Raw genomic sequence first — 46181 nt, 5'->3', positions numbered from 1 at the left:
GGGCGACGACCACACCCTCGTCGTCCGCCTGCACCCCTCACTCGCCACCGGCCCCGCCCGCGGGCTGGGCCTCGCCGAACTGCACCGGCGCGGCGTGGTCGTGGACGCCACGGACGAACCGCACGCCGAGGAGGTGATGCTCGCCGCCGACGCCCTGGTCACCGACTACTCCGCCCTGATGTTCGACTACGCCAACCTCGACCGGCCGATCGTCGTCCACGCCGACGACTGGCCGGCCTACACCGCGAGCCGCGGCGCCTACTTCGACATCACCGCCGAAGCACCCGGCCATGTCTCGCACTCCTACGAGGAGTTGGCCGCGCTGTTCGCCTCCGGGCGCTGGCGGGACGCCGAGTCGGCCCGGCGCCGGGACCGATTCCGCTCCCGCTTCTGCGAGTTCGACGACGGACGGGCCGCCGAACGCGTCGTACGGACGCTGCTGCTCGGCGGGACCATGCCCGAGCCCGATGCCGTCCGGGTGCCCGGCCCGGCCGCCGGCCGCGACCTGCTGGCGTCGACATGAGGGCGCGCACCTGGGTGCTGCTGCTGGCCGCCGTGTTCGCGCTGCTCCAGTTCGCGTGCGTCACCGGCCGGGACACCCCCGACTCGAAGAACTATGTGGCGTACGCGCTGACGCTGGGCGGCGCGGGCAAACGGGAGGCCGCGGCGGCCACCATCGACTGGACCTGCGCGGGCCGGGCCTCGCTCACCCGGCGCGGCCAGAGCGTGGACGTGGTGCGCTTCCACCGGCCGGATCCCACCTCCCGGGTGGTCGCCGAGTGCCGGGCCGACGCACTGGGGCGGGTGGAGCGGCGGCTCGCGGCCGGGCAGACGGACGGGCACATCCCGCCGTTCATGAAGCCCCGGCTCAAGCGGATCTTCGAGGTGCGGCCCGGCTACCCGGTGTTCCTGCTGCCGTTCGTCACGACACTCGGCGTGACCTGGGGCGTGTGGACGGCGAGCGTGCTCGTCGCGGTGGCGGGCGGTGTCCTCGTCTTCCTGATTCTGCGCACCCTGGCGGTGTCCGTGCCGCTCGCGCTGACCGGGCAGGCGCTGTACTACGTCCTGCCCTGCGGCACGACGGCCATGCGGCCGATGACGGAGGGCCTGATGCTGGCGCTGACCCTGGCCGCGGTGTGGGGGTGTGCGCTGGCGCTGACCGGCCGGGTTGGGGCGGGCACGGCCCTGGCCGGCGGCGGGCTGCTCGCGCTGTTCACGGTCAAGCACTCCCAGTCGCTGTTCCTCGGGCTGACCCTGGCCGTCGCGGGAACGACGGTCGTCGTGTTGCGGCGGCGGCGCGGGCGAGCACCGGGGCGCGGGGTCGTGGCGATCACCGTGGTGGGGTGCTGTGCGGCGCTGGGCACCGTGCTGCTGGCGCGGCTGCTGCACTATCCGGCCGAGTCCGAGAGCTTGCAGGACCTGCTCACCGATCACTTCGCCCGGCCGGACCGGGCCCACCCGTGGCCGGAGTTCCTGCATCTTCAGGGCAACTTCTGGCTGGAGTGGGCGCGGCGGCAGGCGGGGCAGCCGCTGTTCGCGGCGGCGCTGGCGGCCGGGCTGTGGGGTGCGCTGCGGCGGCCCGCGTTCGGCTGCTTCCTGCTGGCCGCCGCGGCCACCGGGCTCCTCACCCAGGCGGGCCATCCGGACATCAACATCTGGGGCGAACGGCTGATCGTGCTGGCCTGGCTGCTGCCGGTGGTCGGGGTGCCGCTGCTGCTGGAGCCGGTGCTCCGGCGGACGCTGCCGCTGCCCGCGCAGGGGCCCGGCCGACGGCCGGCTCACTCGATGAGGTGAGCGGCGGCAAAGCCGCTGATCCGGGCGGGAACACTCGGCAAATGCCCCGCCTCGTTCGTGTCCCGGCGCTCCGGTGACCATCGGCGTTCTGGTCCCGCGCCCCGTGCGCGGGGCCACCGCGCCGCCCGCCGGCCGTGTCCGGCGACCGAGCCCCTACCAGCTCTTCGGCCTGCTCCCGGGTGCGCCGGCCGCTGCTGACGCGGCGGCAGCGGGTGCCGGAGGAGGCCGTGGTGGTGGCGTGGAGCCGGGCCACCGGGGAGGTGCTGGCACGGGTCGGTCGGGGGGAGGCGGCGGCGCGGCCGGCCCGGTTCCCCCGGTTCACTCGATGACGAGTTCCACCGGGACGTTGCCGCGGGTGGCGTTGGAGTAGGGGCACACCTGGTGGGCCTGCTCGACCAGCTTGCGGCCGGTGTCCGCGTCGACGGTGTCGGGCAGCTCGATCCGCAGGGTCACCTTCAGGGCGAAGCCCTCGCCCTGCTTGCCGATGCCGACCTCGGCGGTCACCGCGGCATCGCTGACGTCCACCTTGGCCTGGCGGCCGACGACGCCGAGGGCGCCGCCGAAGCAGGCCGCGTAGCCGGCGGCGAAGAGCTGCTCCGGGTTGCTGCCCTGGCCGTTGCCGCCCATCTCCGCCGGCACGGCCAGGGCGAGGTCGATCCGGCCGTCGGAGGAGACGGCGCGGCCCTCGCGGCCGTGGGTGGCGGTGGCGACGGCGGTGTAGAGCGCGTCCATGGAAAACCATCCCTCTTGAAGTCGCGTTCGTGTTCCGGCGGCTCTGGCCCTGCCGCCCTCACGACCACAAGTAGAGCACACAATTAAATTGCACACAACTAAATGGCCTCGCCGGAGCTATCCTGAGGGCATGACCGCCACCGAGACCTCCGTCGCCGAGACGGACTGGCTCCGCCTGGACCGCCAGATCTGCTTCTCCCTGCACGCCGCGTCCCGCGCCTTCAACGGCGTCTACCGGGTGCTCCTCAAGGACCTCGGGCTCACCTACCCGCAGTACCTGGTGATGCTGGTGCTGTGGGAGCGGGGCGACCTGCCCGTCAAGAAGCTGGGCGAACTGCTGCGGCTCGACTCGGGGACGTTGTCGCCCCTGGTCAAGCGGCTGGAGGCGGCCGGTCTCGTGCGGCGGGAGCGCAGCGCGCGCGACGAGCGGTCGGTGGATGTACGGCTGACCGAACAGGGCGCGGCGCTGCGCGAGCGGGCGCTTCGGGTACCGCGCCGCATCGCCGCCGCGACCGGATTCGACCCCGCCGAGATCAACGAGCTACGCGAGCGACTGGACCACCTCACCAGCGCACTGGACACCGCGGTACTGGAGGACCCACCGGCACCCCGATAGCGGGCGTGCGACGGACATGGCACCCCTCCCCGACCCTGTCCACCCCCGCCCAGACCAACGACCGCGCCGGCGACTGGGCCGGCTCACCAACGCCCCGGACGCCGCAGCGCCGGAGGAGCCACCGGCGCCACACCGATAGGGGCACGGACATGGCACCCGCCGCAACCCTGTCCACCCCCGCCCAGACCAGCGACCGCGTCGGCGACTGGGCCGGCTCACCAACGCCCCGGGCGTCGCGATGCCGGTGGGCCCGCCGGCGCCGTCGGCGGGTCGGTGGCGAGCGTGCGACGGACATAGAGCCGTAGCAGCACGCGACCCCGCACCGACTGCTCACGCAACGCGAACTCCTGTGTGACGACGGAGAGTTTGAGTCGGTCGAGGGGGTTGCGCGGGTGGCCGGGGCGCTCCACGGCGTACCGGTCGGCGACGACCCACACCCGGTCGAGCCCCGCGAGCCTGCGCCGCAGGGCCTTCGCGTCCACCTCCGTGCCGTACAGCGTCCCCGACGCGGGCGCCCCCGTCGCGAGGGCCACGTCCCGCACTCCGCGGAACCCCGCCGGATACGCCAGCGCGGTGGCCCGCGCCTGCCCCGGCACGAACAACACCGGGTCGCCCGGACGCAGTTCACGGGCCGCCACGCGCGAGACGGCGGCCAGGTTGTCGGGGCGGTGGTCCGCGGAGCGGTCCGCGCGCAGCAACGGGAGCTGATGGACGAGCGCCACGGCGACGGCGAGTGCGCCGGCGAGGGCGAGCAGCGGTGAGCCGGCCCGCGAGCGCCCCAGCCACCCGGCTCCTACGCGCCCCAGCCACCGGGTCCCCGCGCGCCCCAGCCACCCGGCCGCCCGGTCCGCCCCGGCGGCCACCAGCAGCGGCGCCCCGGCGAGCGCGTACAGCACATAGCGGTCGACGTACAGCGGGGAGAACCGGGAGACCAGCATCAGCGTCACCGGCGGCACCACCGCGAGCGGCAGCGCGACCGCCGCACAGGTGATCTCGCCGCGCTGGCCGAACAGCCGGGTCAGCGCCACCGCCGCGAGCGCCAGACAGGTCCAGTACACCGCGGGCGTCGGCCCCGTGAACGCCCGCAGCAGGGCCTGGGCGCTGTCCAGACCGGGCTGCCGCAACCAGGCGACCTGCGCGGACTGCGCGTGCGAGACGAGCACCATCGGCAGCAGCGCGAGGACGACGGCCCCGGCCGCACCCGCCCAGCGGCCCCACACCCCGCGTGCCACGCGTGCCAGCGCCAGCGTCACGGCGTGGGCGAGCAGCAGCAGGACCGCGAACTCGTGCAGCAGACAGGTGACGCCCAGGACCGCGCCGTACGCCCACCAGACCCGGCCGACCCGCCCCCGCCAGCCGGCCCCGTCCCCGCCCCGCCCGCCGGGTCCGCCCGGACCGGGGGGCTCGCCGACCGCCCGTACGAGCAGCAGCGTCGCGCCCGCGGCGCCGGCCGCGACCAGCGCGTACGAGCGGCCCTCCTGGGCGTAGTGGCCGACCATCGGCGTGACGGCGTACAGCAGCCCGGCCCACAGCCCGACCCGCGGCCTGACCAGCCGGGCGCCGAGCGCGGCGACCAGTGCCGCGGCCGCCGCCGCGCCGCACACCGAGGGCAGCCGCAGCAGCACCTCGCCGGGACGGAGGGCGAGGACGGCATGCATGACCAGGTAGTACAGCCCGTGCACCGCGTCCACGTCGTGCAGCAGCCGCCAGATCTGCGGGACCGAGCGGCGCGCGACCTGGAAGGTGACGGCCTCGTCGCGCCACATGCCGCCGCGGTCCAGCCCCCACAGCCCGAGCACGAGCATGACACTCGCGGGGACGGCCACGACCGCGGCACGACGGACACGGCTCGACGGCCGGATCAGCAGACGCCCGATGTTCACCACGGTCCGATCTCTTGCGATTAGCCAACCTTTGCCGATCAATGGCGGCGTATCGGCATGAATACACCATCCGTGCGGCTTACGCTCCCTGGTGATGAACCGCCGTCAGTTCACCCTCATGTCCCTCGCCGCCCTCTGGCTGACCACCCGCGCGCTGATGCTGTGGCTGCTCGCGCACGACACCGCGCCGCTCCTCGGCCGGGGCGCGGTGGCCCGCGAGGTGTGGCGCCTGTACTTCCACTGGTACGGGCTTCTGTCGCACGGCGCCTTCCCGGCGCACGACACGCTGTGGCAGTACCCGCCGGGCGCGGGCGCGGTGCTGCTGGCACCGGGGCTGCTGCCGGGACTGACGTACTTCCAGGCGTTCGTGGCCCTCACGCTCGCCGCCGACGCGGTGATCGCGCTGGCGCTGGCCCGCGCGGGCACACGGCCGGGCCGCAGCCTGCTCGGGGCGGCGCTGTGGACCGGCGGCCTGCCGCTGCTGCTGCACCTCCCGCTGGCCCGGTACGACATCCAGGTCACCGCCCTCGCCGTCATCTCCCTGCTGTCGCTGTCACGCTCCACACGCGCGTGCGGGACGTTCGCGGCGCTGGGCGCGCTGGTGAAGGTGTGGCCGGTGCTGGTGCTGCTGGGCACCCCCCGGAAGCGGCCGACACGGTCCGCGTGGACGTGGGCCGCCGGGACCGGCGCCGTCGCCCTCGGGCTGTTCGCGCTCCTGTTCGCCGAGCCCCTGTCCTTCCTGCGCCAGCAGAGCGGCCGGGGCGTGCAGATCGAGTCCCTGGGCGGCACGGCCCTCAGCCTGGCCCGGCACGCCGGCTGGTCCGGCCGGGTCCGGTACCGGTACGGCGCGATGGAGTTCACCGGCCCGCACGTCTCCGCGGTCGCCGGGGTCTCCCTCGCGCTCACGGCCGCCGCCTGCTGCGTCCTGCTGCTGTGGCGGGTGCGGGCCCGGCGCTGGAACGAGGCGACCCCGTTCGACGCCGCCCTGTGCGCCGTGCTGCTGTTCACGATCACCAGCCGGGTCATCAGCCCGCAGTACATGGTCTGGCTGCTCGGCCTGGCCGCGGTCTGCCTGACCTCACGGCACACCACCCAGCGCCCGGTCGCTGCGCTGGTGGTGGCGGCGAGCGCGGTCAGCGCCGTGGTGTATCCCACGATGTACGGCGAGGTCATCCACTGCACCTGGACCGGCTCCCTGCTGATGCTGCTGCGCAACGGCCTGCTGGTGGCCGCCGCCGGGCTGTGCCTCGTCCGGCTGTGGCGCGCCACCCGGCCGCTGCCCGCGCCGGCCGCGACCGCCGTCGGCTCCCCGACCGGCCGCGAGCGTGTTCCGCAGCGGGCACTGAGCACCTCCTGAGGAGAGATCACGGACATTCCCCCGACTCCGCGGCCCACGGGGGCGAGCGTCGTCGTCATCGGTTACAACGACGCGGCCCATGTGTCGGACGCGGTCCGGTCCGCACTCGCGCAGGGGCCCGCCGTGCGGCAGGTCGTCGCCGTGGACGACTGCTCCACCGACGGCAGTCCCCAGCTGCTGGCCCGGCTGGCCGCGGGCGATCCCCGGCTGACGGTGGTGCGCCGAACGGTCAACAGCGGGGGCTGCGGCAGCCCCCGCAACGACGGTCTGGACGCGGTGACGTCCCCGTACGTGATGTTCCTGGACAGCGACGACGTACTGCCCGCCGGCGCGGTGGCCGCGCTGCTCGGGGCGGCGACGGAGGCGGGCGCGGAGGTGGCCGGCGGCCTGTGCGTGCGCCGCGAACTGCCGTCCGGACGCGAACGCCCCTGGCAGGAGTCCCTGTACGCGGCGCACGCCGTCGTCGCGGACCCCTCCCTGCGCCCCCGGCTCGTCCACGACACGCTGTGCGTCAACAAGCTCTACCGCACCGGTTTCCTGCGTGAGCACGGCATCCGGTTCCCCGAAGGCCGCTTCCTCTACGAGGACTTCGTGTTCACCGCGCGCGTGCTGGCCGCCGCGCCGCGCGTCGCCCTGGTGCCCGACCCGGTGTACGTGTGGCACGTGCGGCGCGCCGCCGACCGGCTGTCGCTCTCCCTCGACCGGGCGGACATCGGCAACTGGCAGGCGCGCACCCGTGCCTGCGCGCTGGCCCACGACATCCTGCTGGGCGCCGGGCACAAGGACCTGGCACGGGCGGCACGGGCCAAGTTCCTCGACCACGAACTGCGCATGTACGCGGGCGAACTGGAGCTGCGCGACCCGGACTACCGGCGCGCGTGGTGGGCGCACACCCGGGCGCATCTGGAGCAGTACGAGCCGGCCGACTGGGAGCGCGATCCGACCGCGCCCGGCCGACTGCTCGCACGGGTGGTCCTGGCGTCCCCGCGGCCGCGGGACCTGGGCCGCCTCAAGGAGCTGGCCGCCCGTCCGGCCCGGCTGTGCCCGCCGTACGCCCGCGGCCCGGACGGCACGCCCGTCTGGTCCGACGACCTGCCCGGGGTCGGCCTCGCTCCGCTCCTGACCCGGCCCACCCGCCGCCTGCCGCTCGCCGTCGACGCGGAACTGCGTCCACGCGCGCGTACCACCCTGCTGCGGCTGCGTCTGCACGAGCTGTACGGGCGGGTGGCGCGGGCGGGCCCCACCGAGGTGGCGACGGAGTGGCGGTCCCGGGCGGACGGGCGCCCGGCCCAGCGCCGCACCACCGCGTTCACGCCCGCGCCCGACGGCGGTTGGTCGGCCGCGGTGCCGGTCGCGCCGTACGGGCTCGGCGCGGGCACCTGGGATCTGCGGCTGTGCGTCCGCTTCGCCGACGGCGCGCACCGCGACATGACGGCGCACGCGGTCATGGGCGCCGGGCTGCTGCGCCGCCGCGCCCTGCCGAGCGCCCGGCACGGCGTCCTGCTGATCCACCCGTACGCCACCCACTCCGGCGCCCTGGCCCTACGCATCGCACCGGGCGCACGCGGCGCCCTCTCAATCACCCAAGCCCGCCTACACCGCCGACTCCACTGACTCCGCCCCGATAGCGATAGGGGCGCGGGGAACTGCGCGACAAGCCCCAACGCTCCCGCACCCGAACGACGGCCCGCACCCGAAGCGCGCCCCCTAGCTAAGAAAAAGGGGCGCGGGGAACTGCGCAAAAACCGCAACACCGCCGCGGACGAACGCCGGGCCGGGCCAGGAAGCCGGTCACAGCGCCCGCAGGGCCTGCGCGGTGGCACGGGTGAGCGACGCCAGATACCCCTTGGGGAGCTTCGGACTGCGGATGACCACCGACCGCCAGTACAGGGGCCCGGAGATCAGATCGAGCGCCAGTTCACGGTCGACCCCGGACCGGATCTCACCCCGCCGCTCCGCCGCCGAAATGATCGTGCTGGCGACGCTTTCCTGCCCGTCCCGCAGCGCCTTCTGCATGGCCTCGGCGATCTCCGGGTTGCGCGCGGCCTCGGCCTGGAGGTCCGGGATGATCTGCGAGGCCACGGGGTGGCGCAGGGCGCGGGACGTCACCTCGTAGAGCAGCCGCAGATCGCCCTCCAGGGAGCCCGTGTCCGGCGCCGGCAGCCCCATCACCGCGACCGCGGAGACCACATCGAGGACCAGGTGCAGTTTGGACCGCCAGCGGCGGTAGACGGCGGTCTTGCCGACGCCCGCCCGGCGCGCGATGCCCTCGATGGACATCCGGGCGTACCCGACGGACGCGAGTTCCTCGAAGACGGCGGCGCGGATGGCCTCGGTCACGTCCTCGCGCAGGACGGCGGCGCCGGCGGGCGTCCGTCGGCGGGGCCGCGCGCCGGGCTCGTCGGCATTCGTCGTCATGGCGTCCAGCATAGGGCGTTACGACGAAACGGTTGCGTTCCGACGTCCAAACGTCCTACGCTCACGTTGCGACGATACGGTCCCGTCCCGACGTAAGAGAACGTGAAGAGAACTGCAAGGAAACACGGAGGGCCGGACCACCGCCCGGACGCACCACCCCCACCCCCGAGCGAAAGCAGCGGATGTGAGCCAGGTCCTCCACACACCGCCTCCGACGACGGCCCCGGCCGACGACGACCCCGCGGCGCTCGCCGCCCGGTACGGGCTCTCGGTCAGCGGCGCCCGCCCCACCCTGCCCGAGTACATCCGCCAGCTGTGGGCACGGCGCCACTTCATCGCCGCCTTCTCCACCGCCAAGCTCACCGCGCAGTACAGCCAGGCGAAGCTCGGCCAGCTCTGGCAGGTCATGACCCCGCTGCTCAACGCGGCGGTCTACTACTTCATCTTCGGTGTGCTGCTCGGTACCAAGCACGGCGTCCCGGACTACATCCCGTTCCTGGTGACGGGCGTGTTCATCTGGACCTTCACCCAGAGTTCGATCATGTCGGGCACCCGGGCGATCTCCGGCAACCTCGGTCTCGTCCGCGCCCTGCACTTCCCGCGGGCCGCCCTGCCGATCTCCTTCTGTATCCAGCAGCTCCAGCAGCTGCTGTTCTCGATGGCCGCGCTGGTCGTCATCCTGCTGTGCTTCGGCGTGCCCGTCGCGGCCTCCTGGGTGCTTGCGGTGCCCGCGCTGGTCCTGCAGTTCACCTTCAACGCCGGCATGTCGATGATCATGGCGAGGATGGGCGCGAAGACCCCGGACATCGCCCAGCTGATGCCGTTCGTGCTGCGGACCTGGATGTATGTCTCCGGCGTCATGTGGAGCATCGACAAGCTGGCCACCAAGAACGATCTGCCGCGGGCGGTGACCACCCTGCTGGAGGCCAACCCGGCCGCCGTCTACATCGACCTCATGCGGTTCGCGCTGATCGACAGCTTCCACGCGAGCCAGCTGCCCCCGCATGTGTGGGCGGTGGCGGCCGGCTGGTCGCTGCTCGTCGGCGTCGGCGGCTTCATCTACTTCTGGAAGGCTGAGGAGACCTACGGCCGTGGCTGAGAACGTGAACTCCGACATCCCCACCGTCGTCGCCGACCGCGTCGACATCGTCTACCGGGTCAACGGCACCGGCACGGGCCGCGGCACCGCGACCGCCGCGCTCAACCGCATCCTGCGCCGCAAGCAGACCGAGAAGGCGGCCGGCGTGCGCAAGGTGCACGCGGTCAAGAAGGTCTCGTTCGTCGCGTACAAGGGCGAGGCCATCGGGCTGATCGGCACCAACGGCTCCGGCAAGTCGACCCTGCTGAAGGCCGTCGCGGGCCTGCTCCCGGTGGAGAACGGCCACATCTACACCGACGGCCAGCCCTCGCTGCTCGGCGTCAACGCGGCCCTGATGAACGACCTGACGGGCGAGCGCAACATCTTCCTCGGCGGCCTCGCCATGGGCATGTCGCGTGAGCAGATCAAGGACCGCTACCAGGAGATCGTCGACTTCTCCGGCATCAACGAGAAGGGCGACTTCATCACCCTCCCGATGCGCACCTACTCCTCCGGCATGGCGGCCCGGCTGCGCTTCTCCATCGCCGCCGCCAAGGACCACGACGTCCTGCTGATCGACGAGGCGCTGGCGACCGGCGACCGGTCCTTCCAGAAGCGCTCCGAGGCCCGCATCCGCGAGCTGCGCCGGCACGCGGGCACGGTGTTCCTCGTCAGCCACAACAACAAGTCGATCCGCGACACCTGCGAGCGGGTCCTGTGGCTGGAGCGCGGTGAGCTGCGAATGGACGGGCCCACGGAGGAGGTCATGAAGGAGTACGAGGCGTTCACCGGCGACAAGGCCCCGAAGAAACCGGCCAAGGCCGCGCCGAAGCCGCAGAAGAAGGCACCGGTGCCCACACAGGACACAAAGATCGCCCTGCCCTCCTGACCCACGACCGGCGCACCCGCCGGACCCACGGCCGGCGCACCCCCAGGCCCACGGTCGGCGCAACCCCCGGCCCACGACTGGTGCACCTCCCGGCCTACGGCTGGTGCGCCCTCCGACCCACGGCTGGCGCACTTTCCGGCCTACGGCTGGTGCACCTCCCGGCTCCCGGTCGGCGCACCCTCCGATTCACGGCTGGTGCGCCCGCCCGACCCACGACCGACGACCCCCTGGCCCACGACCGGTGCACCTCCCGGCCTACGGCTGGCACAACCCCCGACCCACGACCGGTGCGCCCGCCGGACCCACGGTCGGCGCACCTCCCGGCCTACGGCTGGTGCACCCTCCGATTCACGGCTGGTGCGCCCGCCCGACCCACGACCGACGACCCCCTGGCCCACGACCGGTGCGCCCGCCGACCCACGGCCAGTGCACCTCCCCGCCCACGGTCGGCGCGCCCCCCGACCCACGACCGGTACACCCCCGACCCACGGCCGGCGCAACCCGGGCCGTCTCCTTCTTCCGATCGGTGGCACTATGACCTGAAAGGTGCGGCCTGGAGACGACGAGGCGAAGGAGTCCACCCGATGCCCGAGCTGAGCGTCATCGTCCACGGCCCCGACGCCCGGGGGCACTTGGCCGAACTGCTCGACTCCCTGGCCGCGCGCCCCCTGCCGGACACCGAGGTGATCGTGGCCGCGGTCGGCGACTGGGCCCGTCGGACGGCCGAGGGGCACACCCCCCAGACGGTGGTGGTGCCCCTGCCGGACGGCACGGGCGACGCGGCGGCCCGCGCGGTGGGGGCCGCGCGGGCGACCGGCCGCTGGCTGCACTTCGTGCGCGCCGCGGATGGCCTGCCAGCGGGCGCCGTGCGCACGGTCGCCGAACGCGCCGCCGAACTCCCGGACACCGTGGACGTGCTGCTCCTCGACCATGTCCGCAGCACCTGGCGTACCGCCGGCACCCGCCCGGCGGACGGCCGGCTGCTGGCCCGGGCCGGCCGCGCCGAGTTGGCCCTCGACGACGCCGCGGACCTGCTGCGGCTCACCCCGCTGCTCGGCACCCGCGTACTGCGCGCCGACTTCTGGCGGGCCCACGAGGAACGGCTCACCGCGGGCGACGAGGCGTACACCGCGTACGCCGCCCTGCTGGCCGCGCGCCGCATCGCCTGTCTGAACCAGGTCGGGTACGAGCACCGCGTGCCGCGCCCCGAGAGCCTGCCGCCCGTCACCGCCGAGCAGCGCTACGCCCTCGTGGACCGCTACGAGGCGCTCCTCACCCTCGCCCAGGACCGCCCCGCCACCACCCGCGCGGTCCTCTACGACGTCATGGTCCGCGACCTGCTGCGCACCTTCGCCCGCGAGGACCTGCCGGATCCGGTGGCCCGCGAGTTCTTCCGCCGGGCCTCCCTGGCGGCCGTCCGCCACCGCCCGCCGGGCCACCGCCGCCCGGGCGGCCTCGAAGGCGTACGCCGCGGCCTCCTCGAAGAGGGCGCGTACACCAAGTACCGCGCCTTCCAGGCCGCCAACCGCACCCGCCGGGCGGCCCGGACCGCGGCGCGGACCCACCGGCGCCGGCTGGGCGCGAAACTCCGCGACCAGCAGTACCGCCGGTCCCTCGGCCGCCGGGTGGACCCCGATCTGGCGGTCTTCTCCGCCTACTGGGACCGCGGAGTCGCCTGCAACCCGGCCGCCATCGCCGCCGAACTGGCCCGGCGCGCCCCATGGATCCACCCGGTGTGGGTGGTGACGAAGGACAACGCCCCGCTGCTGCCGCCCGGCACCGACCACGTGGTCCCCGGCACCCGCCGCTACTGGGAGGTGCTGGCCACCGCCAAGTACCTGACCAGCAACGTCAATTTCCCCAACGCGGTGGTCAAACGCCCGGACGCGATCCACCTCCAGACCCACCACGGCACCCCGCTCAAGCGGATGGGCCTGGACCAGATGCGGCACCCGACCGCCGCCCAGGGCATGGACTTCGCCGCCCTGCTCGCCCGCGTCGACAAGTGGGACTACAGCGTCTCGGCCAACAGCCACTCCACCCGGATGTGGGAGCGCGCCTACCCGTCCCGCTACACCTCCCTGGACTACGGCTATCCGCGCAACGACGTCTACTACCGCGCCGGCGCCGCCGACGTCCGCGCGGTCCGCGGCCGCCTCGGCATCGCCCCGGGCCGGACCGCCGTCCTGTACGCCCCCACGCACCGCGACTACGAGGCCGGCTGGACCCCCCGCCTCGACCTCGCCGCCCTCGCCGACCGGCTCGGCGACGACACGGTGCTGCTGGTGCGCGCCCACTACTTCTACGACACGGCCGCCGCCCTGACCGGCCTGCGCCGCACCGGCCGGATCATCGACGTCTCCTCCTACGACCCCGTGGAGGAGCTGTGCCTCGCCGCCGACGCACTCGTCACGGACTACTCGTCGATCATGTTCGACTACGCCAACCTCGACCGCCCGATCGTGATCTACGCCGACGACTGGGAGACCTACGCGACCACCCGCGGGGTCTACTTCGATTTGATGGCCGAGGCCCCCGGCCAGGTGGCCCGCACCCAGGAGGACCTGGCGGAGGTGTTCGCCTCGGGCGCGTGGCGGGACGAGGCCGCGGCGAAGGCGCGCGCCGTCTTCCGGCGCCGCTTCTGCGAGTACGACGACGGGCACGCCGCCGAACGGGTCGTCCGCCGGGTGTTCCTGGGCGAGAACGAGCAGGCGCTGCCCCCGGTGGTCCCGCTGGCGGACCGCACCCCCGCACCGAGCCCCGAGGAGGCAACGGCATGACCCCCGACGTCACGGTGACGGTGATCGTCTACAACGACGCGGCACGGCTGCCGAGAGCGGTGGCCTCGCTGCGCCGGCAGACCCACGCGAACATCGAGATCATCATCAGCGACGACCACTCCACCGACGAGACCCCGTTCGTGGCACGCGCGCTCGCCGCGCAGGACGATCGCATCCGCTGTCTGCGGCTGGACCGCAACAGCGGCGGATGCAGCGCCCCGCGCAACCGGGCCCTGGAGACCGCCCGGGCGCCGTATCTGACGTTCCTGGACAGCGACGACGAACTCCCGCAGGACGCCGTCGAGTTGCTGCTGGCCGCACACCGTGAACGGGAGATCGACTTCGCGATGGGCGCGGTGCGCCGGATACGGGTCGACGGGGGCCGCCGCTCGACATGGATGCCGCACCTGGTCGCCGCACGCCGCACCCTGGAGGGCATCGAGGACGATCCGCGTCTCTTCTTCGAGCACCTGTCGACGAGCAAGATGTACGCCCGGGCGTTCCTGGACCGGCACGACCTGCGCTTCCCCGAGGGCATCCACTACGAGGACCAGCTGTTCTCGGCGCAGGCGTACTGCCTGGCGAAGGCGTTCACGATCATTCCGGAACCGGTGTACCTCTGGTACATAGCGCCGTACGCTGCGGCCGGCTCGGCGTCCATCTCCAACCAGCGGCACAAGCTGGACAACGTCCGCGACCGCATCCATGTGCAGCGGCTCATCGACGCCTTCCTGACGGACAGCGGCCACGCGGCACTGCGGGAGGACAAGGACTACAAGTTCCTCAAACACGACTTCCGGATGTACGCCGGTGATCTGCCCTACCGGGACGAGGACTGGCTGCGGGCCTTCGCGGAGATCACCGTCCCCTACGTCTCGACGCTCGCGCCCGGCGCGTTCGCCCGCCTGCCCCGCCCGGAGCGGGTGGTCCTCCAACTGGTCCGCGAGGGCCGGCTGTCCGAGGCCCGGCTCGCCGCACGCGGACTGGGGCACCCCGTAGCCCCGCGGCGGGTGACGGCGGACCCGGAGGGCGGCACCTACTGGGGCGAGCGGATTCCGACGGCCGCCTGGTCCCGGCGTGAACTGGACGTGAGTGACCTGGAGTTGGACTCCCGCCCGTTCCCGAGCGCCCAGTTCCGGCACGAGATAGTGGAGTTGACGCCCGAACCGGGTGCCGGCCTGAGCCTGCGGATCCGCACTTACGACCCCGGGCTGCGGCTTCCGGTCGGCCCGCAGCGGGCGGCCCTGCTGCTGGCCCCCGGCCGGCGCCGCCTCACGGCCCCGTTCCGGCTCACCCCGGTCCGCCCGGGCGTCTTCGAGGGCCAGGTCCGGCTCGACCTGGCGACGGCCCCCGTCCCGCTGCACGGATTCGCCGGCGTCCGCCACCCGTTGCTGCGCATCGAGCACCAGGGGCTGGCCCATACGTCCCTGCTGCTGGCCCCGCTGTCCTTCCCCGCCCTGACCACCCGCGTCGGCTACCGCTCCGGCGCCGCCCCGCACGACCTCACCGTCGAACCGGAGGGCCGCAACCCCGGCCGGCTACAGATCCGCTGGCGCCCCACGGGCGTGACAAGCCATCTGACCCGCCCACTGCTACACCGGCTGAACCGCCCGCCGGTACGCCGCGCGGCCCGCCTACTGACAACCGCCCTGCACTGACCCCCACACGGCCCCCACCCGCCACCCGGCCTCCCGAAACACTCCCCCGCCCCCGGCATGCCACCCCACCCACCGCACCCACAACTCCGGCCCGACGTGCCCCTCGGCTCGATCGAGACAGCCTCGCCAGGCCCGCACCCGACGTGCCGCTTGGCTCCACGCAACCCGTCCACACTCGCCACCCGGCGTACTCACTCCACCTGACCCACCCCACCCACAGCCCCCGCCCGGCGTGCCCCTCGGCACAAGCGGGACAGCCCCGCCACGCCTGCCGTCCCGCGTGCTTCCTCGCCCGACGCATGGCGTGTGAACCCGGCGTTCAGCGTACGGCGTACAGTGTCTGGCCGGCCGGGCCCTGGGCGACTTTCCGCAGTCCGGGGTCCCGTACCCCGTCGGACGACCGGCCCACCACCCACCGCACCCCGTACTTCCGCACGATCGCGTCGCGCACCCCGTCCGAGGTCCCGGTGGCGAAATAGCGGCGCACGGCCTCGTCCCGCCGGCCGGCGTCGGCCAGGAACACATCCGGGTATCCGGGCGCGACCGTGTACGCCCCGTACGCCGGGATCTGCCGCGCCGGAAAGGTGCGCGCCATGACCACATCCCCGTACTTCACCCAGGGGGTGATCCACCGGTAACCCGCCCAGGGCGCCCGGTACTTCGCCGCGATCACCCCGGGCAGCGCGGCCCGCCCCACCACGTACCCCACGGTGCCCACCTGGGCCCAGGCCCCCACCAGCAGTACGACGCCGAGCCCGCACGCCCATGCCGTCCGCAGCGCCCGCCGCCCGGCCGAGACCGCTTCGAGGGCGGCCGCGAGCTGCGCCGGGATCAGCGCCGCCGGCAGCGCCCGGCCCCACGAGTAGTGCCCGCTCACCCCGCCCGCCGCGAACACCACCGCCCCCAGCACGAAGAAGATCACCAGGGGGTCCCACCGGTCCCGCCACCCGCGCAGCCCCAGCGCCACAAGACCGAGCGGCACCAGTCCGAACCGGCCCGGCAGATGCTGGTAGAGCGGCCGGTGCACGGCCTCCAGATCCGCACCGGCCGAGAACAGCGCGAAGAAGTCGTAGTACGGCCACGCCCACAGCACCGCCAGCCCCAGCAGCAGCCCCGCGCCCAGCCGCAACAGCGCCTGCCGGCCCGGCCGCGCGGCGACGACCGCGGCAAGCGCCCCGAGCGACGCCACGACCCCGGAGAACTGGTGGACCAGCAGGATCAGCGCCCACAGCGCCCCGAGCCCCAGCCATGTCCGCCACCCGGCGTCCGCGCGCAGCGCCCGCGTCAGCCACGCCCAGAAGTGGAAGGACAGCCCGAGCGCGAACACGCTCGGATAGGAAACCGTCAGCGCGAGGGAGTTCAGCCCGAGAAAGCCGCTCCAGTTGAGCGGCAGCGGCCCCCACAGGAACAGCAGACACAGCACCGCGAGCGCGGGCGCCGCCGGATGGCCGCTCAGCGTGCGCACATACCGCCACACCCCCGTGACCAGCAGGGCAAGTCCGGTGAGCGCACCGATGCGCAGCACGACGAACACCGACAGCCCAGTGGCCTTGGCGATGACGCCCAGCACCAGCGTCCACGGCGAGTAGTAGGGGCTCGGCGTGTCCGCGTCGACCAGCGGATTGCCGGGGTGCAGCAGACTGTGCCTGAGCCGTTCCACGGTCGCCGCGTGCATGCCGAGATCGCCCGCCCAGGGCAGGCGGACGATCACGAGGAGCAGCAGGACGAGGACGAGCGCGGCGGCGGCCCCCGGCAGGGCCCGGCCGGCCGTCACCGTACCGGCGTCAGACCGCGCGGCGCGCATCCTGCTGGAACACCCAGGTGCGGTACACGAGGAAACGGAAGGCGGAGGCGAGGACGATCGACAGCGCCTTGACGGCATTGGATTCGAACGGGCCGTGCAGCCCGAGGCCGTGATATCCGAACCAGAACAGGCCGCTTTCCATGACCACACCGAGCCCGCTGAAAACGAAGAACAGTACGATTTGCCGACGGGTGCGCCGCGTCCGGTCCCGATAGGTGAAAAAGCGGAAGCCGATGTAATTCGTGGCCATGGCGATACAGCTGGCCAGCACCGTCGCGGTCATCGCCGGCCAACGCAGGCCGTGCAGCAGCAGATTGAAGACCAGGAAATTGACCAGGACACCGCTGCCGCCGACGATCCCGAATTTCACGACTTCCAGTACGACGCGCGCGACCGGCCGGGCGGGGGCGGCGGGCAGGGCCGGGGCCGGAGGGGCTTCGGTGAGATTCACTGTCACACCGCAGACCATATCCGACACATCCCGATTAGCAGGAAACGGTAAATTCACTGCTCGGTTTTGACCAGGTGTCGGCAAGAAAACGGGGCGCCCCGGGCCGTGTACGGTCCGGGGCGCCCTGTGCGCCGTACGGCGGTGCGGGCCGCGCCGCCTACGAGTGCGTGCGCAGCAGCGTCCGCATCGTCCGCATCGCCACCGACAGGTTGGCCAGGTCGAAGGAGTCCGAGCCGCGGATCTCCTCCAGGGTGGTGCGGGCCCGGCTCAGGATCGCCGAGTTCTTCTGCTCCCAGGCCTTGAACCGCTGCTCGGGCGTCGAGGTGCCGTTGCCGACGGCCAGGACGTCCGCGGTGAGCGCGGCGTGCGCCGCGTACAGGTCCTCGCGGATGGAGGCGCGGGCCATGGACTGCCAGCGGTCCGCGCGGGGCAGTTCGATGATCCGGTCCATCAGCTGGGTGATGGCGAGGCGGTCGGCGAGGTCGTAGTACACCTCGGCGACATCCAGCGGCTTGCGGCCCATGCGGTCGGCCACGGAGACGATGTCCAGCGTCGGGAACGCGGAGGAGAACCCGGCCACGCGGGTCGCCAGTTCGTCGGGGACGCCGGCGCCGGTCAGCTCGTCGTAGATGTGCTGGTACCACTCCAGGTCCGCGCCGCGCAGCAGCTTCGGCAGCTGCTGCCAGACCTGCTCGACCCGCTCGGCGAAGAAGGCGACGGTCTCGGCGAGTTCCAGCGGCTGCGGCCGGTTGTTCAGCAGCCAGCGCGTGCCGCGCTCGACGAGGCGGCGCGAGTGCAGCCGGATCCGGGTCTGCACGGCCGCCTCGACCTTGTTGTCCAGGTCTTCCACCGCGTCCCACACCGGCGCCGAACGGAAGATCGTGCGGGCCGCGGTCTGCGCCCGGACGATCTCCTCCAGCGAGGCGCCGGTCTCCTCGCGCAGCCGGTGCAGATAGGTCGTACCGCCCGTGTTCACCGTGTCGTTGACCAGCACGGTCGTGGTGATCTCACGGCGCAGCGGGTGGCTGCCGATCCGCTCCGGGAACCGGTCGCGCAGCGCCTTCGGGAAGTAGGTGTCCAGCAGGCCGCGCAGATACGGGTCGTCCGGCAGCGAGGTGTGCAGCAGCTCCTCGGCGACCGTGATCTTCGTGTACGCCAGCAGGACGGCCGTCTCCGGGCTCGTCAGGCCCTGTCCCTGGCCCAGCCGCTCGCGGATCTGCCGGTCGGTCGGCAGGAACTCCAGCGCCCGGTCCAGATGGCCCGCGCGCACCAGATGGCGGATGAACCGCTGCTGGGCGTGGAGCATGTCCTTGGACTGGGCCAGCGCGTTGGCGATCGCCGTGTTCTGCGCGTAGTTGTTGCGCAGCACCAGGGCGCCGACCTCGTCGGTCATCTCGGCGAGCAGCTTGTTGCGCTGCTTGACCGTCATGTCGCCGTCCGTGACCAGGCCGTTGAGCAGGATCTTGATGTTCACCTCGTGGTCCGAGGTGTCCACACCGGCGCTGTTGTCGATCGCGTCGGTGTTGATCTTTCCGCCGTGCGCGGCGAACTCGATGCGGCCCAGCTGGGTCAGGCCCAGGTTGCCGCCCTCGCCGACGACCTTGACCCGCAGATCCTGGCCGTCCACGCGGATGGCGTCGTTGGCCTTGTCGCCGACGTCACCGTTGGACTCGCCGCTCGACTTGACGTATGTGCCGATGCCACCGTTCCACAGCAGGTCGACCGGCGCCTTCAGGACCGCCTTCATCAGGTCGGCCGGGGTCAGCTTGGAGACGCCGGGCTCGATGCCCAGGGCCTCGCGGATGTGCGCGTTCACCGGGATCGCCTTCGCGGTACGGGGGAAGATCCCGCCGCCCGCCGACAGCAGCCCGGTGTTGTAGTCGGCCCAGCTGGAACGGGGCAGCTCGAACAGCCGGCGGCGCTCGGCGTAGGAGACGGCCGCGTCCGGCTCCGGGTCGATGAAGATGTGCCGGTGGTCGAAGGCGGCGACCAGCCGGATGTGCTCGCTCAGCAGCATGCCGTTGCCGAACACGTCGCCGGACATGTCGCCGACGCCGACGACCGTGAAGTCCTCCGCCTGCGTGTTGACGTCCAGCTCGCGGAAGTGCCGTTTCACCGACTCCCAGGCGCCGCGGGCGGTGATGCCCATGCCCTTGTGGTCGTAGCCCGCGCTGCCGCCGGAGGCGAAGGCGTCACCGAGCCAGAAGTGGTAGGACTGGGCGACCTCGTTGGCGATGTCGGAGAACGTCGCCGTGCCCTTGTCGGCCGCGACCACCAGATAGGTGTCGTCCCCGTCGTGCCGCACGACGTCCTCCGGCGGCACGACCTCGCCGGCGACCATGTTGTCGGTGATGTCGAGCAGCGCCGAGATGAACGTCTTGTAGCTGGCGATGCCCTCGGCCAGCCACGCGTCCCGGTCCACGCTCGGGTCCGGCAGCTGCTTGGCGACGAAGCCGCCCTTGGCGCCCACCGGCACGATGACGGTGTTCTTCACCATCTGCGCCTTGACCAGGCCGAGGATCTCGGTGCGGAAGTCCTCACGCCGGTCGGACCAGCGCAGACCACCGCGCGCGACCTTGCCGAAACGCAGATGCACGCCCTCGACGCGCGGCGAGTACACCCAGATCTCGTACGCCGGGCGCGGCGCCGGCAGATCCGGGATGGCCTGCGGGTCGAACTTCATGGACACGTAGTCGTGCGGCCGGCCACGGCCCGCGTCCTGGAAGAAGTTGGTGCGCAGCGTCGCCTTGATGACGGTGAGGAAGGAGCGCAGGATGCGGTCCTCGTCGAGGCTGGCCACCTGGTCGAGGGCGGCCTCGACCTCTTCGAGCAGGGCATCGACCAGTTCGTGCCCGGCGCGCTGGCGCTCCGGCGCCATCCGCGCCTCGAAGAGCGAGACGAGCAGCCGGGTGGTGTGGACGTTCATTCGGAGGGTGTCCTCCATGTAGTCCTGGCTGAAGGTGGAGCCGGCCTGCCGCAGATACTTGGCGTACGCGCGCAGCACCGTCGCCTGCCGCCAGGTCAGTCCGGCGCCGAGCACGAGGGCGTTGAAGCCGTCGTTCTCCGCCTTGCCCGTCCAGGTCGCGGCGAACGCGTCCTGGAAGCGCTCGCGGCCGTCGTCGCCCAGGTAGTCGCCGTTGACACCGCCCGGGGACTTGGGGATGCGCAGGCCGAAGTCGTAGATCCAGGAGGCGGTACGGTCCGTGCAGCGCAGCTCATAGGGCCGCTCGTCGATGACGTCGACGCCGAGCCGGTTGAGGACCGGCAGCACCGCGGACAGCGAGATCGCGGCGCCCTTGCGGTAGATCTTGAACCGGCGCTCGTCGGGTGCGGCCCCGACCGGCTCGTAGAGGCTGAGCGAGAAGTCGTTGCCCGCCTCGTCGCTCAGCCGCTCCAGGTGGACCAGGTCGGCGACCGCCGCGCGTGGGGGATGATCGGCCTTGTAGCCCTCGGGGAAGGCGTTGTTGTAGCGGCGCAGCAGCTCGGCGGCGCGCTCCTCGCCGCACTCGGCGTTCAGCGCCTCGGCGAACCCGTCGGCCCAGGAGCGGGCGGCCTCGACCAGCCGGGCCTCGATCCGCTCCCGGTCCGTGTACGACAGCTCGGGCAGCTCGGTGCCCGGCGGGACCCGGACGACGAAGTGCAGCCTGGAGAGAATCGATTCGGTGTTCCAGGCGGTGAAGTCGACGCTGGTGCCGCCCAGCTCCTCCTTGAGGATGTCGATGATCCGCAGCCGGACGCCGGTGGTGTAGCGGTCGCGGGGCAGATAGACCAGCGCGGAGTAGTAGCGCCCGTACTCGTCCTGGCGGAGGTAGAGGCGCAGCCGCCGGCGTTCCTGCAGATACAGCACGGAGGTGGCGATGGAGCGCAGCTCGTCGACGGGCGTCTGGAACAGCTCGTCGCGCGGGTAGGTCTCCAGGATCTGCAGCAGGTCGCGTCCGTCGTGGCTGTTGGGCGAGAACCCGGCGCCCTTGAGCACCTCGTCCACCTTGCGCCGGATGACGGGCACGCGGCGCACCGACTCGGTGTAGGCGGCCGAGGAGAACAGGCCCAGGAAGCGGCGCTCGCCCACGACATTGCCGGCCTTGTCGAATTTCTTGACGCCGACGTAGTCGAGGTACGACGGCCGGTGCACCGTGGCCCGGCTGTTGGCCTTGGTCAGCACCAGCAGCTTGTGTTCGCGGGCCTTGGCCCGGGCGTCGGCCGGAAGCCGCTCGAAGGACGGGCTGACCGGATGGCCCTCCTCGGCGGAGTGATGCGGGTCGGAGCGCAGGATGCCGAGTCCGGTGCCGGGCACGGCGGCCAGGGAGTCGTCCCCGTGCAGCTGATACTCGCGATAGCCGAGGAAGGTGAAGTGATCGGCGGCCAGCCAGCGCAGCAGCTCGCGGGCCTCCTGCGCCTCGGGTCCGGGCAGATCGGCGGGCACCGGCTCCTCGGTCAGGCCCTCGGCGATGCGCAGCGCCGCTTCCCGCATCTTCTCCCAGTCCTCGACGGCCTCACGGGCGTCGGACAGGACGCGCAGCAGATCGGCGGTGATCTGCTTCAGATCGGCGCGGTCGGTCTCACGGTCGATCTCGACGTGGATCCAGGACTCGATGTGCGCGTCGTGCGGGAGGTCGCCGGTGGGCGGTTCGGCCAGGACCTCGATGAGCTTGCCCGTGAGGTCCCGCCGGACGACGAACTGCGGGTGGATGACGACATGGATGCCGCGCCCCTGCCGGGTCAGCTCATTGGTGACGGAGTCGACGAGGAAGGGCATGTCGTCGGTGACGACTTCCACGACGGTGTGGCTGCAGGTCCACCCGTTCTCCTCGACGGTGGGGGTGTGGACCCGGACGTTGGCCGTGCCCTGCGGGCGGTTCTCGGCCAGCCGGTGGTGGGAGACCGCGGCTCCGAAGACATCGACCGGGTCGCGGTCGCCGAGGTCCTCCGGGGCGGTGTGCAGGTAGTAGCGCTGGAGGAAAGCGAGCACGGACTCATGGTCCAAGATGCCCTCGTCCGTCGTCCCGGTCGGTAGGTGCCCCCCGACCGGACTGTTCTCAGCTACCCGGGCGGCCCGTTCGAGCAGCTCGGCCTTGGCTTCGTCCAGCTTGGTCTGCATTGTCCTCTGGCTCCTGTCGCGCGCCGTTGCGTGACGTAGAAGGAAGTACGGTCTCTTCCCCTCCGGCGTAACGCCACAGCCCGGGGTGTCCGGTTGTCTCCGACGCTATGCCGCAAGGTGAGATGAAGGGGGGGTATTCGGCCAATATCCACGCACCCGACGGGTGTGACGCTGCTCTCCATCGCGTCGTGACCGGGGATGTGCGTGGGGCCTTGGGGGTCCTTGCGCCCCGCTCCCGCCCACGAGGACCAGCGACCGCCACCCGGTCACGGATGTCGTCCGTGCTCTTCGGGCGCAGGGCAGGGGCGACAACGGTGCCCCCGCGAACTATCGCGCTGATCACGCCACAAGGCTATCGCTCCTCACCCCGGGCTCGTCATGAGCCGTATGTGTACAAAACCGAGCGCCAAACTTTGACGTTCTGCACAGCCCCGAACCGGTCACCACCGACGTATCCACCCACCCACCGCACGCCCCACCACCACGCGCCGCCGCCCCTGTCCACCCACCCCCGCGCCGCGCCGTCCCCGCCCCACCCCCGCGCCGCGCCGTCCCCGCCCCACCCCCGCGCCGCGCCGTCCCCGCCCCACCCCCGCGCCGCGCCGTCCCCGCCCCGTCCCCGCGCCGCCGCTCCGGTCTCGCGCCGTGCCGCCCCCGCGGCCAGGAAACTGGCAGGACCCCTTGTCGGCGCGGCACGCTGGAGGCACGTTGACCAGGAACAGCGCGCCGCCACCCACGGAAAGCGCACCGCCCACGGGGCCGGCGCACACCCGAGAGGAGCCGCCCGCCATGCCCCCGAAGATCCTCATCGTGACCGGCGACGCAGCGGAGTCACTGGAGGTCCTGTACCCCTACCAGCGCCTCCGCGAGGAGGGCTACGACGTCGACATCGCGGCCCCCAGCCGTAAGAAGCTCCAGTTCGTCGTGCACGACTTCGAACCCGGCTTCGACACCTACACCGAGAAGCCCGGCTACACCTGGCCCGCAGACCTGGCCTTCGCCGACGTCGCCCCCGGCCAGTACGCGGCCCTCGTCATCCCCGGCGGCCGGGCACCCGAATACCTCCGCAACGACCCCGAACTCCGCAAGATCCTCAAGTCGTTCTTCGACGCCGACAAGCCCGTCGCCCAGATCTGCCACGGCCCCCTGCTGACCGCCGCGATCGACACCCTCCGCGGCAGGCGCGTCACCGCCTACCCCGCGCTGGAACTCGACATGCAGGCGGCCGGGGCCACCTTCCAGGACGCCGAAACGGTCGTGGACGGCACCCTGGTCTCGGCCCGCGCCTGGCCGGATCACTCCTCCTGGATGCGCGAGTTCCTGACCGTACTGCGCGCGAAGGCTCCGGTGAGCTGAGCCCCCGCCGCAAACCCGCCGCGGACGCGGACCCGCACGGCTCAGGCCGCCAGCCGCTCCGCCTCCGCCACGGCCTGGTCCAGCGTGTCCACCACGGGCACGCCCATGGCCTCCAGGCTGTCGCGACTGTGCGAGCCCCCGGTGTACAGCACGGCCCGCGCCCCCACGTGCCGCGCCGCCACCGCGTCGTCGGCGGCGTCCCCGATCACCACCGTGCGCTCCGGGTCCACACCGGTCAGCGCCTCCAGGTGCCGCACCATGTGCTCCGCCTTGCTGCCCCCGGACGGGCCGGTCCGCCCCTCGACCCGTATGAAGTGCGTCTCGATCCCGAACCCGCGCACCAGCGGTATCAGTTCATCGTGCCCGTACATGCTCAGCAGCGACTGGCTGCGGCCCGCAGACCGCCACAGCGTCAGCAGTTCCGCCGCCCCTTCGGTGAGCGAGCACCGGACCCGGTGCTCGCTGTAGTGCTGATGGAAGACCACGTCCATGGCCTCCCACTCCGCCTCGGTCGGCAGCCGTCCCATCAGCCGCTCATAGAACTTCGGCACCGGAACGCAGTACATCGCCCGGTACTGCTCCAGCGTGATCGGTGCGAGCCCCAGCTCGGCGGCAGCGGCGTTCGTCGCCCCGATGATCGCCTCGTTGTCGTGGAACAGCGTCCCGTTCCAGTCCCACACGATGTGGGCGCTTGCGTGCATCCCCATGCCGAAGAACGTACCCGCCGCCACTGACAATCGGGCGAACAGCGAGGTCACAGCCGGATACGGCGCGCTACGCGAGGTGTACGAGGGCGGGGATCTCCTGTGTCGCGTACCAGAGCAGCTCGTGGTCCTCGGCCCCGTCCACGACGAACTGCGCGTCGTCGTCGCCGTCGTCCGCCGCCGGGAGCGCCGTGACCGCCGCGGCGACGTCATCCTCCGCGTCGGCCGCGTCGGCGTGCACCGCCGCGGCCTTGGCCAGCGGCACAGGACCGGTCACCCGCACCTCGCCCAGCGCGGCCGGATCGAGCCCGCGGTCCGGGTCGGGCATCGCGGCGCCGTCGGGCACGTCGACGGCGACCACGACCCGGCGGCGCGGCGCGTCCGGGTCCGCCGCCAGCCGCCGCAGCGAGGCCAGCGCGGCCCGGTTCAGCGCCGCGTACTCCAGCTCCTCGATGTCGTCGGAGAGATACCACTCGCGCAGCGCGGGCGTGACGGCGTACGCGACGAGCGGTTCGGTCCCCAGCTCGCCCGTCCTGTGCGCCTCGGCGAGACCGGGGAGGGTCAGGGGGACGTAGACGCGCATGGCTGGCCGCTCTTTTCGTGGTCAAAGGCTCCGCTGGGGCCCGGCGAGGGCGGTCCCGCGCTCCCGGACGGCCTTCAGGATACGTGCGGGCGTCCCCTTTCGGGTCCCCGCCCGGCCCCGCGGACCCGTCCACCCGGCGCCCACAGGGTCACTCGGCCCCGGCCTGAAATTTGCCGGGTTTTCGCCCCTTTGCTCACTCGGATAGGTGAATTCCGCACGCCCTCGACACGGACCCGCGCTTCCTTGCCCGGGCCGCCCACGGCCCCGTACAAGATCCCCACCAGCAAGTTACCGCCCGGTATCACCAGACCCGCCGAACGGGGACCCCATGAACAAGGTCATGACCAGGACCGCCCAACGCCGCCCGGGCACCCGCCCGCCGGGCCGCCGCGACCCCCGCCGCCCCGGCACCATCCCGCCCCGCAATCCCACGCCCCGCACTCCCACGACGCATACCCCCGCGCCCCGTACGACCCACCACACGGCGACGCCCGGCTCCGTCCCGCGCGCCGCCGTACCCGACGTCCCCGCGGGTCCTGCGGCCCCCGGCGCGCCCCTGCTCCCGCGTCCCACGGACCTCTTCGCCGACCGGCTGCTCGCCGTGCTGAGCGGTCAGCGCCCCGTCCACTGGATGCTCCGGCACACCGCCGGGCGCGCCTACGACGAGCTGGCCCGGCTCGCCGAGCGAGGGCCCCTGCGCACCCGTGGCACCCGCCCGGTCGTCCGGGACATCGGCTACTACGTCCCCCGCCGGGGCGCCATCGAGGCGTTCGCCCGCATCGGCGCCGGCGACCAACTGCGCGCCATGGCGTTCCGCCTGGAACAGGGCCAGGACCTGCGCTGGCGCTGCACGGCGGTGGAACTGGGCGGCCCCCGCGCCCCGCACACCGACGACTGAGCGCCCCGCTGGACATATCCGGACGTATCCCGGCGGGCGGCTGCGCACCGCGACGGGCACCGCGGAAACGCCGACGGGCCCGCCCGTCCGAGGACGAACCGGCCCGTCGGGACGCTACGGCGCCTTGGGCACCGTCACTTCTTGCGGCGTCGGCCGCCCTTGGCCTGCCGGCGACGCTCGGCCCGCGTCAGACCGTCGGACTCGGAGCGCACCGGCTCGTCCTCGTCATAGATGAAGTCGCCCTCGACGATGCCGCCCTCGCCGTCCACGGTCGCGGCGGAGAAGTGCAGGCCGCGGCGCTGCGGGGCGTCGAGCCCCTTGGCGCGGATCTCCGGGCGGGAGCCCGCCTGGGCCGGCACCGCGTCCTGGACGCCCTCGGCCACCGGCTGGGCGTCCTCGACCGGAACCTCCTCGACCTGCTGCTCGACCTGGACCTCCAGGTTGAACAGGTAGCCGACGGACTCCTCCTTGATGCCCTCCATCATCGCGGTGAACATGTCGAAGCCCTCGCGCTGGTACTCGACCAGTGGGTCCTTCTGCGCCATCGCGCGCAGGCCGATGCCCTCCTGGAGGTAGTCCATCTCGTAGAGGTGCTCGCGCCACTTGCGGTCGAGGACCGACAGCACGACCCGGCGCTCCAGCTCACGCATGATCTCGGAGCCGAGCTGCGCCTCGCGCGCCTCGTACTGCTCGTTGATGTCGTCCTTGATGGACTCGGCGATGAACTCGGCGGTCAGCCCGGCCCGGTCGCCGGCCGCCTCCTCCAGCTCGTCGATGCTGACCTTCACCGGGTAGAGCTGCTTGAAGGCGCCCCACAGCCGGTCCAGGTCCCAGTCCTCGGGGAAGCCCTCGGCGGTCTCCGCTCCTACGTAGGCGTCGATCGTGTCGTCCATGAAGTGCTGCACCTGCTCGCGCAGGTCCTCGCCCTCCAGGACACGGCGCCGCTCGCCGTAGATGACCTCACGCTGGCGGTTGAGGACCTCGTCGTACTTCAGGACGTTCTTACGGGTCTCGAAGTTCTGCTGCTCGACCTGCGACTGGGCCGACGCGATCGCGCGCGTGACCATCTTGTTCTCGATCGGCACATCGTCGGGCACGTTCGCCATCGACATCACGCGCTCGACCATCTGGGCCTTGAACAGACGCATCAGGTCGTCGCCGAGGGACAGATAGAAGCGGGACTCGCCCGGGTCGCCCTGACGGCCGCTACGGCCGCGCAACTGGTTGTCGATACGGCGGGACTCGTGCCGCTCGGTGCCCAGCACATAGAGGCCGCCGATCTCCTCGACCTCGTCCTTCTCGGCCTTGACGGCCTGCTCGGCCTTGGCCAGGGCGGTGGGCAGCGCGGCCGCCCACTCCTCGATGTGCTCCTCGGGGTCGAGGCCGCGCTGCCGCAGCTCCGCCTCGGCCAGGTCCTCGGGGTTGCCGCCGAGCTTGATGTCCGTACCACGGCCGGCCATGTTCGTAGCCACGGTGACGGCGCCCTTGCGGCCGGCCTGGGCGACGATGGTGGCCTCGCGGTCGTGCTGCTTCGCGTTCAGCACCTCATGCTGGATGCCGCGCTTGCTGAGCTGCTGCGAGAGGTACTCCGACTTCTCGACGGACGTCGTGCCGACAAGGATCGGCTGGCCCTTCTCGTGCTTCTCGGCGATGTCGTCCACGACCGCCTCGAACTTGGCCACCTCGGTGCGGTAGATCAGGTCCGACTGGTCATTGCGGACCATCGGCCTGTTGGTCGGGATCGGGACCACTCCGAGCTTGTAGATCTGGTGGAACTCGGCGGCCTCGGTCATCGCCGTACCGGTCATGCCGGAGAGCTTCTTGTAGAGGCGGAAGAAGTTCTGCAGGGTGATCGTGGCGAGCGTCTGGTTCTCGTCCTTGATGTCCACCCCTTCCTTCGCCTCGATCGCCTGGTGCATGCCCTCGTTGTAGCGGCGGCCGGCGAGGATACGGCCGGTGTGCTCGTCGACGATCATGACTTCGCCGTCGATGACGACGTAGTCCTTGTCCTTCTTGAACAGTTCCTTCGCCTTGATGGCGTTGTTCAGGTAGCCGACGAGCGGGGTGTTCACCGACTCGTAGAGGTTGTCGATGCCCAGCCAGTCCTCGACCTTGGAGACGCCGGGCTCATGGATGGCGACCGTGCGCTTCTTCTCGTCGACGTCGTAGTCGCCGGTCTCCTCGACGCCCTTGAGGGGGTTGCCCGCGTCGCCGCGCTTGAGGCGCGTGACCAGCTTGGCGAAGTCGCCGTACCACTTGGTGGCCTGGTCGGCCGGGCCGGAGATGATCAGCGGTGTACGGGCCTCGTCGATGAGGATGGAGTCGACCTCGTCCACGATGGCGAAGTTGTGGCCGCGCTGGACCAGCTCGTCCTTGGCCCACGCCATGTTGTCGCGCAGATAGTCGAAGCCGAACTCGTTGTTCGTGCCGTACGTGATGTCGCAGGCGTACTGCTCGCGGCGCTGGGCCGGCGTCATGTTGGCCAGGATGCAGCCGACGTTCAGACCGAGGAACTTGTGGACGCGCCCCATCATCTCGGAGTCACGCTCGGCCAGGTAGTCGTTGACCGTGATGAGGTGGACGCCGGCTCCGGAGAGGGCGTTGAGGTACGCGGGCAGCGTGCCGACGAGCGTCTTGCCCTCACCGGTCTTCATCTCGGCCACATAGCCGAGGTGGAGGGCGGCGCCACCCATCAGCTGCACGTCGTAGTGCCGCTGGCCGAGGACGCGCTTGGCGGCCTCGCGCACCGTGGCGAACGCCTCGGGGAGCAGATCGTCCAGGGGTTCCCCGTCGGCGTACCGCTGCTTGTATTCATCGGTGAGGGCCCGCAGCTCGGCGTCGGAGAGGTCGATGAAGTCCTCTTCGATGGAGTTGACCTGGTCCGCGATGCGGTGCAGCTTGCGCAGGATCTTGCCTTCGCCTGCACGCATGATCTTCGAGAGGACGGACACGGGGGCTGGTCTCCTTGCCGGTCGGGCCTGGGACGGTCGGTTTCCGTTTGACGTACTGAGCAACGGCCATCGTATGCGAGGACCCGGCCACGCCGGGAGGCCCGGCGGGGCTACGGTCGGCCGCTGCTGACCGGCCGCTGCTTTCACAGGCTCTTTTCATAGAGGACAACGGCCGGGAGGTGCGGATAGTGCCGCATCCGGCCGGGGATTTGCGCGAACTGTGATCACCTGCTCACCCACGGCAACCACGACACCCTCGGCGAACGGACCCACCGCACAAGCCGCCGCGAAGGCGCCCGCGCGCGCCACAGGGACGGTGCGCGACCACGCGCCACAGGGATGGCGCGGGCGCGGGCGCCCGAGCAGAATCTGCCGATGGACCCCGTCACCCTCACCACCGACCGGCTCGTCCTGCGCTCCCCCGGTCCGCCCGACACCGACGCGGTGCTCGCCGCCGCGCAGGACCCCGACCTACAGCGCTGGATCTCCCAGTTCCCCTCGCCCTACCTGCCCGAGCACGCCCGCGGCTTCACCGAACGGACAGTGCCCGACGGCTGGGCGAACGACTCGATGTTCACCTTCGGCCTCTTCCCTGCCGAAGGTGAACTGGCGGGCATGCTCGCCCTGACGATGCGCGCCCTGGGTGTCGCCGAGGTGGGTTTCTGGGCCGCGAAGGAACACCGCGGCCGGGGCTATGTCACCGAGGCCACCCTCGCCGTCGCCCGCTGGGCCTTCACCCGCCTGGCCATCGACCGCCTGGAGTGGCGTGCGGAGGTCGGCAACCACGCCTCACGCGCGGTCGCCGAGCGGGCCGGTTTCACCGTCGAGGGCACGCTGCGCTCGGCGACGAACAACAAGGGCGTACGCCGGGACTGCTGGGTGGGCTCGCTGCTCCCGTCCGACCTGGGCCTGCCGTCGGCCGCGCCCTACCTGCCCGCTCCGCAACGGACCCGTCGGTAGCCGACCCTCGCACGGCACCCCCCTGCCCACCCCCTGTCCACGGACCCGCCCGCTCGGCCCGCCGCTCCCGGCGTGCCCCTGGATGCGGCCCGCCCCCGTCCCGGGCCCACTGTCAGACCCACCCCATACGCTGCGAACCCATGACGACCCTTCCGCGCCCCGCCACCGACCTCTCGGCCGACGAAGCCCGCCGTATCGCCCTGCGGGCCCAGGGCTTCCTCGGCACTCCCGACCGCCGGGCCGGGGTCCGCGGTGTCCTCCGCCATCTCGGCGCGGTCCAGCTCGACACCATCTCGGTCCTCGCCCGCTCGCACGAGCTGATCCCCTACGCGCGCCTCGGCGCGGTGGGCCGCAGGACCGTCGAGGACGCCTACTGGACGGACACGCACGCATTCGAGTACTGGTCCCACGCCGCCTGCATCCTCCCCGTGGAGGAGTGGCCCCACTTCGCCTTCCGCCGCCGCGCCTACCGCAACCGCCCGCACTGGAACCACGAACTGCCCGACGGCACCTACGACCAGGTCATCAAACAGATCCGTGCCGAAGGCCCGCTCACGGCCACGGAGTTGGGCGGCGCGAAGCGCACCAGCGAGTGGTGGGACTGGTCCGGCTCCAAGGTCGCCGTCGAACGCGCGCTGATGTACGGGGAGGTCGTGTGCGTGGCGCGCCGCGGCTGGAAGCGGGTGTACGACCTGGCGGAGCGCGCGATCCCGGACGCCGTGCTGCATGACGAGCTGGACGACACCGAGTGCCTGCGCCGCCTGGTCCGCCTCGCGGGCCAGTCCCTCGGCGTCGGCACGCGCGCGGACATCGCCGACTACCACCGGCTCAAGGGCGAGCAGGTCGACGCGGTGATCGCCGACTCGGGCCTGGTCCCGGTCACGGTGGAGGGCTGGGGCAAGCCGGCCTGGGCCGACCCGGCGGCCCTACGGACGCCCCCGCGGGGCCGGCACCGCACCACACTGCTGTCCCCGTTCGACTCCCTGATCTGGGAGCGCGCCCGCACCGAACGGATCTTCGGCTTCACCCACCGCCTTGAGGCCTACGTCCCGAAACCGAAGCGGGTGTACGGCTACTTCGCCATGCCGGTGCTGGCCGGCGGCCGGCTCGTCGGCCGCGTCGACCCGGCCCGCGAGGGACGCACCCTGGTCGCCAAACAGGTCACCCTGGACGGCGCGAAGGCGGTCCCGGCAGTGGCCCAGGCCCTGGTCGAGGCGGCGAGCTGGGTGAACTGCACGGACGTACGGGTGGAACGGGTGGACGCGCCCGAACTCCATGAGGCGCTGGTCGGCGAACTCGCCCGTCTGCTCGGCTGAGCCTCAGCGGATCTCCAGGATCTTCTCCCGCATCGCGTAGACCACGGCCTCCATCCTGGAATGCAGCTGGAGCTTCTCCAGGATGTTGCGCACATGGTTCTTCACGGTGTTCTCGGAGATGAACAACTCCTTGGCGATATCACGGTTGTTCATCCCCGTGGCCACGAGTTTGAGCACTTCGAGTTCGCGGTCGGTGAGCCGCGGCGCCGGCACCAGCCGGCGCTCGTCGGTGCGCTGGATCATCGACTTGAACTCGGTGAGCAGTTTCGACGCCATGGACGGGCTGATCTGCGACTGTCCGTCCGCCACGGCGCGAATGGCCGTGGCCACCTCGTCCGTGGAGATCTCCTTGAGCAGATATCCGGTCGCGCCCGCCTTGATCGCGTCGTAGAGGTCGGCCTCCTCATCGCTGATCGTCAGCATGATGATCTTGGCGCTGGGTGCCACTTCCTTGATGGAGGTGCATGCCTCGATCCCGCCGCGCTTGGGCATCCGCACATCCATCAGCACGATGTCGGGCAGCAGGTCGGCGGCCTTGTCGACGGCCTCGGCGCCGTCGCCCGCCTCCCCCACGACCTGGATGTCCTCCTCGGCGGCGAGCACGATCTCCAGGCCACGGCGGAACAGGGCGTGGTCGTCGACGACCAGGACTCTGATCGGCTCCTTGCGTGGAGAGCCCTCGTCCGGGCCCATGCCGACGACGCCGTCGGCATCCCCCTCCCGCATCGGTCCGAAGCTGTCCGCCATCGTTCCTCCCCCTGAAGGCTGTGGCCTGTGGTCCTGTGCCATCGCCAACCCAAGGCAACGGCCCACCGGTTGGGCCGATGCGGCCATGATTTCATGCCGGGACGACACCGCGGTGACAAGCGGTGCGTGAAGTGGGCGCACACCGGTGCCCCTGGGGGCGCACACGCGCTCCAGGGGCACCCGCTCAACCGTCCGCCGGGCGCGTCAACCGCCCAGCGTGCCCCCTGCCGCGGGGGATTCCGCCCGCGTGATCATCGGGTCCGTGCTCAGGTGGATAACGCCGTAGTCGTAGGCGTGCCGCCGGTAGACGACACTCGGTTCCTTGGTCTCGGAGTCGACGAACAGATAGAAGTCATGGCCGACCAGTTCCATCTCGTAGAGGGCCTGGTCGAGGGTCATCGGGGAGGCGACGTGGGTCTTCTCGCGGACGACGAGGGGGCCTTCACCCTGTACTTCCAGAGAGCCGACCTTCTTCGTGGGCACTCCGTCCGTCTCTTCCTCATGGACGGGATGGCCGTTCCCGTTGAGCGTCGCCGCTCCCGGGACATGGTCGGGAACCTCGGCCGCCGAAATCCGGCGTGCGCCGCGGCGGGAGAACCGCTTGTCGTGCTGCTTGCGCAGCCGGGCGCCCAGCTTCTCCGCCGCCAGGTCGAGTGCCGCGTACGGGTCGCTGGCCGCTGCCTCCGCCCGGATCACCGGACCGCGGGAGCGGAGAGTGATCTCCACTCGGTCGCAACGGTCCGCCTGTCGGGGGTTGGGCTCCTTGGACACCTCGACGTCGAGGCTGATCACCTTGCCGTCGAGCTTCTGGATCTTCTCCAGCTTCAGCTTCTCGGCCACGTGCTTGCGGAACCGCTCGGGCACCTCGGTCTTGCGGCCCTTGACGACGATGTCCACGCAGAACTCCGTTCCCGGATCGCTCCGCTGCGGTGGCGGAGCATCTCCGTTTTGCACCAGGCCCCGGTGGACCCCGGAGCCTCGGACTCGGTGACGTCCACCTCCTCCCCCATGAGCAAGATCTCCACCTCGCCGGCGCGGATCATTACGGTCAACCGCAGCACGGCATTCGGATATATGAGGTATGGCCTGCGGCTTTCCCTCACAACCGAACATATCTCGCCCGGACGGATGTCGTCACCCTCTACTGCGGCGTACCTCCGTTCAGGTGAATAGGACCTCTCACTACCTGCAACGACGCATGTTCGCGGTCAGTTCCGGCTCATTTCGAAGGAATCCGGCGGGGCCGCGACCACTGCCGCGCGGATCAGTCGCCCGGCATCGTTCACGCTCGCCGTTCCCGCTCCTCCGTATCCCGCGTTGCCGCTCTCCTCCGTTGATCCGCCGATCTGTTCCTCCCTTCCTTCCCGACCTGCACCCCCGTACACAGTCCTTCCCCCGCCGACTTCGCCGACCGCCTCCCGGACGGCACGCGCCGCCTCCGCCAGGGAGGCGCCGGTCGTCATCAGATCGTCCACGAGAACGAGGTGGCCCCCGGCGAGCAGCCGGACACCGCCCGCCGTGACCTCCAGCGCGCCCGCGACATTGCCGAGCCGCTGACGGGAGGTGAGTCCCGACTGGTCGGCCACGGCCCGCCGCTGCCGCAGCACCCCGACCACTCGCGCACCCCGTCCGCCGCGCCGCAGCTCACCGGCTGCCGCGAGAGCGATCCGCCGCACCGGATCGTGCCCCCGCGCCCGCACCGCCCAGCGCGCGGACGGCACCGGTACGAGCAGCAGGGGGACGTCCCGCCGCCCGGCCCCCGCGCACACCGCTCGGGCGAGAGCGGCGCCCAGGGGACGCGCCAGTGCCAGCGCGCCGCGTTCCTTGTGGGCGAGGAGGGTCGCCCGTACCTCGTCCGCGTACGGAGCCGCCGCGTGCACCAGCGGCAGCCCGGGCGGTTCCGGCAGCGGCCGCACCCGGCTCGGCGCGGCCCCGCCGAGGGCGGCACGGCACCGCGCGCAGAGCACCGTGCGAGGCCTGCCGCAGCCGGAGCACTCGGCCGGCAGCACCAGGTCGGTGAGGTCCTGCCACCACCCCCGCATGGGCACCACTGTGCCAACGCCCCGGCCGTCCGGCCACCCCTGTGGAAAACTCCCTGTGGACAACTCAGCGCAGGTCATCACGGCCGTCACCCACACAAGTGAACAGCCCAGGGGGCCGGGGCGAGGTGGCCGATCCGTCGGAACGATGGCACGGACGGATGGTGCGGACGGATGGTGCGAAGGCAGCAGGCCGAGCCGGCCGCTGCACACCTCACCCCGGACGGACCGCACCCCGTACAGACCTCACCCCGTACAGACCGCGCCCCATAAAGACCTCACCCCGGGTAGATCGGTGCCGATCCGTCCTTGACCACCTTCTGCCACTGCGCGCCGGACGGCAGCCGCACTATCCCGTCCTCCGAGTACGCCACCAGCGGCACCCGGTCGTCCTCGGACGCGGTGATCGCCTTCACCCCGGTCAGGGCCGCGGGCGCCTGACTCTCCGGCGCGGAGCCGTCGACCTGGACGTACCGCATCTGCTGCACGCCTCCCTGCTCGCGCCCGACCACGACGAGCCTGCCGTCCCCGGCCCACGACATGGCGGTGACCTCTTCCAAGCCCGGTGCCGCGGAGCGCAGTTCGAGGACCGCGGGCCCCTGCCCGGCCCCCTCGTCCCGTTCGATCCGCCCGACCAACAGTGACTGCTTGCCGCCCTCCTTCACGACGAGCGCCATCCGCACCCCGTCGGCGGCCACCCGGATGTCCTCGATATGACCGGACAGCCCCGGAGTCCGCACCGACAGCGGCTTCCCCGAGCCCTGCTCCAGCAGAAGCAGCCGCGAGTCGTGGGGATTGCGGTCGACCACCCACAGGTCACCGCGGGCGTCCCAGCTCGGCGTGGCCAGCCGGTCGGCCTTGTCGGCGCCGCCGCTGGTCACCAGGGGTGCGCCGAGCGAACCGTCCGACGTCAGCGAGGCCACGTACAGCGACTTCCCGTCGCTGCCGACCCCGGCCGCGGTGCGCTCGTCCCGCGAGACCGCGACGGACCCGAACTGCTTGCTGCCGTCGCCGAGCGGACCCGGCACCGGCACGGCGGCGGTGCTCGTGCTGGTGCCCGCAATCCGGACCAGCCGGTGTTTGTCGTCGAGGAAGTACAGGTAGTCGGGTTCCTTCACCGCGCCGTGCCAGGCGACGGACTCGGCCCGCTCCTCGGTGAGGTCACACAGTGTCCGCTCGTCCGGCCCCTGCAACTCGACCCTGTCCACAGTGGGTGTCAGGTTCTGCAGCGTAAGCAGCAGTTGGGTCGCCATTTGCCTGCACTCGGCCGCCCCGGCCCGGGCGGCCCTGGCGTTCAACGGCACCGTCAGCCGGTTCTGGTCGTCGGGCGTCAGCGCGCCGGCGCCCTTCTGCAACGCCGTACCGGTCGGGAAACTCGACCGGACCCCGGGCCCGAGCCACGTCGTGGGCCCGTTCAGCAGCGAACGCACCACCTGCGTCATCGGGTCCACCCGTTTACGCAGGTAGACCGGGTCGGCGACGGCCACCGGCTGCCCGACGGACCCGACCGAGGTGTGCGAGGCGAAGTAGTACTTGTTGACCGAGGTGTAGTTCCGCTGGAAGTCGGACTTGCCCATCACGACGCCCTGCGGCAGCGCGTCGATGCGCCACTGCCCGCTCTTGGCGTCCCGCGTCAGGTGCAGGCGCTTGGCGTACGCCCCTTCGGCCGGCGCGTACGCCTGCTGCGCGTCGACGCTGGCGACCCTGCTCCCGGCCAGCGTGTAGGTGAGGCTGCTCGGGTCCTCCCGCCCGCCGGCGCCGTGGTCGACGACGGTGCTCGGCGCATCGGCGAGCACCGTGGTGGACTGCTCGGGCCGCCACTTGCGCGCGACGGTGGGGGTCAGATACTTGCGGGCCGTGTCGTATCCCGGGTCGTCGCTGGTCAGCGCCTCCAGGAAGCCCTGCACGATCTCCCCCGGCGCGGCGTTCTCCTGCGGCGGCATGGCGAACACGCGCACCTGCGTGTCCTGCCGGGGCGTCGACTCGACGTCCCGCAGGTCACCGCCGTCCGGCATCGAGGCGCACCCCGCCAGCAGTACGGCACCACAGGCGGCGTACGCCGCCGCGCGCCCCGGCCGACGCCGGCCGCCCCCTTCGCGGTCAGCGCCCACGAAATGCCTCCCCTGCGGTGCTCGAATCCTCCGCGGCCGCCGTGCGGCTCGTGTCCGGCTCCGCGTCCGTGGCCGGCGCCTCGTCCCTGGCCGGCACCTCGTCCCTGTGCCGCAGGGTTCCACCGGGCCGGGACACGACGCGCGCGCCGCTGCCGGGCAGCGCGGTCGGATCGGCGGTCGGTGCCACGGCGGCCAGCCGCTGCGGGAGCGGGGCGTGCGGGGGCAGCGGCGGCACCGGACCGCCCGTGGACTGGGCCGGCACCGTGGCCCGCTTGTCGTCGTCGCGCGGCGGGCCGGCCTCGCCCTGTCCCGCGTTGCGCCGCGAGTCCTTCGGCTCCAGCGGTATGGGCGAGCCCCGCAGCGGCTCGTCGGCGGTACGCGGCAGCGTCAGCCGGAACTGCGAACCGCCGCCCGGCTCGCCCCACGCCTGCAACCAGCCGCCGTGCAGCCGCGCGTCCTCCAGGGCGATGGACAGGCCCAGGCCCGTGCCGCCGGTGGTACGCGCGCGTGCCGGATCGGCGCGCCAGAAGCGGCTGAAGACCCGGGTGGCCTCGCCGGGCTTGAGCCCGACGCCGTAGTCGCGCACCGCGACTGCGACCGCGCCGCCGGCCGCTGCCAGCTTGACGACGACGTCCTTGCCCTCACCGTGCTCCACGGCGTTGACGACGAGATTGCGCAGCACCCGCTCCACGCGCCGTGCGTCCGCCTCCGCGACGACGGGCTGCTGGTCGCCGACGACGCGTATCCGGCTGCCCTTGCGCTCGGCGAGCGGCTCGGCCCCGCTGACGACCCGCCGCACGACCTCGCGCAGGTCTATCGCCTCGGCCTCCAGCGCCGCCGCGCCCGCGTCGAACCGGCTGATCTCCAGCAGATCGGCGAGCAGCGACTCGAAGCGGTCCAGCTGGTCGGCGAGCAGTTCCGCCGACCGGGCGGTCACCGGGTCGAAGTCCTCGCGCGCCTCGTGGATCACGTCGGCGGCCATGCGCACGGTCGTCAGCGGGGTGCGCAGTTCGTGCGACACGTCGGAGACGAACCGCCGCTGCATCCGCGACAGGTCCTCCAGTTGCTGGATCTTCAGTTGCAGGTTCTGCGCCATCTTGTTGAAGGCTTCGCCGAGGCGCGCGATGTCGTCCTCGCCGGTGACCTTCATCCGCTCCTGAAGACGCCCGGCCGACAGCCGCTCCGCGATCCCGGCCGCCATCCGCACGGGCGTCACGACCTGCCGCACCACCAGCCACGCGATCGCCCCGAGGAGTACGACGACGAAGAGCCCGGCGGTCGCGAGCGTGCCCTTGACCAGGCTCAGCGACTTCTCCTCCTGCGAGAGCGGGAAGAGGTAGTACAGCTCGTACGGGTCCCCGTTCGGGTCGTTGACCTGCTTGCCGATGACGAGCGCGGGCTGGGACGCCTTGCCGTTGCTGTAGACGATGCGGGTGTAGCTCTGGGCCGCGGTCGTACTGGTGTGGACCCGCGTGCGCAGGTCCACGGGCACGCTGGCGGACGGGTCGACATACCCGGAACCGCGCGGGCTGCGTCCGCCGCCGCTCTCGTCGCCCGCCGGGAGCGTCACCACGTCGAAGGCGCCCTGACCGCCGCTGGACAGCGACTCGACGAGGTCGCTCATCCACTGGATGACGTTCTGCGACTGCCGCCCGTCCACCGCCGAGGCTTCGTCACCGGTGCTGCTGGCTGCCTCGTCGGCCTTCTGCTTGGCCACCGCGAACCCGCCGGTTGCCTGGCTCTGCGACGCCTTCACCTTCGCGTCCAGCAGGCCGTTGCGCACCTGCCCGATGACGACGAAGCCGAGCAGCAGGACGACACCCAGCGACATCAGCAGCGTCGTGACGACGACCTTGAGCTGGATGTTGCGCCGCCACAGCCGCATGACCGGCAGCAACGGCCGGCGCACCCAGCGCATGAACAGCCGCAGCACCGGGCTGCCCTGCACCCCGCCCTGCAACAGCCCGCCCTCAAGGAGGCGACCCCAACGTGACCCGGCCGGCTTGCGGCCGACAGGCCGCCCCGGACGGTCCCCGGGCCGGCCGGGAGCCGAAGCGGCACCGCCCCCGGACATGTCAGCTCGGTCCGGCCTTGTAACCGACACCACGGACGGTCACCACGATCTCCGGCCGCTCCGGATCCTTCTCGACCTTGGACCGCAGCCGCTGCACATGCACGTTCACCAGCCGGGTGTCCGCCGCGTGCCGGTAGCCCCACACCTGCTCCAGCAGGACCTCGCGGGTGAACACCTGCCACGGCTTGCGGGCCAGCGCGACCAGCAGATCGAACTCCAGCGGCGTCAGCGCGATCGACTGCCCGTCCCGCTTCACGGAGTGCCCGGCCACGTCGATGACGAGGTCGCCTATGGTGAGCTGCTCCGGCGCCGGCTCCTCCGACCTGCGCAGCCGGGCCCGGATCCGGGCCACCAGCTCCTTCGGCTTGAACGGCTTGACGATGTAGTCGTCGGCGCCCGACTCCAGCCCCACGACCACGTCGACGGTGTCGCTCTTCGCGGTGAGCATCACGATCGGCACCCCGGACTCCGCCCGGATCAGCCGACACACCTCTATGCCGTCCCGGCCGGGCAGCATCAGGTCGAGCAGCACCAGGTCGGGTTTGGTCTCACGGAAAGCGGCGAGCGCCTTGTCGCCGTCGGCCACGAAAGACGGCTCAAAACCTTCACCACGCAGCACGATGCCGAGCATCTCGGCCAGTGCGGTGTCGTCGTCGACGACAAGGACACGTCCCTTCATAAACGACATCATCCCATTCTCATAACGGCGAAGGCGGCGCAGGTGAACAAGGTCACCGGCCAGTGACGATAGTCGTACCAGCCCGCCACTGTCTGCTCGTCACGGCGCCGACGGCCCGCCGGGTGAGCGCGCGCCCCTTACCTCATGTCTCCAGCCGGTGCACGACCTGCCCGCAGAGCAGTTCCGCGAGCGAGGCGGCCGTCACGGGCGAGGCGACGCCCGCCTCGGTGACGATCGCCGTCACCAGCTCCGGCGGCGTCACATCGAACGCCGGGTTGTACGCCTGCGCCCCCAGCGGCGCCACCGGCATCCCACCGCCCGGTCCACCGACCGGCACCTGCGGCGCCGTGATCTCGGTCACCTCGTACCCGGGGCGCTGCTCGACCTCGATGGACGCCCCGTCGGGCGTGTCAGCATCCACCGTCGTCACCGGCGCCACCACGATGAACGGCACGTGGTGGTACCGCGCGAGCACCGCCAGTGGATAGCTGCCCACCTTGTTCGCCACCGACCCGTCGGCCGCGATGCGGTCCGCCCCGATCAGCACCGCGTCCACCTCGCCCGCCGCGAACAGCGAACCGGCCGCGTTGTCGGTGAGCAAGGTGTACGCCATGCCGCTGCGCGCCGCCTCGTACGCCGTCAGCCGCGCCCCCTGCAACAGCGGACGCGTCTCATCGACCCACAGTCGGCGAAGCCGCCCCTCCCGGTGCGCGGCGAGCGCCACGGCGAACGCGGTGCCCTCCCCACCCGACACCAGCGACCCGGTGTTGCAGTGCGTGAGGATCCGGTACCCGCCGCCGGGCAGCAACTCGTCCAGCAGCGCCAGCCCGTGCCCGGCCATCCGGGCGCTGGCCTCGGCGTCCTCACGGTGCAGGGCCCGGGCGGCGGCCAGCGCGGCGGCCGCCGCCCGCTGAGGGTCCGCGTCCGCTGCGAGCGCGGCCCGGTAAGCGGCCCGCGCCCTGCGCACCCCGACGGACAGGTTCACCGCGGTGGGCCGGGCCCCCTGGAGCGCGTCCGCGGCCTCGTCCACGTCGAAGCCCCGTGCGGCGGCGAGCGCGACGCCGTACGCCCCCGCGATGCCGAGCAGCGGCGCCCCGCGCACGGCGAGCGACCGGATCGCGCCGACCAGGGCCGACGCGTCCGTGCACACGAGTTCGACCTCCTCGGCCGGCAGTCTGGTCTGGTCGAGAAGGACCAGTACGGGGCCTTCGGGCGGCTCCTCCCAGCGGATCGCCGGTATCTCGGTCGCGTGCCTGCCCTCGCCGGTGTGCCCGTCCTGATCAGCCATGCGGTCAGTCTGCCCCGTACCCCGCGGACAATTGAAGGCGTGCGGCCCCCACCGCGGCCGGTCCCGTGGTCACCGCCCCATGGCACGATGGCTGCCAACCTGCCGCCGCATCCGCGGACGGGCACCGAGAAGGAGCTTCGATGAACGACACTCCGGGCTGGGCCTCGCCCGGATCCGCCCCGTCCAACGGGCAGGAACCCGGCGCGTCCGGCCCTGCCGACCCCGCCGACCGGCCGGGGCCCGCACAGCCCGTCGACCAGCCGGGCGCAGAGCCACAGGATCCCGGTGCGCAGTGGTCCAAGGAGCAGCCGCCACCCGGCCAGTGGTCCGCGCCCACCGGCACCCCGGCCCCGGGTCAGGCCCCGCCGCCTCCGCCGCCCGGCCCCGGCTGGGGCGGCGGCCAGGGAGTCCACGGCGGATACGGCGGATACGGGGGCGGCGGCTACGGAGGACCCGGCGGCTACGGAGCCTGGGGCGCCGGCTGGGGCGGCCCCCCGCCCGCGGCCAAGCCCGGCGTGATCCCCCTGCGCCCGCTCGGTGTCGGCGAAATCCTCGACGGCGCCGTCTCCACCATGCGCACCTACTGGCGCACCGTCCTGGGCATCTCGCTGACCATCGCGGTCATCACGGAGATCGTCGTCATCCTCTTCCAGGGCCTCGTCCTCAACGACACCGCGAGCACCGACGCCCTCAACGACCCGAGCGCCACCCTCAGCGAGGTCTCCCGCGCCATGGGCGAAGCGATGCTCGGCTCGGTCGCCGTCCTGCTGATCTCCTCCATCGGCACCATCATCGCCACCGCCCTGCTGACGACCGTGACCAGCCGGGCCGTGCTCGGCCGGGCCGTGACCACCGGCGAGGCCTGGCGCGACGCCCGCCCGCAGGTCCCGAGGCTGTTCGGTCTGGTCTTCCTGCTGCCGCTCATCGCCGCCGGCATCCTGCTCTGCGGAGCACTGCCCGGCATAATCGTGGTCGCCGCCGGCGCGGGGGGCGGCGCCGGCGCCGCGCTCCTCGTCCTCGGCCTGCTCGGGGCGGCCGTCGTCGTGGTGTGGCTCATGGTCCGCTACTCGCTGGCCTCGCCGGCGCTGATGCTGGAACGGCAGAGCATCCTGAAGTCGATGGGCCGCTCCGCCAAGCTCGTCCGCGGCTCCTGGTGGCGCGTCTTCGGCATCCAGTTGCTCGCCTCGATCATCGCGAACATCGTCGCGTCGATCATCGTCATCCCCTTCGCGCTGATCGCTGCGGCGGTCAGCGGCGACGGCTTCTCCGGCTTCCTCGAAGGCACCGGCGACCTCGGCTGGGCGTTCCTCATCATCAGCGGCATCGGCTCGGTCATCGGCTCCACGATCACCTTCCCGATCAACGCGGGTGTCAGCGTGCTCCTCTACATCGACCAGCGCATCCGCCGTGAGGCCCTCGACCTCGAACTGGCCCGCGCGGCCGGTGTCCAGGGCTACGGCGTGACCGCACCCGGCGCCACCCCGGGGAGCTGACGCGGTGATCCCGGCGGGGGACGTTCTCAGCACGGCGCCGGTCCTGCCGCGCGCGGCCGGCTCGGCCGTCCGGGGCCTGCTCCGGGCCGCCGACACGGCCGTACTGTCACTGGCCGGCTCGGGCGACGAGCCGCCGGTGACCGTCGGACGCGATCCCGCGCGGGAGGCCGCCCGGCGCGAGCTGGCCAAGCGGATGTACCACGAGAACGACCCCAGCCTGCTCCAACGAGCCATGAACGCCATCTGGGACTGGCTCGGCAAAGTCCTCGACACCGCCGCCTCGGCGACCCCTGGGGGGACGCTCGGCCTGATCGTCGTCGTCCTGGCCGTCATCGCCGTACTGGCCGCCCTGTGGTGGCGCCTGGGCACCCCGCGGCGCCACCCGGCCGCCGCCCCCGCCCTCTTCGACGACCGCCCGCGCAGCGCCGCGGAACACCGCGCCGCCGCCGAAGCGCACGCGGCCCAGGGCCACTGGAACCAGGCCGTCCAGGAACGCATGCGGGCCATCGTCCGCGCCCTCGAAGAACGGGCCCTGCTCGACGTCCGCCCCGGCCGCACCGCCGACGAGGCGGCCTCCGAAGCCGGCCGTGCCCTGCCCGCCCACACGGACCGGCTGCACGCCGCCGCCCGCGAGTTCGACGACGTCACATACGGTGGCCGCCGAGCGGGCCGACAGGCGTACGACCGGCTCGCCGAACTCGACCGCGACCTGGAGCGCAGCAAACCGGCCCTCGCCGCCAGCAGCCACAGCACGGCCCAGCACAGCCGCCAGGGGACCGCCGAATGACCACCGAGGCCACCCTTGCCTCCACCTCGGCCTCGCCCACCGCCCGCCAGGTGTGGACCCGCACGCGAGGCATCGCACTCGCGTTCCTGCTGCTCCTCGCCGGAGCCGTCGCGATCGCCATCATCCGCTCCGACGCCCGGCACGGCGCCCTCGACCCCCGCTCCGCCGACCCCTACGGAAGCCGCGCGGTCGCCGAACTGCTCGCCGACCACGGCGTGTCCACCCGCGTGGTCACCACCCTGGACGAGGCCCGCACCGCGGCAGGCCCGGACACCACCTTGCTGGTCGCCGTACCCGACCTGCTCACGCCCGGCCAGCAGCGCGCCCTGCACTCCGCGACCGCCCGGTCCGGCGGGCGCACCCTCCTCCTCGCCGCCGGCAGCTCGTCCGTCGAACGGCTCGTACCCGGCGTGACCGCGGACCCCGCCACCAGCTTCGGGTCGACACTCTCCCCCGAGTGCGGCCTGCCCGCCGCCGTACGCGCGGGCGCGGCCGACACCGGTGGCATCCGCTACACCACCACCCACCTCGACGCCGACTCCTGCTACCCCAGCGAGCGCCTGGCCACGTTGGTACGCGTCCCCGACACCTCCGGAAACGGAGACACCGTCGTCCTCGGCGCGCCCGACATCCTCTACAACGACCGCCTCGACGAGCAGGGCAACGCCTCGCTCGCGCTTCAACTCCTCGGCTCCCGCCCCCATCTGGTCTGGTACCTCCCCTCGCTCGCCGACACCTCGGCCACCGGCAGCGGTGACCAGAAGGACTTCCTCGACCTGCTCCCCTCCGGCTGGCTCTGGGGCACGCTGCAACTGTTCATCGCCGCGGTCCTCGCCGCCTTCTGGCGGGCACGCCGACTCGGCCCCCTCGTGCCCGAAAGACTCCCCGTCGCGATCCGCGCCTCCGAGACCGTCGAAGGCCGCGCCCGCCTCTACCGCAAGGCCGACGCCCGAGACCGCGCCGCCACCGCTCTTCGCTCCACCACCCGCACCCGCCTCGCCCCTCTCGTAGGCGTCCCCGTCGCTCAGGCGCACGCGCCCGAAGCCCTGCTGCCCGCCCTGTCCGCCCACCTCCACGGCGACGGACAGGCCCTGCACTCCCTCCTCTTCGGGCCTCCGCCCGCCGACGACACAGCCCTCATCACACTCACCGACCGACTCGACGCCCTCGAAAGAGAGGTACGCCGTCCATGATGGACCCGACCACTGACAACGCCGGGACCGCCGGGGATCCGGGCAGCGCCCGCGCCTCCCTGGAGGCCCTGCGTGCCGAGATCGCCAAAGCCGTGGTCGGCCAGGACCCCGCCGTGACCGGACTCGTCATCGCCCTGCTGTGCCGCGGGCACGTCCTGCTCGAAGGCGTCCCCGGTGTCGCCAAGACGCTGCTGGTGCGCGCCCTCGCGTCCGCCCTGGAACTGGAGACCAAACGCGTCCAGTTCACCCCGGACCTCATGCCGAGCGACATCACCGGCTCCCTCGTCTATGACACCCGCACCGCCGAGTTCTCCTTCCAGCCCGGCCCGGTCTTCACCAACCTGCTGCTCGCCGACGAGATCAACCGCACTCCGCCGAAGACCCAGTCCTCCCTGCTGGAGGCCATGGAGGAACGCCAGGTCACCGTTGACGGCACTCCCCGGCCGCTGCCCGAACCGTTCCTGGTCGCCGCGACACAGAACCCGGTCGAGTACGAGGGCACCTACCCGCTCCCCGAAGCGCAGCTCGACCGCTTCCTGCTCAAGCTGACGATCCCGCTGCCCGCCCGGCAGGACGAGATCGACGTCCTCACCCGGCACGCCGCCGGCTTCAACCCGCGAGACCTGCGCGCCGCCGGCGTGCGCCCCGTCGCGGGTCCGGCCGACCTGGAAGCCGCCCGCGCCGCGGTCGCCAAGACGACCGTCTCCCCCGAGATCACCGCCTACGTCGTGGACATCTGCCGCGCCACCCGCGAGTCGCCGTCCCTCGCCCTGGGCGTGTCCCCGCGCGGCGCCACCGCCCTGCTCGCCACCGCCCGCGCCTGGGCCTGGCTGACCGGCCGCGACTACGTCATCCCGGACGACGTTAAGGCCCTGGCCCTGCCGACCCTCCGGCACCGCGTGCAGCTGCGCCCCGAGGCCGAGATGGAGGGCGTGACGGCCGACTCCGTCATCAACGCGATCCTCGCCCACGTCCCGGTTCCCCGCTGATGCCGCTCACCGGACGCGCCGCCCTGCTGGCGGCTCTCGGCTCCGTCCCCGTCGGCATCTGGGATCCCGGCTGGACGGGCATCCTCGCGGTCAACGGCTCGCTGGCCGTGGCCTGCGCCTGCGACTTCGCCCTCGCGGCGCCCGTACGCCGCCTGATCCTGACCCGGTCCGGCGACACGTCCGCGCGCCTGGGCGAAACCGCCGACGTGACGCTGACCGTCACCAACCCCTCGCGGCGCCCGCTCCGGGCCCGTCTGCGGGACGCCTGGCCGCCGAGCAGTTGGCAGCCCGGCACGGAGATCGAGGCCTCCCGCCACCGCTTCACCGTGCCCCCGGGCGAGCGCCGGCGCATCACTACCCGACTGCGCCCCACGCGCCGCGGTGACCGCCACGCCGACCGTGTGACGGTCCGCTCCTACGGCCCGCTCGGCCTGTTCGCCCGCCAAGGAGCCCACCGGGTTCCCTGGACCGTACGGGTCCTGCCGCCGTTCGCCAGCCGCAAGCACCTCCCGTCGAAGCTCGCCCGGCTGCGCGAGCTGGACGGCCGCACCAGCGTGCTGATCAGAGGCCAGGGCACGGAGTTCGACAGCCTGCGGGACTACGTCCCCGGCGACGACACCCGCTCCATCGACTGGCGGGCCACAGCGCGCCAGACCGCGGTGGCCGTACGCACCTGGCGTCCGGAACGCGACCGCCACATCCTGCTGGTCCTGGACACCGGCCGCACCTCGGCGGGCCGGGTCGGCGACGCCCCACGCCTGGACGCCTCCATGGACGCCGCCCTGCTCCTCGCGGCGCTCGCCTCCCGCGCAGGCGACCGGGTGGACCTTCTCGCCTACGACCGTCGGCTGCGCGCCCTGGTCCAGGGCCGTACGGCACGCGATGTGCTGCCGTCCCTGGTCGACGCGATGGCCACGCTTGAGCCCGAACTCGTGGAGACCGACGCGCGGGGCCTCACCGCCACGGCGCTCCGTACGGCACCGCGCCGCTCCCTGATCGTCCTTCTCACCACCCTCGACGCGGCGCCGGTCGAGGAGGGCCTGCTTCCCGTGCTCGCGCAGCTCACCCAGCGCCACACGGTCCTGGTGGCATCGGTGGCCGATCCCCATATCGCCGGCATGGCGACCGCCCGTGGTAACGCCGATGCGGTTTACGAGGCCGCCGCCGCGGCCCAGGCCCAGACCGAACGCCACCGCACGGCGGAGCAGCTCCGCCGCCATGGAGTGACGGTCGTCGACGCGACACCTGACGACCTTGCTCCGGCACTGGCGGACGCCTATCTCGCTCTGAAGGCGGCGGGACGACTCTGAAAGGGCCCGAAAAGGAACCCAAAAGGGAAAAGGGGCACGAACAGGTCGGACCCTTAAACGCAGAAAACCCCGCATTCAAAAGAATGCGGGGTTTTCCCACGATTAGTTCGGCGGTGTCCTACTCTCCCACAGGGTCCCCCCTGCA

Annotated in this window: 34 protein-coding genes; 18 read left to right on the top strand and 16 right to left on the bottom strand. The window is 72.1% G+C overall.

Going from position 1 to position 46181, the window contains the following annotated elements:
- Both ABT245_RS39420 and ABT245_RS39415 read left to right on the top strand, forming a co-directional pair.
- The coding region (locus tag ABT245_RS39420) for a CDP-glycerol glycerophosphotransferase family protein (protein ID WP_351743915.1) at positions 1-523 on the top strand (523 nt) is incomplete at its 5' end.
- Positions 520-1794 (top strand): hypothetical protein, encoded by a 1275-nt coding sequence (locus ABT245_RS39415; RefSeq protein ID WP_351743913.1) that lies wholly within the window; start codon positions 520-522, stop codon positions 1792-1794. The genes ABT245_RS39420 and ABT245_RS39415, both read left to right, overlap by 4 nt.
- Positions 1795-2112: 318 nt before the next feature.
- Here ABT245_RS39415 and ABT245_RS39405 read toward each other — a convergent pair whose 3' ends face one another.
- Complete coding sequence (locus ABT245_RS39405; RefSeq protein WP_351743910.1) at positions 2113-2526, bottom strand: organic hydroperoxide resistance protein; 414 nt, start codon at positions 2524-2526, stop codon at positions 2113-2115.
- A gap of 130 nt (positions 2527-2656) precedes the next feature.
- On the opposite strand from ABT245_RS39405, the gene ABT245_RS39400 reads away from it, so the two are divergent.
- Complete coding sequence (locus ABT245_RS39400; RefSeq protein ID WP_351743907.1) at positions 2657-3142, top strand: MarR family winged helix-turn-helix transcriptional regulator; 486 nt, start codon at positions 2657-2659, stop codon at positions 3140-3142.
- A gap of 215 nt (positions 3143-3357) precedes the next feature.
- Here ABT245_RS39400 and ABT245_RS39395 read toward each other — a convergent pair whose 3' ends face one another.
- Positions 3358-4947, bottom strand: coding sequence for a glycosyltransferase family 39 protein (locus ABT245_RS39395; RefSeq protein WP_351743923.1), 1590 nt, complete (start codon positions 4945-4947; stop codon positions 3358-3360).
- A gap of 172 nt (positions 4948-5119) precedes the next feature.
- Between ABT245_RS39395 and ABT245_RS39390 the strand changes: the two genes are divergently transcribed.
- Entirely contained in the window at positions 5120-6382 is a 1263-nt protein-coding gene (locus tag ABT245_RS39390; RefSeq protein WP_351743904.1) for a glycosyltransferase 87 family protein, read from the top strand.
- A gap of 6 nt (positions 6383-6388) precedes the next feature.
- Complete coding sequence (locus ABT245_RS39385) at positions 6389-7996, top strand: glycosyltransferase family 2 protein (RefSeq protein ID WP_502982277.1); 1608 nt, start codon at positions 6389-6391, stop codon at positions 7994-7996.
- Positions 7997-8173: 177 nt separating this feature from the next.
- Here ABT245_RS39385 and ABT245_RS39380 read toward each other — a convergent pair whose 3' ends face one another.
- Positions 8174-8800, bottom strand: coding sequence for a TetR/AcrR family transcriptional regulator (locus tag ABT245_RS39380; RefSeq protein ID WP_351743901.1), 627 nt, complete (start codon positions 8798-8800; stop codon positions 8174-8176).
- 184 nt (positions 8801-8984) lie between these two features.
- Between ABT245_RS39380 and ABT245_RS39375 the strand changes: the two genes are divergently transcribed.
- The 4 genes from ABT245_RS39375 to ABT245_RS39360 all read left to right on the top strand — a co-directional run bounded on the left by ABT245_RS39375 (position 8985) and on the right by ABT245_RS39360 (position 15205).
- Positions 8985-9899 carry an ABC transporter permease gene (locus ABT245_RS39375; protein ID WP_351743898.1) on the top strand — a complete coding sequence of 305 codons (915 nt, stop codon included), beginning with the start codon at positions 8985-8987 and terminating at the stop codon, positions 9897-9899.
- The gene (locus ABT245_RS39370; RefSeq protein ID WP_351743895.1) at positions 9892-10767 is read left to right on the top strand and encodes an ABC transporter ATP-binding protein; all 876 of its coding nucleotides are present in this window, start codon (positions 9892-9894) and stop codon (positions 10765-10767) included. Before ABT245_RS39375 ends, ABT245_RS39370 begins: the two co-directional genes overlap by 8 nt.
- Before the next feature lie 584 nt (positions 10768-11351).
- A complete protein-coding gene (locus tag ABT245_RS39365; RefSeq protein ID WP_351743892.1) occupies positions 11352-13547 on the top strand; it encodes a CDP-glycerol glycerophosphotransferase family protein in 2196 nt (731 codons plus the stop codon).
- Positions 13544-15205 carry a glycosyltransferase family 2 protein gene (locus ABT245_RS39360; RefSeq protein WP_351743889.1) on the top strand — a complete coding sequence of 554 codons (1662 nt, stop codon included), beginning with the start codon at positions 13544-13546 and terminating at the stop codon, positions 15203-15205. Before ABT245_RS39365 ends, ABT245_RS39360 begins: the two co-directional genes overlap by 4 nt.
- Positions 15206-15524: 319 nt before the next feature.
- Here ABT245_RS39360 and ABT245_RS39355 read toward each other — a convergent pair whose 3' ends face one another.
- The 3 genes from ABT245_RS39355 to ABT245_RS39345 all read right to left on the bottom strand — a co-directional run bounded on the left by ABT245_RS39355 (position 15525) and on the right by ABT245_RS39345 (position 22558).
- Positions 15525-17009, bottom strand: coding sequence for a hypothetical protein (locus ABT245_RS39355; RefSeq protein WP_502982276.1), 1485 nt, complete (start codon positions 17007-17009; stop codon positions 15525-15527).
- Entirely contained in the window at positions 16990-17466 is a 477-nt protein-coding gene (locus ABT245_RS39350) for a GtrA family protein (RefSeq protein WP_351743884.1), read from the bottom strand. The genes ABT245_RS39355 and ABT245_RS39350 overlap by 20 nt, the downstream gene beginning before the upstream one ends.
- Positions 17467-17617: 151 nt before the next feature.
- Entirely contained in the window at positions 17618-22558 is a 4941-nt protein-coding gene (locus ABT245_RS39345; RefSeq protein WP_351743881.1) for an NAD-glutamate dehydrogenase, read from the bottom strand.
- Between the two features lie 789 nt (positions 22559-23347).
- Here ABT245_RS39345 and ABT245_RS39340 point away from each other — a divergent pair.
- Positions 23348-23914, top strand: coding sequence for a DJ-1/PfpI family protein (locus ABT245_RS39340; RefSeq protein ID WP_351743879.1), 567 nt, complete (start codon positions 23348-23350; stop codon positions 23912-23914).
- Between the two features lie 41 nt (positions 23915-23955).
- On the opposite strand, the gene ABT245_RS39335 is transcribed toward ABT245_RS39340, so the two are convergent.
- Positions 23956-24621: an HAD family hydrolase gene (locus tag ABT245_RS39335; protein ID WP_351743876.1), complete on the bottom strand. Its 666-nt coding sequence runs from the start codon at positions 24619-24621 to the stop codon at positions 23956-23958.
- Positions 24622-24688: 67 nt separating this feature from the next.
- The gene (locus ABT245_RS39330) at positions 24689-25201 is read right to left on the bottom strand and encodes a DUF6912 family protein (RefSeq protein ID WP_351743874.1); all 513 of its coding nucleotides are present in this window, start codon (positions 25199-25201) and stop codon (positions 24689-24691) included.
- A gap of 328 nt (positions 25202-25529) precedes the next feature.
- On the opposite strand from ABT245_RS39330, the gene ABT245_RS39325 reads away from it, so the two are divergent.
- A complete protein-coding gene (locus ABT245_RS39325) occupies positions 25530-26099 on the top strand; it encodes an Rv3235 family protein (protein ID WP_351743872.1) in 570 nt (189 codons plus the stop codon).
- Between the two features lie 134 nt (positions 26100-26233).
- Here the strand turns inward: ABT245_RS39325 and secA are convergent, their stop codons facing one another.
- Positions 26234-29050, bottom strand: coding sequence for a preprotein translocase subunit SecA (gene secA, locus ABT245_RS39320; protein ID WP_351743869.1), 2817 nt, complete (start codon positions 29048-29050; stop codon positions 26234-26236).
- Positions 29051-29425: 375 nt separating this feature from the next.
- On the opposite strand from secA, the gene ABT245_RS39315 reads away from it, so the two are divergent.
- Positions 29426-30010 carry a GNAT family N-acetyltransferase gene (locus ABT245_RS39315; RefSeq protein ID WP_351743867.1) on the top strand — a complete coding sequence of 195 codons (585 nt, stop codon included), beginning with the start codon at positions 29426-29428 and terminating at the stop codon, positions 30008-30010.
- A gap of 140 nt (positions 30011-30150) precedes the next feature.
- Positions 30151-31326 carry a winged helix-turn-helix domain-containing protein gene (locus tag ABT245_RS39310; RefSeq protein WP_351743864.1) on the top strand — a complete coding sequence of 392 codons (1176 nt, stop codon included), beginning with the start codon at positions 30151-30153 and terminating at the stop codon, positions 31324-31326.
- Between the two features lie 3 nt (positions 31327-31329).
- On the opposite strand, the gene ABT245_RS39305 is transcribed toward ABT245_RS39310, so the two are convergent.
- The 7 genes from ABT245_RS39305 to mtnA all read right to left on the bottom strand — a co-directional run bounded on the left by ABT245_RS39305 (position 31330) and on the right by mtnA (position 40264).
- Positions 31330-32073: a response regulator gene (locus ABT245_RS39305; RefSeq protein WP_351743861.1), complete on the bottom strand. Its 744-nt coding sequence runs from the start codon at positions 32071-32073 to the stop codon at positions 31330-31332.
- 204 nt (positions 32074-32277) lie between these two features.
- Complete coding sequence (hpf, locus tag ABT245_RS39300; RefSeq protein WP_351743859.1) at positions 32278-32970, bottom strand: ribosome hibernation-promoting factor, HPF/YfiA family; 693 nt, start codon at positions 32968-32970, stop codon at positions 32278-32280.
- Positions 32971-33281: 311 nt separating this feature from the next.
- Positions 33282-34115 carry a ComF family protein gene (locus ABT245_RS39295; protein ID WP_351743857.1) on the bottom strand — a complete coding sequence of 278 codons (834 nt, stop codon included), beginning with the start codon at positions 34113-34115 and terminating at the stop codon, positions 33282-33284.
- Positions 34116-34390: 275 nt separating this feature from the next.
- A complete protein-coding gene (locus ABT245_RS39290) occupies positions 34391-36223 on the bottom strand; it encodes an LpqB family beta-propeller domain-containing protein (RefSeq protein ID WP_351743854.1) in 1833 nt (610 codons plus the stop codon).
- Complete coding sequence (gene mtrB, locus ABT245_RS39285) at positions 36213-38297, bottom strand: MtrAB system histidine kinase MtrB (protein ID WP_351743852.1); 2085 nt, start codon at positions 38295-38297, stop codon at positions 36213-36215. Before mtrB ends, ABT245_RS39290 begins: the two co-directional genes overlap by 11 nt.
- Position 38298: 1 nt before the next feature.
- Positions 38299-38988 carry a two-component system response regulator MtrA gene (gene mtrA / locus ABT245_RS39280; protein WP_191870552.1) on the bottom strand — a complete coding sequence of 230 codons (690 nt, stop codon included), beginning with the start codon at positions 38986-38988 and terminating at the stop codon, positions 38299-38301.
- Between the two features lie 130 nt (positions 38989-39118).
- On the bottom strand, positions 39119-40264 hold the full coding sequence (gene mtnA / locus ABT245_RS39275) for an S-methyl-5-thioribose-1-phosphate isomerase (RefSeq protein ID WP_351743849.1): 1146 nt from the start codon (positions 40262-40264) through the stop codon (positions 39119-39121).
- Between the two features lie 140 nt (positions 40265-40404).
- On the opposite strand from mtnA, the gene ABT245_RS39270 reads away from it, so the two are divergent.
- From ABT245_RS39270 to ABT245_RS39250, 5 genes are read left to right on the top strand one after another with little or no spacing between them, the layout of a single operon-like run.
- On the top strand, positions 40405-41757 hold the full coding sequence (locus ABT245_RS39270) for a proline-rich domain-containing protein (RefSeq protein WP_351743846.1): 1353 nt from the start codon (positions 40405-40407) through the stop codon (positions 41755-41757).
- A 4-nt stretch (positions 41758-41761) separates the two neighbouring features.
- Positions 41762-42544: a DUF4129 domain-containing protein gene (locus ABT245_RS39265; RefSeq protein WP_351743843.1), complete on the top strand. Its 783-nt coding sequence runs from the start codon at positions 41762-41764 to the stop codon at positions 42542-42544.
- On the top strand, positions 42541-43737 hold the full coding sequence (locus ABT245_RS39260) for a DUF4350 domain-containing protein (RefSeq protein ID WP_351743841.1): 1197 nt from the start codon (positions 42541-42543) through the stop codon (positions 43735-43737). The genes ABT245_RS39265 and ABT245_RS39260 overlap by 4 nt, the downstream gene beginning before the upstream one ends.
- Positions 43737-44726 (top strand): AAA family ATPase, encoded by a 990-nt coding sequence (locus ABT245_RS39255; RefSeq protein ID WP_351743918.1) that lies wholly within the window; start codon positions 43737-43739, stop codon positions 44724-44726. The genes ABT245_RS39260 and ABT245_RS39255 overlap by 1 nt, the downstream gene beginning before the upstream one ends.
- Positions 44726-46036: a DUF58 domain-containing protein gene (locus ABT245_RS39250; protein WP_351743838.1), complete on the top strand. Its 1311-nt coding sequence runs from the start codon at positions 44726-44728 to the stop codon at positions 46034-46036. Before ABT245_RS39255 ends, ABT245_RS39250 begins: the two co-directional genes overlap by 1 nt.
- The last annotated feature ends 145 nt before the right edge of the window (positions 46037-46181 follow it).

The sequence above is a fragment of the Streptomyces sp. NPDC001508 genome (genome assembly GCF_040298665.1).
Taxonomy (GTDB): domain Bacteria; phylum Actinomycetota; class Actinomycetes; order Streptomycetales; family Streptomycetaceae; genus Streptomyces.
This window is presented reverse-complemented; position numbering and strand designations above follow the sequence as displayed.

Coding starts and splice junctions, on each gene's coding strand:
- ABT245_RS39415 (WP_351743913.1), top strand. CDS start 520: ATGAGGGCGCGCACCTGGGTGCTGCTGCTGGCCGCCGTGTTCGCGCTG.
- ABT245_RS39405 (WP_351743910.1), bottom strand. CDS start 2,526: ATGGACGCGCTCTACACCGCCGTCGCCACCGCCACCCACGGCCGCGAG.
- ABT245_RS39400 (WP_351743907.1), top strand. CDS start 2,657: ATGACCGCCACCGAGACCTCCGTCGCCGAGACGGACTGGCTCCGCCTG.
- ABT245_RS39395 (WP_351743923.1), bottom strand. CDS start 4,947: ATGCTCGTGCTCGGGCTGTGGGGGCTGGACCGCGGCGGCATGTGGCGC.
- ABT245_RS39390 (WP_351743904.1), top strand. CDS start 5,120: ATGAACCGCCGTCAGTTCACCCTCATGTCCCTCGCCGCCCTCTGGCTG.
- ABT245_RS39380 (WP_351743901.1), bottom strand. CDS start 8,800: ATGACGACGAATGCCGACGAGCCCGGCGCGCGGCCCCGCCGACGGACG.
- ABT245_RS39365 (WP_351743892.1), top strand. CDS start 11,352: ATGCCCGAGCTGAGCGTCATCGTCCACGGCCCCGACGCCCGGGGGCAC.
- ABT245_RS39360 (WP_351743889.1), top strand. CDS start 13,544: ATGACCCCCGACGTCACGGTGACGGTGATCGTCTACAACGACGCGGCA.
- ABT245_RS39355 (WP_502982276.1), bottom strand. CDS start 17,009: ATGCGCGCCGCGCGGTCTGACGCCGGTACGGTGACGGCCGGCCGGGCC.
- ABT245_RS39345 (WP_351743881.1), bottom strand. CDS start 22,558: ATGCAGACCAAGCTGGACGAAGCCAAGGCCGAGCTGCTCGAACGGGCC.
- ABT245_RS39340 (WP_351743879.1), top strand. CDS start 23,348: ATGCCCCCGAAGATCCTCATCGTGACCGGCGACGCAGCGGAGTCACTG.
- ABT245_RS39335 (WP_351743876.1), bottom strand. CDS start 24,621: ATGGGGATGCACGCAAGCGCCCACATCGTGTGGGACTGGAACGGGACG.
- ABT245_RS39330 (WP_351743874.1), bottom strand. CDS start 25,201: ATGCGCGTCTACGTCCCCCTGACCCTCCCCGGTCTCGCCGAGGCGCAC.
- ABT245_RS39325 (WP_351743872.1), top strand. CDS start 25,530: ATGAACAAGGTCATGACCAGGACCGCCCAACGCCGCCCGGGCACCCGC.
- ABT245_RS39315 (WP_351743867.1), top strand. CDS start 29,426: ATGGACCCCGTCACCCTCACCACCGACCGGCTCGTCCTGCGCTCCCCC.
- ABT245_RS39310 (WP_351743864.1), top strand. CDS start 30,151: ATGACGACCCTTCCGCGCCCCGCCACCGACCTCTCGGCCGACGAAGCC.
- ABT245_RS39305 (WP_351743861.1), bottom strand. CDS start 32,073: ATGGCGGACAGCTTCGGACCGATGCGGGAGGGGGATGCCGACGGCGTC.
- ABT245_RS39295 (WP_351743857.1), bottom strand. CDS start 34,115: ATGCGGGGGTGGTGGCAGGACCTCACCGACCTGGTGCTGCCGGCCGAG.
- mtrB (WP_351743852.1), bottom strand. CDS start 38,297: ATGTCCGGGGGCGGTGCCGCTTCGGCTCCCGGCCGGCCCGGGGACCGT.
- mtrA (WP_191870552.1), bottom strand. CDS start 38,988: ATGATGTCGTTTATGAAGGGACGTGTCCTTGTCGTCGACGACGACACC.
- mtnA (WP_351743849.1), bottom strand. CDS start 40,264: ATGGCTGATCAGGACGGGCACACCGGCGAGGGCAGGCACGCGACCGAG.
- ABT245_RS39270 (WP_351743846.1), top strand. CDS start 40,405: ATGAACGACACTCCGGGCTGGGCCTCGCCCGGATCCGCCCCGTCCAAC.
- ABT245_RS39260 (WP_351743841.1), top strand. CDS start 42,541: ATGACCACCGAGGCCACCCTTGCCTCCACCTCGGCCTCGCCCACCGCC.
- ABT245_RS39255 (WP_351743918.1), top strand. CDS start 43,737: ATGGACCCGACCACTGACAACGCCGGGACCGCCGGGGATCCGGGCAGC.
- ABT245_RS39250 (WP_351743838.1), top strand. CDS start 44,726: ATGCCGCTCACCGGACGCGCCGCCCTGCTGGCGGCTCTCGGCTCCGTC.